The sequence below is a fragment of the Thiocapsa sp. C2-2m genome (genome assembly GCF_041903745.1).
Taxonomy (GTDB): domain Bacteria; phylum Pseudomonadota; class Gammaproteobacteria; order Chromatiales; family Chromatiaceae; genus Thiocapsa; species Thiocapsa roseilacustris.
The window spans coordinates 1-54,573 of sequence record NZ_JBBWVD010000037.1 but is presented as its reverse complement, the minus strand read 5'-3'; the positions used below and the strand labels follow the sequence as shown (position 1 = coordinate 54,573).

General features: G+C 64.2%; 53 protein-coding genes. 17 read left to right on the top strand and 36 right to left on the bottom strand.

Going from position 1 to position 54,573, the window contains the following annotated elements:
* Window positions 1-136: 136 nt before the first annotated feature.
* The 14 genes from AADX97_RS23390 to AADX97_RS23325 all read right to left on the bottom strand — a co-directional run bounded on the left by AADX97_RS23390 (window position 137) and on the right by AADX97_RS23325 (window position 16,534).
* Window positions 137-1,231: a cytochrome-c peroxidase gene (locus tag AADX97_RS23390; RefSeq protein WP_374236216.1), complete on the bottom strand. Its 1,095-nt coding sequence runs from the start codon at window positions 1,229-1,231 to the stop codon at window positions 137-139.
* A gap of 131 nt (window positions 1,232-1,362) precedes the next feature.
* Complete coding sequence (locus AADX97_RS23385; protein WP_374236217.1) at window positions 1,363-1,668, bottom strand: succinate dehydrogenase assembly factor 2; 306 nt, start codon at window positions 1,666-1,668, stop codon at window positions 1,363-1,365.
* A 40-nt stretch (window positions 1,669-1,708) separates the two neighbouring features.
* Entirely contained in the window at window positions 1,709-2,401 is a 693-nt protein-coding gene (locus AADX97_RS23380; RefSeq protein ID WP_374236218.1) for a succinate dehydrogenase iron-sulfur subunit, read from the bottom strand.
* Between the two features lie 221 nt (window positions 2,402-2,622).
* Window positions 2,623-4,386, bottom strand: a complete 1,764-nt coding sequence (sdhA, locus tag AADX97_RS23375; RefSeq protein WP_374236219.1) for a succinate dehydrogenase flavoprotein subunit — start codon at window positions 4,384-4,386, stop codon at window positions 2,623-2,625.
* Window positions 4,387-4,393: 7 nt separating this feature from the next.
* Window positions 4,394-4,738 carry a succinate dehydrogenase, hydrophobic membrane anchor protein gene (sdhD, locus tag AADX97_RS23370; RefSeq protein ID WP_374236220.1) on the bottom strand — a complete coding sequence of 115 codons (345 nt, stop codon included), beginning with the start codon at window positions 4,736-4,738 and terminating at the stop codon, window positions 4,394-4,396.
* Window positions 4,735-5,109: a succinate dehydrogenase, cytochrome b556 subunit gene (sdhC, locus tag AADX97_RS23365; RefSeq protein WP_374236221.1), complete on the bottom strand. Its 375-nt coding sequence runs from the start codon at window positions 5,107-5,109 to the stop codon at window positions 4,735-4,737. Before sdhC ends, sdhD begins: the two co-directional genes overlap by 4 nt.
* 385 nt (window positions 5,110-5,494) lie before the next feature.
* On the bottom strand, window positions 5,495-6,505 hold the full coding sequence (locus AADX97_RS23360; protein WP_374236222.1) for a lysylphosphatidylglycerol synthase transmembrane domain-containing protein: 1,011 nt from the start codon (window positions 6,503-6,505) through the stop codon (window positions 5,495-5,497).
* Window positions 6,502-7,419, bottom strand: a complete 918-nt coding sequence (locus tag AADX97_RS23355; RefSeq protein ID WP_374236223.1) for a lysophospholipid acyltransferase family protein — start codon at window positions 7,417-7,419, stop codon at window positions 6,502-6,504. Before AADX97_RS23355 ends, AADX97_RS23360 begins: the two co-directional genes overlap by 4 nt.
* Window positions 7,416-11,459 carry a translocation/assembly module TamB domain-containing protein gene (locus tag AADX97_RS23350; protein ID WP_374236224.1) on the bottom strand — a complete coding sequence of 1,348 codons (4,044 nt, stop codon included), beginning with the start codon at window positions 11,457-11,459 and terminating at the stop codon, window positions 7,416-7,418. Before AADX97_RS23350 ends, AADX97_RS23355 begins: the two co-directional genes overlap by 4 nt.
* Entirely contained in the window at window positions 11,456-13,201 is a 1,746-nt protein-coding gene (locus AADX97_RS23345; protein ID WP_374236225.1) for an autotransporter assembly complex family protein, read from the bottom strand. Before AADX97_RS23345 ends, AADX97_RS23350 begins: the two co-directional genes overlap by 4 nt.
* A gap of 281 nt (window positions 13,202-13,482) precedes the next feature.
* Window positions 13,483-14,307 (bottom strand): ion transporter, encoded by an 825-nt coding sequence (locus AADX97_RS23340; protein ID WP_374236226.1) that lies wholly within the window; start codon window positions 14,305-14,307, stop codon window positions 13,483-13,485.
* Between the two features lie 212 nt (window positions 14,308-14,519).
* Window positions 14,520-14,729 carry a heavy-metal-associated domain-containing protein gene (locus tag AADX97_RS23335; RefSeq protein WP_374236227.1) on the bottom strand — a complete coding sequence of 70 codons (210 nt, stop codon included), beginning with the start codon at window positions 14,727-14,729 and terminating at the stop codon, window positions 14,520-14,522.
* 275 nt (window positions 14,730-15,004) lie between these two features.
* The gene (gene glk, locus AADX97_RS23330) at window positions 15,005-15,979 is read right to left on the bottom strand and encodes a glucokinase (RefSeq protein WP_374236228.1); all 975 of its coding nucleotides are present in this window, start codon (window positions 15,977-15,979) and stop codon (window positions 15,005-15,007) included.
* 228 nt (window positions 15,980-16,207) lie between these two features.
* Complete coding sequence (locus tag AADX97_RS23325; RefSeq protein WP_374236229.1) at window positions 16,208-16,534, bottom strand: sulfur globule protein CV3; 327 nt, start codon at window positions 16,532-16,534, stop codon at window positions 16,208-16,210.
* Window positions 16,535-16,813: 279 nt separating this feature from the next.
* Between AADX97_RS23325 and AADX97_RS23320 the strand changes: the two genes are divergently transcribed.
* The gene (locus AADX97_RS23320) at window positions 16,814-16,987 is read left to right on the top strand and encodes a hypothetical protein (protein WP_374236230.1); all 174 of its coding nucleotides are present in this window, start codon (window positions 16,814-16,816) and stop codon (window positions 16,985-16,987) included.
* A 182-nt stretch (window positions 16,988-17,169) separates the two neighbouring features.
* On the opposite strand, the gene AADX97_RS23315 is transcribed toward AADX97_RS23320, so the two are convergent.
* The 4 genes from AADX97_RS23315 to cbiM form a co-directional block, all read right to left on the bottom strand.
* Entirely contained in the window at window positions 17,170-18,195 is a 1,026-nt protein-coding gene (locus AADX97_RS23315) for an MlaD family protein (RefSeq protein WP_374236232.1), read from the bottom strand.
* Window positions 18,192-19,004 (bottom strand): ABC transporter ATP-binding protein, encoded by an 813-nt coding sequence (locus tag AADX97_RS23310; protein WP_374236233.1) that lies wholly within the window; start codon window positions 19,002-19,004, stop codon window positions 18,192-18,194. The genes AADX97_RS23315 and AADX97_RS23310 overlap by 4 nt, the downstream gene beginning before the upstream one ends.
* Before the next feature lie 56 nt (window positions 19,005-19,060).
* Window positions 19,061-20,248, bottom strand: coding sequence for an MlaE family ABC transporter permease (locus AADX97_RS23305; RefSeq protein WP_374239329.1), 1,188 nt, complete (start codon window positions 20,246-20,248; stop codon window positions 19,061-19,063).
* 149 nt (window positions 20,249-20,397) lie between these two features.
* A complete protein-coding gene (cbiM, locus tag AADX97_RS23300) occupies window positions 20,398-21,051 on the bottom strand; it encodes a cobalt transporter CbiM (RefSeq protein ID WP_374236235.1) in 654 nt (217 codons plus the stop codon).
* A 228-nt stretch (window positions 21,052-21,279) separates the two neighbouring features.
* Between cbiM and AADX97_RS23295 the strand changes: the two genes are divergently transcribed.
* Both AADX97_RS23295 and nikR read left to right on the top strand, forming a co-directional pair.
* Window positions 21,280-21,885: a DUF2076 domain-containing protein gene (locus AADX97_RS23295; RefSeq protein ID WP_374236236.1), complete on the top strand. Its 606-nt coding sequence runs from the start codon at window positions 21,280-21,282 to the stop codon at window positions 21,883-21,885.
* Window positions 21,886-21,895: 10 nt separating this feature from the next.
* Window positions 21,896-22,333, top strand: a complete 438-nt coding sequence (gene nikR / locus AADX97_RS23290; RefSeq protein ID WP_374236237.1) for a nickel-responsive transcriptional regulator NikR — start codon at window positions 21,896-21,898, stop codon at window positions 22,331-22,333.
* Window positions 22,334-22,519: 186 nt separating this feature from the next.
* On the opposite strand, the gene AADX97_RS23285 is transcribed toward nikR, so the two are convergent.
* From AADX97_RS23285 to AADX97_RS23245, 9 genes are all read right to left on the bottom strand, one after another.
* Window positions 22,520-23,422, bottom strand: coding sequence for a transglutaminase N-terminal domain-containing protein (locus AADX97_RS23285; RefSeq protein ID WP_374236238.1), 903 nt, complete (start codon window positions 23,420-23,422; stop codon window positions 22,520-22,522).
* A complete protein-coding gene (locus tag AADX97_RS23280; RefSeq protein WP_374236240.1) occupies window positions 23,419-24,384 on the bottom strand; it encodes an alpha-E domain-containing protein in 966 nt (321 codons plus the stop codon). Before AADX97_RS23280 ends, AADX97_RS23285 begins: the two co-directional genes overlap by 4 nt.
* Window positions 24,384-25,856 (bottom strand): circularly permuted type 2 ATP-grasp protein, encoded by a 1,473-nt coding sequence (locus tag AADX97_RS23275; RefSeq protein WP_374236242.1) that lies wholly within the window; start codon window positions 25,854-25,856, stop codon window positions 24,384-24,386. The genes AADX97_RS23280 and AADX97_RS23275 overlap by 1 nt, the downstream gene beginning before the upstream one ends.
* A gap of 214 nt (window positions 25,857-26,070) precedes the next feature.
* Window positions 26,071-26,715: a TrkA family potassium uptake protein gene (locus AADX97_RS23270; protein WP_374236243.1), complete on the bottom strand. Its 645-nt coding sequence runs from the start codon at window positions 26,713-26,715 to the stop codon at window positions 26,071-26,073.
* Window positions 26,716-27,044: 329 nt separating this feature from the next.
* Complete coding sequence (locus tag AADX97_RS23265; RefSeq protein ID WP_374236244.1) at window positions 27,045-28,478, bottom strand: TrkH family potassium uptake protein; 1,434 nt, start codon at window positions 28,476-28,478, stop codon at window positions 27,045-27,047.
* 3 nt (window positions 28,479-28,481) lie between these two features.
* The gene (locus AADX97_RS23260) at window positions 28,482-30,305 is read right to left on the bottom strand and encodes an adenosylcobalamin-dependent ribonucleoside-diphosphate reductase (protein ID WP_374236245.1); all 1,824 of its coding nucleotides are present in this window, start codon (window positions 30,303-30,305) and stop codon (window positions 28,482-28,484) included.
* Between the two features lie 288 nt (window positions 30,306-30,593).
* On the bottom strand, window positions 30,594-31,376 hold the full coding sequence (locus tag AADX97_RS23255; protein WP_374236246.1) for a L,D-transpeptidase family protein: 783 nt from the start codon (window positions 31,374-31,376) through the stop codon (window positions 30,594-30,596).
* Between the two features lie 111 nt (window positions 31,377-31,487).
* Entirely contained in the window at window positions 31,488-32,309 is an 822-nt protein-coding gene (locus AADX97_RS23250; RefSeq protein ID WP_374236247.1) for a LuxR C-terminal-related transcriptional regulator, read from the bottom strand.
* A gap of 51 nt (window positions 32,310-32,360) precedes the next feature.
* Window positions 32,361-33,419 (bottom strand): transporter substrate-binding domain-containing protein, encoded by a 1,059-nt coding sequence (locus tag AADX97_RS23245; RefSeq protein ID WP_374236248.1) that lies wholly within the window; start codon window positions 33,417-33,419, stop codon window positions 32,361-32,363.
* A gap of 194 nt (window positions 33,420-33,613) precedes the next feature.
* Here AADX97_RS23245 and AADX97_RS23240 point away from each other — a divergent pair, with 194 nt between their 5' ends.
* On the top strand, window positions 33,614-33,901 hold the full coding sequence (locus AADX97_RS23240; protein ID WP_374236249.1) for a hypothetical protein: 288 nt from the start codon (window positions 33,614-33,616) through the stop codon (window positions 33,899-33,901).
* Between the two features lie 49 nt (window positions 33,902-33,950).
* Here the strand turns inward: AADX97_RS23240 and AADX97_RS23235 are convergent, their stop codons facing one another.
* From AADX97_RS23235 to AADX97_RS23225, 3 genes are all read right to left on the bottom strand, one after another.
* Window positions 33,951-34,202 (bottom strand): hypothetical protein, encoded by a 252-nt coding sequence (locus AADX97_RS23235; RefSeq protein ID WP_374236250.1) that lies wholly within the window; start codon window positions 34,200-34,202, stop codon window positions 33,951-33,953.
* A 329-nt stretch (window positions 34,203-34,531) separates the two neighbouring features.
* Complete coding sequence (gene mazF / locus AADX97_RS23230) at window positions 34,532-34,879, bottom strand: endoribonuclease MazF (protein ID WP_374236251.1); 348 nt, start codon at window positions 34,877-34,879, stop codon at window positions 34,532-34,534.
* On the bottom strand, window positions 34,879-35,121 hold the full coding sequence (locus tag AADX97_RS23225; protein WP_374236253.1) for an AbrB/MazE/SpoVT family DNA-binding domain-containing protein: 243 nt from the start codon (window positions 35,119-35,121) through the stop codon (window positions 34,879-34,881). The genes mazF and AADX97_RS23225 overlap by 1 nt, the downstream gene beginning before the upstream one ends.
* A gap of 52 nt (window positions 35,122-35,173) precedes the next feature.
* On the opposite strand from AADX97_RS23225, the gene AADX97_RS23220 reads away from it, so the two are divergent.
* Genes AADX97_RS23220 through AADX97_RS23200 form a run of 5 tightly spaced genes read left to right on the top strand, consistent with a single transcriptional unit; the run spans window position 35,174 to window position 39,521 of the window.
* Window positions 35,174-35,677, top strand: a complete 504-nt coding sequence (locus tag AADX97_RS23220; RefSeq protein WP_374236254.1) for an acyl-CoA dehydrogenase family protein — start codon at window positions 35,174-35,176, stop codon at window positions 35,675-35,677.
* A gap of 32 nt (window positions 35,678-35,709) precedes the next feature.
* On the top strand, window positions 35,710-36,027 hold the full coding sequence (locus AADX97_RS23215; protein ID WP_374236255.1) for an acyl-CoA dehydrogenase domain-containing protein: 318 nt from the start codon (window positions 35,710-35,712) through the stop codon (window positions 36,025-36,027).
* A gap of 17 nt (window positions 36,028-36,044) precedes the next feature.
* A complete protein-coding gene (locus AADX97_RS23210) occupies window positions 36,045-36,536 on the top strand; it encodes a beta-ketoacyl synthase N-terminal-like domain-containing protein (protein WP_374236256.1) in 492 nt (163 codons plus the stop codon).
* Window positions 36,533-37,666 carry an enoyl-CoA hydratase-related protein gene (locus tag AADX97_RS23205; protein WP_374236257.1) on the top strand — a complete coding sequence of 378 codons (1,134 nt, stop codon included), beginning with the start codon at window positions 36,533-36,535 and terminating at the stop codon, window positions 37,664-37,666. The genes AADX97_RS23210 and AADX97_RS23205 overlap by 4 nt, the downstream gene beginning before the upstream one ends.
* A 1-nt stretch (window position 37,667) precedes the next feature.
* Window positions 37,668-39,521 carry a long-chain fatty acid--CoA ligase gene (locus AADX97_RS23200; RefSeq protein WP_374236258.1) on the top strand — a complete coding sequence of 618 codons (1,854 nt, stop codon included), beginning with the start codon at window positions 37,668-37,670 and terminating at the stop codon, window positions 39,519-39,521.
* A gap of 286 nt (window positions 39,522-39,807) precedes the next feature.
* On the opposite strand, the gene galE is transcribed toward AADX97_RS23200, so the two are convergent.
* Window positions 39,808-40,818, bottom strand: coding sequence for a UDP-glucose 4-epimerase GalE (gene galE, locus AADX97_RS23195; RefSeq protein WP_374236259.1), 1,011 nt, complete (start codon window positions 40,816-40,818; stop codon window positions 39,808-39,810).
* Window positions 40,819-40,928: 110 nt separating this feature from the next.
* Between galE and AADX97_RS23190 the strand changes: the two genes are divergently transcribed.
* The 4 genes from AADX97_RS23190 (at window position 40,929) to AADX97_RS23175 (ending at window position 45,109) form a co-directional block, all read left to right on the top strand.
* A complete protein-coding gene (locus tag AADX97_RS23190; protein WP_374236260.1) occupies window positions 40,929-41,636 on the top strand; it encodes a TIGR04283 family arsenosugar biosynthesis glycosyltransferase in 708 nt (235 codons plus the stop codon).
* Window positions 41,637-41,744: 108 nt separating this feature from the next.
* Window positions 41,745-42,032, top strand: coding sequence for a hypothetical protein (locus AADX97_RS23185; protein WP_374236261.1), 288 nt, complete (start codon window positions 41,745-41,747; stop codon window positions 42,030-42,032).
* Window positions 42,033-42,438: 406 nt separating this feature from the next.
* Window positions 42,439-43,596 (top strand): putative zinc-binding metallopeptidase, encoded by a 1,158-nt coding sequence (locus tag AADX97_RS23180; protein ID WP_374236262.1) that lies wholly within the window; start codon window positions 42,439-42,441, stop codon window positions 43,594-43,596.
* Between the two features lie 124 nt (window positions 43,597-43,720).
* Window positions 43,721-45,109 carry a DUF4139 domain-containing protein gene (locus AADX97_RS23175; protein WP_374239327.1) on the top strand — a complete coding sequence of 463 codons (1,389 nt, stop codon included), beginning with the start codon at window positions 43,721-43,723 and terminating at the stop codon, window positions 45,107-45,109.
* A 557-nt stretch (window positions 45,110-45,666) separates the two neighbouring features.
* On the opposite strand, the gene AADX97_RS23170 is transcribed toward AADX97_RS23175, so the two are convergent.
* From AADX97_RS23170 to AADX97_RS23150, 5 genes are all read right to left on the bottom strand, one after another.
* Window positions 45,667-46,335 (bottom strand): DUF6946 family protein, encoded by a 669-nt coding sequence (locus AADX97_RS23170; protein WP_374236264.1) that lies wholly within the window; start codon window positions 46,333-46,335, stop codon window positions 45,667-45,669.
* A gap of 79 nt (window positions 46,336-46,414) precedes the next feature.
* Window positions 46,415-46,840: a hypothetical protein gene (locus AADX97_RS23165; RefSeq protein WP_374236265.1), complete on the bottom strand. Its 426-nt coding sequence runs from the start codon at window positions 46,838-46,840 to the stop codon at window positions 46,415-46,417.
* Window positions 46,841-47,247: 407 nt separating this feature from the next.
* Window positions 47,248-47,964 carry a TAXI family TRAP transporter solute-binding subunit gene (locus tag AADX97_RS23160; protein ID WP_374236266.1) on the bottom strand — a complete coding sequence of 239 codons (717 nt, stop codon included), beginning with the start codon at window positions 47,962-47,964 and terminating at the stop codon, window positions 47,248-47,250.
* Between the two features lie 373 nt (window positions 47,965-48,337).
* Complete coding sequence (locus tag AADX97_RS23155; RefSeq protein WP_374236267.1) at window positions 48,338-48,715, bottom strand: type II toxin-antitoxin system PemK/MazF family toxin; 378 nt, start codon at window positions 48,713-48,715, stop codon at window positions 48,338-48,340.
* Window positions 48,709-48,963 carry an AbrB/MazE/SpoVT family DNA-binding domain-containing protein gene (locus AADX97_RS23150; protein ID WP_374236268.1) on the bottom strand — a complete coding sequence of 85 codons (255 nt, stop codon included), beginning with the start codon at window positions 48,961-48,963 and terminating at the stop codon, window positions 48,709-48,711. The genes AADX97_RS23155 and AADX97_RS23150 overlap by 7 nt, the downstream gene beginning before the upstream one ends.
* A gap of 272 nt (window positions 48,964-49,235) precedes the next feature.
* On the opposite strand from AADX97_RS23150, the gene AADX97_RS23145 reads away from it, so the two are divergent.
* The 4 genes from AADX97_RS23145 to AADX97_RS23130 all read left to right on the top strand — a co-directional run.
* On the top strand, window positions 49,236-49,820 hold the full coding sequence (locus AADX97_RS23145) for a Uma2 family endonuclease (protein WP_374236269.1): 585 nt from the start codon (window positions 49,236-49,238) through the stop codon (window positions 49,818-49,820).
* Window positions 49,821-50,133: 313 nt separating this feature from the next.
* On the top strand, window positions 50,134-51,000 hold the full coding sequence (locus AADX97_RS23140) for a shikimate dehydrogenase (protein ID WP_374236270.1): 867 nt from the start codon (window positions 50,134-50,136) through the stop codon (window positions 50,998-51,000).
* 386 nt (window positions 51,001-51,386) lie between these two features.
* Window positions 51,387-53,846, top strand: coding sequence for an EcoAI/FtnUII family type I restriction enzme subunit R (gene hsdR / locus AADX97_RS23135; RefSeq protein WP_374236271.1), 2,460 nt, complete (start codon window positions 51,387-51,389; stop codon window positions 53,844-53,846).
* A gap of 3 nt (window positions 53,847-53,849) precedes the next feature.
* Window positions 53,850-54,573 (top strand): N-6 DNA methylase (locus tag AADX97_RS23130; protein ID WP_374236272.1); only part of this gene is annotated, 724 nt, incomplete at its 3' end.

The following is a 54,573-nucleotide window of genomic DNA, read 5'->3' as shown; positions in this document are numbered from 1 at the left end:
GCGACAACCTGTCGTTGTCGTTGTCGTTCTCAATTACGATTACGACAACGACAACGACAGCGACAACGACAACGACAATGACTACGATTAAATTCGGTGTTCAACTTATTCCTGACACGTTACGAACCCGGTCAGATCATGGAATCTCGGGCATGTCCCAGGTCTCGCGGCTCGTGAGCGCGCGCAGGAAGGCACCGAGCTGGAAGATCTCGTCGTCGGTCAGACCGCGATCGACCAGCAGCTCGGACTTGTTCGGATCCGGATTGCCGCCGGAGGCCATATAGCGGATCGCCAGCTCGAGCGTGGGCGCACTGCCGTCGTGGAAGTAGGGTGAGCTCAAGGCCACGGAGCGCAGCGAGGGCGTTTTGAATGCGCCGCGGTCCGCCTCGTTCTTGGTGACGTTGAAGCGTCCCGGGTCGGGGGTTTCCTTTCCATGCTCCAGGCCGATGTTGTAGAAGGTGCTGTTGCCGTAATAGGGCGGGGCGTGACAGGCCACGCATCCGGCCTTGCCGACGAAGAGCGCCTGTCCGGCGATCGCGTCCGGCGTGACTGCCCCTGTCTGGCCCATCTCGTAGCGGTCCCAGGGCGAATCGTCGCTGTTCTTGGTACGCAGATAGGCGGCCAGCGCCTTGACGATCGTCTCCGGTGTGGCCGCGCCGCCGAAGACGGTCTCGAACTGGACGGCGTATCCGGGTACCGCCTGAATGAGCGGCGCGACCTGCTCCGGATCGGCGTTGATCTGGGCCTTCCAAGCCGCCAGCACCTGCCCCTCGAGGCTGGTCGCACGGCCGTCCCAATACCAGGCCGTCTGATAACCCGTGTTGTACAGTGACGGGGTATGCCGCGTATTCAGCTCCCCGTTGTCCTTCGGCGAGAGTGTCCGCCCGTCGGTCCAGCCGAGATGGCGGTAGTGACAGCCCTGGCACGCCATCGTGCCGCTACCCGACAGACGCGGATCGACGAACAATTGTTTCCCGAGTGCAATCTTCTCGGGTGTCGCGGGATTGTCGTCCGGATGGAGCATCGGGGGCAAGGCGGAGGGTCGAACCGGCGCGAGGGCGATTGCGGGAGCGGCTCCGGCCGCAATCACGGGCGAGTCGGCCTCGGATGCCGCGATCGGTGGCTGTACAGGCGCGGGACTCGACTCGACGGCCTGGTTTCTGCGGTCGTACAGGATCCACAGGGACGCGGCCACAATCAGCCCGGCGATGGGATAGCGGATATCGATCATGCGTTATCTCCTCCAGTAATGGTCGGCCTTGCACGCGGCTCTTGACCCGTCGAGCGAGATGATACCGGGTCGAACCCTCGGACCCGAGTTGTCGCGGCGTTCACGAGCGAGGAGATGATGCGATCGATAGCCTACCCCTGCAAGTCGGATGACCCGCTGCGCCGCTCACGCACGACACCGACGATGTGCCGCACCAGATCGCGCAGCTCGGTATCCGGCGGTTCTGCGCGGGACATGAACCAATCGCTGAGCCGCTGATCCTGCTCGCCGAGCAGGCGCACGAAGGCGAGGCGTTCGGCCGGACTCAACTCTCGGTAGCCGAGATCGAGGAAGCGATCCAAGAGATGATCGAGTTCCAGCATGCCGCGTCGGCATTGCCAGCGCAACCGTCGGATCTCAAGCTCCGTGTCCGCAGCCGCCCGGGAGGCATCGGTCACGGCCGCGGTCTCGGATGTCGATTCAGTCGTCACCGGATCGCTAGACACCCTTGTCGAGCATCAGATCTTTGATCTTGCCGATGGCCCGAGTGGGATTGAGTCCCTTCGGGCAGACCTCGACACAGTTCATGATGCTGTGGCAGCGGAAGAGCTTGTAGGGACCGTCGAGCGCGTCGAGCCGCTCCTCGGTCGCCTGGTCACGGCTGTCTGCGAGGAAACGCCAGGATTGCAGCAAGGCCGCGGGACCGTGGAACTTTTCCGGATTCCACCAGAAAGAGGGGCAAGCGGTCGAGCAGCAACCGCAGAGGATGCACTCGTAGAGTCCGTCGAGCTTATCGCGATCCTCGGGCGACTGGAGGATCTCCTGTTCCGGGAGCGGATCCTTACGCACCAGATAGGGTTTGACGGCGCGATATTGCTCGTAGAACTGGGTCATGTCGACGACCAGATCGCGGATCACCGGTCGGCCCGGGAAGGGGCGGACCTGGATCGGCTCCTTCAACTCGCTGATGGGCGAGATGCAGGCGAGCACGTTGCGGCCGTTGACGTTGACCCCGTCCGAGCCGCAGACGCCTTCGCCGCAGGAGTGGCGAAAACTGAAGCTCTCGTCCTGCTTTTTCACTTCGAGCAAGGCATCGCGCAGCATCATGCCTTGGAAGGTCTTGACCTCGTACTCCTGCATCCGGGGCTTGCTGTCGGTGTCCGGATTGTAGCGGTAGACGCTGATCTTCATAACGCACCTGAATTCGTTGTTGTGATGCCGAAGCGAGCGCTCAGCGGCACCGCGCCGTCAGCGTAGGCTGGATCAGCAAGGCGGCGCATCCACCAAGCCGCGCGGATGACGGAAAGGCCGATGGTGTAGCTGCGCCCGCCGGCGCACAAACCACCCGGTTGCCCCCGATAACGCGCCCGATGACGCATCCGTCCTGAACCCTGAACCCCGACCCCTGAACCCTAATAAACCCGCTCTTTCGGCGGAAACGACTCGACCGTCAAAGGCTTGGTCCGCACCGGTTTGTAGTCCATGCGGTCGCCGTCCCGGTAGTAGAGGCTGTGCTTGAGCCAGGTCTGGTCGTCGCGAGCGGGATAGTCGGGCCGCGAGTGGGCGCCTCGGCTCTCTTGGCGGTACAGCGCGGAGACCGCGATCGACAGACCGACATCCATCATGTTCTCCAGCTCCAACGCCTCGATCCGCGCGGTGTTGAAGACCTTGGACTGGTCGGTCAGACGCACCTCGGGGAGACGCTCACGCAGCTCGCAGAGCTTGTTGTAGCCCTCGGTCATAATCTCCTCGGTCCGGAAGACGCCGGCGTGGTCTTCCATGCACTTGCGGAAATCGGCGCGCAGCTGCTGGACCGTGGGGCCGTCGCCCGTTTGCTCCCAGCGCATCAGACGACCCACCGCCTGCTCCAGGCTTGCGGAGTCGACGGTACGTTGGTAGGGGTTTTCGCGGACATACTCGATGATGTCCTTGCCCGCCAATCGACCGAACACCAGGATGTCGAGCAGCGAGTTGCCGCCCAATCGATTCGCGCCGTGCACCGAGGCACAGGCGCACTCCCCGGCCGCGTAGAGTCCGACCACGACCTCCTCGGAGCCGTGACCCGCCGGCATGGCGACCCGACCGAAGCGGTCGGTCGGGATACCGCCCATCGCATAGTGTGCGGTCGGAAAGACCGGGATCGGCTCGATGACCGGATCGCAGCCCGCGAAGATTTGGCTCGACTCGCGGATACCGGGGAGACGTTTGGAGATGACCGCCTCGCCGAGGTGGTCGAGCTTGAGCATCACATAGTCGCCGTTCTCGCCGCAGCCGCGGCCCTCCTTGACCTCGGTGACGATGGCGCGCGAGACCACGTCGCGGCTGGCCAGGTCTTTGGCGCGCGGGGCATAGCGCTCCATGAAGCGCTCGCCGTCCTTGTTGATGAGATAACCGCCCTCCCCGCGCGTGCCCTCGGTGATCAGCATCCCTTTGCCGGCGATACCGGTCGGGTGGAACTGGAAGAACTCCATGTCCATCAAAGGGATACCTGCACGCAAGGCCATTGCAGCGCCGTCGCCGGTGTTGATGTGCGCGTTCGAGGTCGTGCGGAAGACCTGACCCCAGCCGCCGGTGGCGAGCAGGGTGGCCTTGGATTCGATCAGGAGCGGCTCGCCGGTCTCGATCTCGAGCACCAGTGCGCCGCAGATCACCCCCTCGGAATCACGCACCAGATCGATGGCGAAGAACTCGTCGAAGAAATGGGTGCGCGCACGGATGTTCTGCTGATAGAGGGTGTGCAGGATGGCATGACCGGTGCGGTCGGCCGCCGCGCAGGTGCGCGCCGCCTGCTCGCCGCCGAAGTTCTGGCTCTGGCCGCCGAAGGCGCGCTGGTAGATCTTGCCGTCGTCGAGACGCGAGAAGGGCACGCCCGCGTGCTCCAGCTCATAGACCGTGGGGATGGCCTCGCGACACATGAACTCGATGGCGTCCTGGTCACCGAGATAGTCAGAACCCTTGACGGTATCGAACATGTGCCAGTGCCAGGAATCCGGCAAGACGTTGGCGAGCGCGGCGTTGACCCCGCCTTGGGCGGCGACCGTGTGCGAGCGGGTCGGAAAGACCTTGGAGACGACGGCGACGCGCAGATCCGCGCCGGCCAACTGGAGCGCGGCGTTCAGGCCCGCGCCGCCGGCACCGATGATGAGTGCGTCGAAATGACGTGTCGGAATTCCCATGCCCGGATTACCCCTGCAGACCAGCGGTGATGATGGCCTTGAAGGCCCAGAGGCCCGAGGCAATGAAGACAAAGGCAAAGAGGGTCAGCAGAGCGATCCGCAGGCCGAGCACATGGATATAGTCGATCAGGACGTCGCGGATGCCGACCCAGGCGTGGGCCAGCAGGAGTGGCACGAGGAGCACGAGACCCAGCGCGACGACCGGATGGGCGACCCAAACCACCAAGGCGGCATGGTCGGTCGGTGCGTCGAAGGCAAATTTGAGCAAGAGATAGGGCAGGACGATCGCCAGATAGACCGACGTGGCGCGCTGAATGACCCAGGCCATGAGACCGGATGCTTGTCGGCTCATAACGCCAGCCCTCCACCGATAACCAGCACGACGATCGCCGCGATCAGCGCCGTCCAAGAGCTCCGTCGGGCTGCCGGGCGGTCCAGCCCGAGACCCAAATCGAGCAGCAGATAGCGGATCCCGGCAAAGAGGTGATGCAGCAGGCTCCAGGCCAACACCAGCAGGATCAGCTTCACCAGCCAGAAATCCAGGATTCCGGCGACCTGCGCGAACCCCGCAGGTCCCGAGAGCGCCTGGTGGAAGAGGATGGCCGCGAGTGGGATGGTGAGGACCATGATGACGCCGCTGATGCGATGAAGGATCGAAACGACACCCGGAATCGGCAGCTTGATCCGCCACAGATCCAGGAATACCGGTCTTGTTGTTTGCATTCGTTAACCTTTGGTGATGCGCTTAAACCGCGTCCAGAGCGACATGCGTCGTTTTCATGTTGTAATCGGCCTTGGGGATTTCCCGACCTTGGTGGAGACGCGGTTTAAAATTTTATATTTCTCAAAACCTTAAACAGCTACGGCTCCGACAATCGTCGAGTCCGCCGAGGCCGATCCCATCCAAAAACATCACAGACCGCGCCGGGCGCGGTTTAGGACCGGGCCACCTCTGGCCCGGCCGTTTCGACACCTGGAGTTGCCGGACATTTCGACGCGCCCGGACGGATCGCCCCGGCAATCGTCATCGACGTCCGCCGCATCCCGGCGAGAGGTTCCACGGCACTCCGATATCGGTTCGTTATTGTGCACTGCAACAGGGGGCGATTCAATCTTGAGGATCGCTATGGGTCTTGCCCGACGTCTTCGGCAACAGCAAGGCGAAACCACCCAGGACCAAGGTCGCTCCGAGCAGAAAGAGATGGAGATTGACCGCGCCGGCCAACGCCAGTTTCGGGTCCACGCCCAAGGGCGCAAGGGCCGCCACCACCGCCAACTCGTAGCTCCCGCTGCCGGCGATGCCGTGGAAGGGCAGCACGCTCGAGAGCTCTGCCCCCATCACACCCGTGAGCAGACGCCAGAACTCGACCGGCAGGAAGTGCTCGAGCAGCACCGCGAAGGCCGTGAACTTGAGGGTCCAGGTCAGTGCCGTCCAGAGATAGACGCGGGCGATGATCCGGGGCTGCGCGGGGGCGGCGCCCAGAACACGCCTGACCAATCGGATCAGCCTCGCCGCGAAACCGCGCCCGGATGCTCCGTTCGATGCATTCACAAGGCCCCGCAGCGGCAGAAAGAGCAAGAGCCCGCCGAGCCAGGCCAGCCCCGTCCACCACCAGATCGGCGACGGATCACGCAAGTACAGGATCAGGATGCCGATCAAGGCCAGAAAATGCAGATCCAGGATCCGGATCCAGAGCAAGGCCGCCGCGGCGTCGAGAAACCCGTGACCGAAATAACGCCGCATCAGCCAAGGAAAGACCATCTCCCCGGCACGCATCGGCAAGAGGTTGTTCGCCGTGTTGTGCAGCATGCTCAGACGCAGGACGGTCGGGAAGCAGCCGCGAAACCGAGACCCGAAATAGTCGTAAACCCGCACCGCCCGCAGCACGTAGCTGAGCGCGGTCAGGCCGAAGAGGGCGAGCACGAGCAGCGGGGACAGCGTGCGCCAGGGCACGAGGAGCGGCCCCCACCCGACCGTCCATTCAACCGCGATCACCAGCGCCGCCAGAAGCGCGCCGCCGATCGCCCAGTCACGCGGGCGACCGAAGCGCAGGGCACCGCCCTCGCCCGCCTCCCGAACGCCATTGCCGCCGGATTCCCTGTCCGGACCGAGCCTCATCGCCGACGCCGCTTGAGCGGATAGATGGGCGCCTCGCCGGGCGGTCGGGTCTTGAAGCGGCGGTGTACCCAGAAATACTGCTCGGGCATGGTCTGGATGCGCGCCTCGATGACCTGATTCATACGCAGGGTGTCGGCCGTACGATCCCCGCTCGGAAAATCCTCCAGCGGCGGATCGAAGATCAGCTCCAAGCCGCTTCCCCACGGCAGAAACCGGGCGAAGGTCGGGATGACGACCGCGCCGGTCATGGCCGCGAAACGTCCGAGCATGGGCACGGTCGAGGCCGCGACCCCGCAGAAGGGCACGAAGAGGCCGCGCCGTCCGCCGTCCTGATCGGGCAGATAGAAGAAGGGCGTACCCTTCTTCATCTCGCGCACCAGGCCGCGCAGGTCGTCGTGGCGCTCGATGGAGACGCTGCCGAATTGCTGACGGGCACGCCGCACCTGCCGGTCGACCACCGGATTGCGGATGCGCTGGTACATGTAGACGCCCGAGTGGACCAGCGCGGTAAAGGCCGCACCGCCGAGCTCAAGACCGACGAAATGCGGCACCAGGACGATGATCGGGCGCCCTTCGGCGATACAGCGATCGATGCGCTCGCGATTGCGGATCTTCACCACGCGGGCCAGGCGCGCACGCGACGCACCCCAGCTCACGCCCTGGCAGAAGGCCGCCACACCCAGCCAGCCGAACTGCGCACGCAGGATGCGCTCGCGCTCGCGCGGGGTCGCCTGCGGCAGGCAGATCTCGAGGTTGCGCCGCCCGACCAGACGCCGCGATCCGGCGAGCAGATAGGTCAGGCGTCCCACGGCGGTGCCGAGCGCCCAGATCAGCGGAAAGGGCAATCGGCCGAGTCCGTAGACCAGACCGACGACGACCCAGCTGGGCCAATATTTCGGATGTGAGAGGCTCATCGCTCGAAGGTGTAGAAGAGATCGGCGCCCTGATTGCCGCCCGTTTCGGTCTGAATCTCGATGCGATCGGTCAGGTCGTAGCGCATCCGGACACCGCCGGATTCGTCACCGATGCCGCTCTCGTACTCCACGAAGATCTTCGGCGCGATGTAGGTCCCGACCGCGAGGCCGGGCTTCGCCGCATCGCCGCTCGCGCTCGGGGCGACGCCGGTCAGGAGGAATTTCGTGACCTCGGCCTGAGTCATCCCCGGATCCGTCTCCGAGAAGAAGGCGAGCTTGGGGTCGCGCAGCGTCCCGAGCACCTGGACACCGGCAACGGTCGCTCCTCCGTCACGCTCGGCTTGGATGACGAGACCGGGATTGCCGATCGGGCTGCTGGCATAAATCATTCGCCCCTGGACGATGTTCAGCGGCGCGCCGATCTCGGCGGCGATCCCGAACCCGGTCGTCAACCGATACTGACCGTCGATGATCTGCAACTGACCGCGACCCAACATGTCGCGCCCTGGCGCTTGCAGCAAGGCCAGCTCCCCGGCCAAGCGTCCGCGCACGCCGAAGGCGTCGATCGTGACCTGATCGCCGAGGATCAAACGCAGTTCGATGGCGAGCGGAAAGGCCGTCTCCTGCCCCCGATCCAAAAGGACGACGTCGCTCGACTGCGTCTTGACCCCGGCGGGGAGTGAACGGGGTCGAATCCGCGCCTCCGGAATCTTGATCTCGCCGCTCAGACGCGCTCCCTTGGAATTGGCCTCGAAATCGATGCCGGGAGAGACCAGAGCAAAATACTCGCGCGTATCGGCAACCTTGAGATTCGTTCCGGACGCGCGCGCTTGCGCTGCGAATCCGCCACCGCCCAGACGCGCATCGCCCGTGAGCTCGAGTCGGCCGCCTCCGACGTCCGCCGAGCCCTGCAGCTCCATCCGATCGACAGCGGCGGCGCCAACGGTGATGTTCAGGTTGGCCAGGTTGAGTCCGACCAGCGGGACCGAAAAGCCGACATCCCGAATCCGCGCCTCGCCCCGCAGCGCCGGTGCGCCGAGGCTGCCGCCCAGGCCCAGGTCAAGCTCAACGCCGCCGGTCAACCCGCTGATGTCGGGCAGCAGATTGGCGACCCGATCGAGTCCCCGGATCTCGCCGCGCAGCGTTCCGGCGAGCGGCTGACCAGGGCGCGCCGGGGCGTCGAGCCGCCACCCCGCGAGATCGAGCGTCCCCTCGACCCGACCGAGCCCTTCGAGCGGCAGACCGAGTCGGGCGGAGAGAGCGCGCGCGCCGGCATCTAGAACGAGACGCGTCCCCGAGAAATCGATGGTCTCGTTGCGGCCGCCGCCCATCAGCACCTGGATCGAGCCTTGCGGGATCTCGGCGGTCGCGCTGCCGCTCAGGACGTTGCCGGTCATCTCGAAGCGCCCCCTGATGCCGGCATTGCCGGTCGGAGCGAGATTACTCGGCATCACGGGCCCGAGGAGTGCAAAATCGGCCAGCGTGAAGTCCAGGCTCGCGACCGCTCGCTCGGCCGTGCTCCGCTCAAGCTCGGTACAGCCGCCGGAGCCGTTCGGCCCGCGGACGCAGAAGGGACCGAAGGCGATCTTGGGGCCGGCGATCGAGACCGGGCTCGGTTGCCGCAAGGCCCAGTTGCCGAAGGTCGCTGTGTCGAGATCCAGGCGCGCGACCCGCCCGCTGTAGGCGCCGTCGCTCGCGAGCCCGCCGGAGCCCTCAAAGGTCACCGAGAGGGGCTCGCCCTTGAGCAACAGCTCCAGACGGTGCTCCGGGATACGGCCCCCACCGCGCACTGAGAGTGTCTCCCAGGTCATGTCGCCGACGATCAGCCGCGTGCCGTCGAGCCGGATCTCGAAGGGATCTTCGGGAGACAACCCGAGATCCAGGGTTCCGGTCAGAGCGGCGATCCCCTGCCCTGCCCACTCGGCATCGCGCGCCGTGAGATCGAGCAGGACGCGCGGCGCCTCGCGCGGCCCCGAGACCGTGCCGCGTGCGGTCAGACTGCCGCGGGCCTCGGGCGCCAAGCTGGCAAGGTCGGAGGATTCCAGATCGAAGCTCACATCCAGCGTCGTGTCGATCTGTCCCGAGACCTGCACGGAGCTGGGACCGGATGCCGCGTTGAGGCCCTCGATCCGGATGGTCTCCCCGACCATGGTGATCGAACCGGAGGCGACGACGGGATAGCCGCGCAGGATGCCGTCGAACCGCTCGATGGCGGCGACTAGGTTCGGCCCCGCCGGCTCTAGCGTTCCACGGCTAGTCAAGCGGCCACCGAGATTACCGGGCCACTCGGGGGCAAGGCTGCCGGGGTCTAGGCCCTCGGCATCCAAACCAGCCTCCCAGGTCACCGCGGGGTCCCAACCGACCGTGGCAAGACCGGTAATATGACCGTTCAGGGTCGCGAGCGTCAGGGTCTCGATCCGCGTCTCGCGACGGTCGCCCCGACCGCCGAGACGCAGCTGCGAGGGCGGCAGACCAGGGCCCACCGAGCGGGCGGCCAAATCGTACTCGAACCCGTCCAACCCGCCCGCGCTCGCGAGCTGAAACGAGAGCCGATCCTCGAGCCCCTCAACCAAGCCAACCGGATTCAGATCCTTGCCGCTCAGGCTCAGCGTCCAGCTCACGGCGGACGACCAGGCGACATCGCCCTCGCCGAGCAGCTCGCCGTCGAGCAGGGCGAGCTTCAGGGCATCGATGCGCGTTCCGGAATCCGAGCCGGTGCCGTTCAGATCCAAGGTCAAGGCCGGGATGTCCGGACCCTGCGCGGCGAGCGAGACGACATAGTCGAAGGCGTCGAAGGCCCCCGAGGCATCGAGTGTCCCGCGGGGCGACTCGGCCATCAGATCACCGCTCAAAGGCCAACGCAGACGCTCCCACCGGCCGGCCAGCGCGAAGCGACCGGGCCTCGCACCCGTATCGACCTGGCCGGTCAGGTTCAGCAAGGCATCGGAGACCTGCTCGGTCAGCGCGAGACTGCGGATCTCCAGGACCTGCTTGGCCCAGACGACATCCAGCACGGCGGCGAGATGTCCGAAATCAGGTAGCTGCGGGGCACGGGCATCGAGCTTTCCCGTGACCGACGCGGTGTCGAGATCGCCCTGGGTCTCCAGGCTCCCGGTCACCGTCACCTCGGGCAGATTGGACCCGAAGTCGGGCAGATCCGCGCCGAGAATCTCCAGCCGACCGTCCCAAGCGGGTTTGCCGAGCGGGTCGTCGACTCGCACGTCAAGATCCGCCCGCGCCGAGCCGCTCAAACGCTGCCGGACCTGCAGCGATGCCAGATCACCCGTGAGCCGAGCCGAGCCCTGCAGGGCGATCGCAGGGGCCTGCGTCATCTCCCAATCGAGGTCGAGATCCAGCGGATAGTCGCCGCTCAGCTCGACCCGGCCGAAGGCGCGTGCGGCGAGCCGCGGGGTCGGCAGCACGACCTCCAAGCGCGTGATGTCGAGCTCACTGCCCCGCAGGCTCGCGGACAGGATCGCATCCTCGATCACGAAAAAGGGCTCGGCCTCGCCGTGTTTGAAAAGGCGCAGCGGCACGACCTGCGCCTCATGCAGCTCGATGCGCAGCGGCAAGGCGAGGTGGGGCAGGACGAGCGGCTTGGGGTCTTCGGGACTCGGCGGCAACACCAGGTCCAGGTCGTGGATCCGCAGCACTTCGATCGGCAGGTCTCCACGAAGGGCAGCGACAGGCGACCAGTTCAGACCGATGCTGCCGGCACGCATCTCGAAGTCCGCAACCCGTATCGCGAGCCGATCGAGCGTCAACTGCCCCGTGATGCGCCCTTCGACACGCTCGACGCTCAGAACGCCGGGGGCCAAGTCTTGTACCAAAGCGATCGCGAAACGCAGTCCGGTCTGGGTCCCAAGCAGCAGCCCCAGCATCAGAACCAACACGACCGTAAAGGACACGATCAGCCCGAGCATCAGGCGCAGCGGCCGGACACGTCGACGCCGCCGAGTCTGCGTAGGGGCTACCGCCGGCGGCTCGGCAGGCGCGGGTCCATCGCGAGGCGGTGTCGCAAACGTGTCGGTCTCACTCATAGATCGGGCCCGATGACGAAGACGAGGCGTGCCGGGGGCCAGCCGTCGCCGATCTCGTAGTCATCCTGGGTGAAGGGCAAGGCGAGATCCACACGCACCTGGCCGATGGGCGAGGCCCAGCGCACGCCGAAGCCGACGCTCTGCTGAAATTTGTTCTCGTAGTCGGGGTCGAAGGCGTTTCCGAAATCGGTGAAGACGGCCGCACTCCAGGGGCCCCGGATGGTGCGCTCGAGCTCAAGGCTACCGACCCCGAGATAGCGCCCGCCGACAGTGTCGTCGTTGAAGGGCTCGGTCGGTCCCAGTGTGTCGAAACCCCAACCGCGGAGGGTGTTGTCGCCGCCGGTGAAGAAACGGCGACTCGCCGGAAGCTCGGTCAAGTCTTCCGCCAGGGTCGCGCCCAGATCGGCTCGGGTGATGAAGCGGTACTTCTCCGCGAAGCCGTGGATCCACTTGAGCTGCAAGGCAGCGCTCAGGTACGAGGCATTCGAGATCACGCCCTCGACCGCCCCTAAAAGACCGTAGCGGATCCGGTATCCCCGCTTGGTGTTGATCGGGTCGTCCGCGACGGTCTTCGACCAGGAAATGTTCGGCGCCAGCTCGGAGGAAATCCCGGTCTGGATATCGCTGATCTCGTAATCCTCGTAGGTGTAGTCGATGCCGACGGTGCGGCGCCAATTGCTCGGCCTGAGTGTGGAGTGCGCGACCTGAACCGAATTGAGCCAGCCCTTCTGCGTGGTGATGTTGGACCAGGTCGACTGGGGCTTGATGATGATGTAGTCGCGCGTCGGATCCTGAATCGGGATCCGGTAGTCGAAGCTCCATTGCGAGAGCACGGGCGAGAGCTGCAGCTCGGTTCGAAAATTGTGCCCCCATTGATTGACGTAGCGACGACGCCAATCCGCGCTCACCCGCGGACCCGTATCGGTCGTGAAGCCCGCACCGATACGGAATTTGTCCCGCTTGTTGCGGGTTGCGACGACATCGATCGGTACCAGCGTCCCGTCGTCAGCCTCATCCTTTCGGGGCACAATCTCGACGTCGCTGAAATACTCGGTGCCGAGCAATCGCCCTTGAAGCGCCAAGAGGAGGTCGGGGTTGTATACGACGCCGGGCTCGAAGTTCAGGTAGGAGCGCAGAAACTTATCGTTCAGAAGATCCTGCTTGAAGGTGACGTTGCCCAGGTAGTAGCGCGGCCCGGTGTTCAGGTGGAATTCAACGATCGCCTCGTAGGCGACCAGATCGATCAAGACCCGATGGCGCTCGAGGCTGTAGTCCAGATAGCCGCCCGTAGACGCGCGTGCGCGCAGATCGGATTTCGCCGCTTCGTATTTGGAATGAAGGAGCACCTCGCCGACCTGCATCGGAAACGCCTTCGGAAAGGCCGGGTCATCGGCACCCTCGCCCGTGATGGCGAAGTCGACTCGGCCGATCTTCACTGCAGGTCCGGGAACCACGGCATAGGTTGCAACCCAGGTTCCGTTCGGGTCCGATGGCACATCGAGTCGATCGGTGACCTCGACCTGATAAAGACCGAAGGGCGCCAAGGCATCGCGGATCTGATCGGCTGCCAGCCGATGCAGGGCCTCGGCACGCGCCGGGGTCAGGTCGGCGTCGGCTCGCTCCTGATAGATGGAGAGCAACGCCAAGACATTGGACTCCTGCTCGCCGGCAAGGCCCGTCACCTTGACGTCGAGCTTCATGGCAAACGCATTGCCTGCCGCCAGAATCAGGGCAACCAGCAAGAGCCACGCGCCGGATCCCGCACGCACAACCGCGGGCCGAGCTGCATCGCTCGACTGCGCCGTCCGAGCTCGTCGCGCTCGACCCACATTCGCCCCCTCGTCCATCGACAAAAGCAACCCGTCACGACCTCCGCGCAGCCACGAATCGAGACCGCAAGCGATGCCGGCCTCTTCGTCGATGAATTACAACAGTGCGCATCTCAAAAGCAACAGTTTGTATCATAGTACCAAAACAGAGGCACGCACACCGCAGCCTGTTCGTAACGACACGGCGAGCCGCGTCAGCTCTGCCCGTGGCGGATCGCCAAGTCGCGTCGCAGCCCCTCGATCTCCTCGCGCAAGGCCCGCACCTCGACTTCGACCTGACGGGTATCGCGGTGAACCGTATCCTCGATGCGCTCGCGCTCCGCAGCATGCTGATCGTCATGCAGCGTCTGCATGGTGTCGACAATGATGCCGATGAAGAGATTCAGCATCGTAAAGGTGGCGATCAGGATGAAAGGGATAAAAAAGAGCCAGGCGTAGGGATAGACATCCATCACGGGGCGCACGATCCCCATCGACCAGCTCTCCAAGGTCATGATCTGAAACAAGGTGTACATCGCTCCGCCAAGCGTGCCGAACCACTCGGGAAAGCGCGTCCCGAACAGACCCGTGGCGATCACCGCAGCGACATAGAACAGCAGCAACATCAGAGAGGCGATCGAGGCGATGCCGGGCAACGCCTTGAGCAGCGCCTCGACGACGAACCTCAGACGCGGCGACACCGAGGCGAGACGCAAGACGCGAAGCACGCGCAGCGCACGCAAGACCGCAAGCGGCCCGCTCGCAGGGATCAGCGCGATCGCGATCACGGTAAAATCGAACAGATTCCAGCCCCGACGAAAAAAGCCCAAACCCTGGGCAAAGAGCTTCAGCAGGATCTCCGCGACGAACGCCGCCAGGATCACCCGATCGAGCAGATGGAGGATTCCACCATAGCTCGCCATAACGCCCGACGAGGTCTCCAACCCCAAGGTGACCGCATTGATCAGGATCAGTCCCATGATGATGCGCTGAATCCGGGTCGACTCGATCCATGCACCGACCTTTTCACGACTCGACATGACAACGGCCTCCGACAAAACGACAGACAACAGACGCCGCGGATCGGGCGTGCCGATCCACGGGACTGGACAAGAAGATTCAAGCGATGCTCGACCGACCGCGGAGTGTTCGTGCCTCCAAGCGCAGCGCTATATCCCGAGGTCCGGATCGATTGACCGCCGGCACCGAGGCGCGCCTCACGGGGCGAGGCCAAACATGACCCGACCCGAGGTCATTCGAGACGCGCCGGCTCCGCACCATAACCCTCGGCCACCACGGCCGCGATCAAGGCAGCGACGTCGGCCTGCCCCTCCACGCGGGCGCGACCGGGCTCCAAATCCACCACGACGGACTCGACGCCGGCAACGGACTCGAGCGCCGAGGTCACGGCGCGAACACAGTGACCGCAGCTCATTCCGATAATGCTGAGTATGTGTGTCATGGGTATCCTCTTTAGTTGAGGGAATGCCGCCTGCCTTCAGCTGTTAGCTGTTAGGCGATTTCCGCAAACTTACATACCCGTAGGTTGTGCTGACGATAGGAAGCACAACTTGCGCCGACGGTTGGTTGTGCCTCGCACGGCTCGGCACAACCTACGCCCTTGGCATGAGGGTTTCCGGAATTCGCCTTAGCTGTTAGCTCATCTATGGTCAGACTCACGGCTCACCGCTGGAGGCTGGAGGCTGATAGCTGACAACTGACTGCCCGCGGCACTCCCTACTGCGACTCCAGAAACAACGCCGCTCCCATCAGCGGGGTGCTCGGCTGTACGATCACCCGAACCGGCATCGCGCGCATCAGAGGCTCCAAACGGCCTTTGTCGAAGAAGCCCTTCAGGAAGGCGCTGCCGCGCAGGGCGTCGAGATTCTTCGGCGCGATCCCTCCGCCCAAGTAGACCCCGCCGAGCGCCATCTGCTTGAGCGCCATGTTTCCGGCCTCGCGCCCATAGAGAAGAAAGAATAGATCCATCGTCTCGGTGCAGACCGGGCAGGAGGTCTCGGAGGCGGCCGCGGCAATCGCCGCCGCAGCATCGCCACTTGCGATGGACTCGCGCAGTGCGGGCGGCGATTCGATTCCGCGCCATTCGGACAAAAAGTCGTAGAGATTTCGGATCCCGAGCCCGGAGACGATGCGCTCCCAGCTCACCCGGCCGAAGCGCTGCTTTAAAAACGCATGGAGCGCACACTCGCGCTCGTCTGTCGGCCCGAAGTCGGTATGACCGCCCTCGGTCGCGAAAGGATGGTAACGCAGACCGTCCCAGAAGAGTCCGGCCTCGCCGAGCCCGGTACCGGCGGCGACCACGCAGGCGTTGCCCTGTGTCGGCTCCCCCGGATGGATCACGGCCAGGTCATCGGGCCCCAATGCCGCAAGCCCCCAGGCCGTCGCCTCCAGATCATTCAGCAGTGCGACACCGGCAAAGCCGAGTGCCTGCTCCATGGCATCGGCGTCCAGCTCCCAGGGGAGATTGGTCGCCTGACTGCGCCGCTGGCGCACCGGCCCGGCGATCGCGAAGGCGGCGAAACGACAGGTCATTCCGGTCTCCTCGAGATAGCGCCGGACGATCTCATCGAGGGAGTCGAAATCCGCACTCGGATACTGCCGCGTCTCCTCGAGATCGACACGGTTTTGATGCGTCTTCGCAAGACCCAGGGCAGTCTTGGTGCCCCCGATATCGCCGACGAGTACTCGCATATCGCTTCTCCGGTCAGATCGCTGACAGGGCGCGCGTGCAGGCGCGCGCCCGGGCCGGCCGATCTCGGGCCGGCGAGCCGACACGGATGATAGCAGGCAGCAGGCACGAGGCGGCGACCAGGGCGGCGAAGCAGCAGTTCCAAATGCGCCGTCGGCCTCGGGCGCGGCTCCCGGCGGCGGATGCGGTGGGTCTCGCCCCGATGCCGGACGGCATCGAGGCGAGTCGAGTCACTTGCTGGAGTCGGTGCTGGAAGGCGTTGTCGTCGGGTAGCTGTAGGCCGGATAGCCATAAGCCGGGTAGCCGTAGAGCGGCGCACCGAAGCCGTAGGGCGCACCCCATCCGTAAGGCGAGCCGTAGGCCCCGTGGGGATATCCATAACCACCATAGGGATAACCCCCATAGGGTCCGTACCAAGGCGAGCTCCAAGGTCCACCCCAACCGCCGGGGAACATCCCAAAGGGCCCGGAGCCCCAGAAGGCGTTCGCGGACATGGAGCCGAACGCCGAGACAGCGGCGACTGCCGCAGCAAGCACAAGCCGTTTTGTTGTCGTCATCACATTTCTCCCGTCTCGAGAAACCTGTTGAGCACGCCGTGAGCACCATGCACTCCGACGCGGAATCAAGATTAGGACGGAATCCAAGATAGAGGGTTGATCTTGATCAACAATCGCTAATATTAGCGACCATCCTGAAGCACCTGACAAGCGGTAACACGAGCGGACGGGATGCCCGACAACATCGGGCGACGGGGACCAAAATTAGGGGTTGATTAATTAGAATATGCTTATATAATGATCCCCATACCAGCAACCAATCGAAATTGGAGATATACCATGGGTGCTTTAGGTGTTCTTGCCGCAGTCGCTCTGCTCGTAGGCGGAGTCCAAACCACGATGGTCATGCCGGAGTCCGAGCGTCTCGCCAACGAAGAGACGAAAGAACCGGTCGTCGAAGTACAGGCAGTGTCCGCCGACACGACCCAAACCCCGAGCTTCCTCGACTTCTAGTCGAGTCCAGCGTCAGTGCATCAGGCCCGGTACGCGTGCGTGCCGGGCCTGATTGTTTTCAGGACGGCCCGATTTCAAGATCGGTGGTGTCAAAGCGAGCGTCTCCGCCCCTCGCGAGCTTCCGGATTCGGCAGTCGAACGGCCTCGGGAGCGTCTCACGCGGCAGCCGGCCGAATCGAGGATTATCGCTTACCGCGCACAAGCGCCTCGGGATGCCGCTCCAGATAATCGGCAAGATCCCGGAGCGATCGGGCCGCGGCCGATGCCTCGACGAGGAACCGGTCGAGCTGAATCCGTGACCCGGTCGCATCGCCGGCCAAGGACCCCAGCGAGCGCATGGTGGCCTCGAACTCGCCGAGCGCAGCCTGCGTCGCGCCCGAGAGCGGAACCACTTGATCGTCGACCCGGCGCACCAGTACAGCCAGCGAAGCGGTGACTAGCTCGAGATTCTCCGCGACCGGTACCACACCGGATTCCAGCGCTCGTGCCAGCGCACCGTAATCCTCGAGGATCGAATCGAGGCGCCGTGCGAGCGGCTGCACCTCCCGATTGAGTCCTCCGAGCAGGACGCGAGCCTCGTCCAGGGTCGCGTTTAGGGTCTCGAGCAACCTCAGAACCTCCCCGGAGCCGATCAACTGCCGAATCGAGGCCAGGGTGAGTGCCGCCTCGTTGGCCAGATCATCGAGCCGCAGATTTTCGAGCATCTCGGTCATTCTGTCGCGCGTCGCCTCGATCGACGGGACCTCGACAACGTCCTCGGGATCCTTGATCAGCCGCAGCGGTCGGCCGCGAACCAGTTGCAGCGCAATCATGTATTGGCCGGTCACGAAGCTCACCGACTCAAGCCGTGCGTGCAGACCGCGCTCCTTGACCAAGCGCCGCAGGATCTGCGCCGGCGAGTCATCCGACTCCGCCCCGAGGATGCGCACGCTGTCGGGCCAGACCTCGTAGGTCACGGGCACGCTGAAGATCCCGGTATCCGGCGAGAAGCTGAGCTCGATCCCCGTCACACGGCCGACCGTCACCCCCTCGAACTGCACACCGGCGCCGACGCTCAGCCCCTGCACCGAGCCCGGAAAATAGGTCACCATCGGCACCCTCTCGCGAAAGAGCGCACCGCTGCCGAACACCAGGATCGCGATCACGACCAGGGTCAAGGCCCCGAGCACGAAGCCGCCGATCACCGTCGGATTGGCCTGTTTGCTCATGTCTCTCCCCGGCTCAAAAAATCACGGACGAGCTTGATCCCGCAATGCTCGCGCAGCTCTCGGGGGTTTCCCGTGGTCAGCATGGTCTGCGTGGCGGCGTCGAGGAATACCGAGTCGTCGGCAATCGCAAAGATGCTGGCCAGATCGTGTGTGACGACAACCATCGTTGTCCCCAGACTCTCGCGCAGTTCCAGGATCAGGTCATCGAGCAGACGCGCGCTCAGCGGATCCAGACCCGCGGAGGGCTCGTCGAAGAAGAGGATATCCGGATCGAGCGCCATCGCGCGGGCGACCCCGACGCGTTTGCGCATTCCCCCGCTGATCTCGGAGGGATAGAAGTCGCAATAGGCCGCAAGCCCGACCAAGGCCAATTTGTAGACCGCGAGCTCGTGGATCTGACTGCGCCGCAGGTCGGTATATTGCTCAAGCGGTAGGGCGACGTTCTCTTCGAGTGTCATGGAGCTCCAGAGGGCACCACTCTGATACATGACCCCGTTGCGACGCATCCGGCGGGTGCGCGCGTGTTGGGGCGCATCCCAAAAACTCTCGCCGTCGAACAGGATCCGCCCGGCCTGCGGCGCTAGGAGTCCGATCAAGCTGCGCATGAGGGTGCTCTTGCCGCTGCCGCTGCCGCCTATGATGACGAAAACATCGCCGCGTCGGACACCGAAGCTCAGATCGCGCTGGATCACCTTCTCGCCGTAGCCGACCGACACGGCATCGAGCAGGATATGTCGGTCCGCCAACGCAGATACCGGCAGGGATACCGACGGATCGGGTGGCGGCGTAGTCGACGAATCGGGAGACATGCGGTCGGTCGTATCCTCTGCAGATGGGATGGGGGCGACATGGTCGGGGCGGCAGGTTACGACAGCCCGATCGCGTCGAAGACGATGGTGAGGCCCGCCGAGGCGATCACGATGAAGACGATCGAGGTGACCACGGCCGAGGTCGTCGCCTCGCCGACCGCGGCAGCGCTGCGTCCGCTCTGCATCCCGCGCAGACAACCCGACACTGCGACGATCGCCCCGAAGACGGTCGCGCTGATCAAGCCTTGCGTGATGTGGTTCCAGCCGATCGCCGCGACCGTCTGGGTGAAATACTCGGTCGGGCTGAGACCACCGACCACGGTGCCGGCGAAGGCACCGCCCAGGATCCCCATGAGATTTGCGTAAATCGCCAGGAGCGGCGTCATGGCCACCAGCGCGATCAGGCGCGGCAAGACCAGAAACTCGACCGGCGAGATCCCCAAGGTCCGAAGGGCATCGATCTCCTCGTTCACCTGCATGGTCCCGAGCTGGGCTGCGAAGGCCGCCCCGGTTCGCCCGGCGAGCACGATCGCCGTGATGAGCGCGCCCATCTGGATGACGATGGCGAGCCCGACCAGGTCGGCGACGAAGATCCGCGCACCGAATTGCGCCAACTGCTGGTCGCCGATGTAGCCCAGGATGAGTCCGACCAGAAAGCTGATGAGACTGATGATCGGCAGGGCATCGGCACCGACCTCTTCGACCAGCAGCCACAGCTCGGAGCGCCGGAAACGCGCGTGCCCCGACAGCATCGCGCGCAGTGCGAGTGTAACCTCACCGATGAAGGCGAGGATCTCGCCGGTGGAGCGCGCCAGATCGATGAAGTCCTGACCGAAACGCTTCAGAAAGGGGTCGGCATGCTCGTCGCGCCCCTCGGCGCGACGCTCCGGCACCGTCGAGGCCAAACGCAAGAGGGCTCGAATCCCCTCGGGCAGTCCCTCCTCCTGCACCTCGATGCCGCGTTCCCGACACCGCCAGGCCAGGGAGGCGAGATAGCTCACGAGGCCGGAGTCCCAAGCGACCAGATCCGAGGTCTCGAAGGCAATCGACGCGGGTCCCGGCTCGGCGAAAAGCTCGGCATCGATCCGTTCCAGGTCCGGCAGATCCGCGTCGAGCTGCCAAGCACCGCCGATCGCCACAACCACGCGGCCGGCCTGGTCGCGCGCAAGCTCAATCCGCGCGGCGGGGTGCGGCTTGACGGGATTGGAGACTGAGTCGGTCATGGCACCGACTAGGATGCGCATGCCGGGCCATGCAGCGCAAGCGCGGAGAGGCCGGATCAGGCCGGCAGATGTGGGTGGCGCCGGTTGTGCCGAGCCGTGCGAGGCACAACCCAGCGTGAGTGGAAGTCGTGCTTCCTGTCGTCAACGCAACCTACACGTCTGAAGTCGCCCTACATGGTCGTCCGCTCGACCGGCAGAAGACGATCGTGCGCAACCACCGGGAGCAGCTCGGGTCGCACGGTCAAGAGAAGACGCAAGGTCGCAGCAGTCATCGCGCCTTCGACGAGCATCACCGGGATCTGAACGATCAGGATCAATTTGGCCGCCACCAGGAATTCGCTCCCGCTCAGCGCAAGCACACCGGCGACCGACAGGGCGGACACGCCGAACGACAAGGCACCGACCAAGAAGCCGACAACGAGAACCGTCACCGACCGAGGCGAGATATCCGAGTGCACCAAAAACCGGTGCGCGAGCAGGCCGATCACGACCGCCGGAAGGGCCAAATTGAGTGTATTGACTCCGATCACGGTCAGACCGCCGAATCCGAAAAAGGCCGCTTGCAGCACCAGGCCGACCAGGATCGCGGGAAATGCCGCCCAGCCGAGCAGCAACCCCATCAATCCGGTCAGCATCAGGTGGGCGCTCGCAGGACCGACCGGCACATGGATCAGAGATGCGATGAAAAAGACGGCCGTCAGGAGCCCGGCGCGCGGGATGGACTCGGTATCGAGCACGCTCAACCCCCGAGCAACGCCGGCAACCGCAAGCATGGATGCGCCGATCAAGACCGGCGCACCGAGAACACCGTCGACGATGTGCATGGCTGTTTTCGAGACCCGACCACAGGCCGCGTCCCGTAGTACCTAAGGACGAGAGGTAATACCCGCGAAGGTAGCACTCGGCCGTGCAGGCGTCTACCCGGGACCAACGGCATCGGCGAGCCCCGCCGAGTCGTATCCGTTGGGCGTCACCATTGGAGTCTCGGTGTCCAACCGGATATCTTTGCTGTTTCGAGCCATTCGACCTGATTCGCCCTTCGGAGCCGAGCCATGGACCAACACGACAAGAGCCAAGACGAGCAGAGACTGACCGAGCAGCAGATCATCGACGACCTGTTCGGCAAGCTGCAACAGGCCGAGCATCAAACCGGACCGCGCGATCCGGCCGCGGAGCAGCAGATCGCCGCAGCGGTCGAGCACCAGCCTGCGGCACCCTATTACATGGCCCAAACGATCCTGATCCAGGAACGTGCCGTCGAGACGCTTGGCCAGAGGGTGCAGGAGCTCGAGCAGGAGCTGGCGGGCCGACCCGCCGGGGGCGGATTACTCGACAGCCTGTTCGGGACACCGAATCCCAGTGCGGGTGCCCCGAGCATTCCGGCAGGCGGACCCCTGGGCCGTGCATTTCAGACGAGCGGGATGCAGGCTGGCCAAGCCAACCGGGCGGGCGGCGGTTTCCTGGGATCGGCACTCCAGACCGCAGTTGCGGTTGCAGGCGGCGTCATGATGGCCAACCTGCTGACCGGGCTCTTCACCGCCGAGGCGGCGCAGGCGGCCGAAGAACCTCTCGAAGATCCGGGGCTGGATTCTGAATACGACCAACAGGTGCTGGATGACGGCGATATGGGCGACTTCGACGGCTTCGATGACTTCTGAGAGGCCCGACATGTCGACTGTCGAGGAAACCGTGCGCGAGGAGACCATTCGCTTCAGCGTTTCCCTGCCCCGCCCCTTGCTGGAAGAGCTGGATCGACGCGTGGTCAACAAGGGCTACGCCTCACGCTCCGAGCTGGTGCGCGACCTGATCCGCGAGCGGATCGTGGAGGAAACCTGGGAGCGCGGCGACCTGGAGGTCGCAGGCGTGCTGACCATCGTCTACGACCATCATCAACGCGAGCTCACCCAGCACATCCTCGACATCCAGCATCGCCAGTACATCCATGTCGTCGCGACGACCCACGTGCACATGGACCATCACAACTGCCTGGAGACCATCATCATCCGCGGCATGCCGGCCGAGATCGAGCGGCTGAGCCTGGAGATCGGCGGGTTGCGGGGGGTGCGGTTCTCGGAGTTGACGCGGGCCTCGCGCGTCCAGAACTGAACCGCGCTAAACCGCGTCCGGTGCTCTCGGAGATCATCGAGTCGATAGAGAGGTCAAAGCACTCTTGAAACGCCGGAGTCGACGCGGTTTAGGATAATAAAAACAATCTCTTAAAATTCTTGAACCGCGTCCGCTCCGACTTCTCTTGGTCGGACGAAGCAAGACGCAATCCGAGATCTTCTCAGATCACTCCGGACGCGGTTCAATAGGCGTGACGGCGAGGGTTTCTTGGAGCTCCGGTACCGATCCGTCGCTGCGGCAGGTCTGGCGCAGCGGCTGCACGTCGCCTGCATCGCGCCCGACGGCGACGCGCACGTAGGTCGCATCGGCGAGCAGCCCCATGGCGGGGTCGACGCCGCGCCAGCCGCCGCCCGGGATCAGGACCTCGGCCCAGTGGTGGAGCCTCTGCTCGCGGGGCTCCGTGCCCGGTGGGTCTTCATCGTCCGGGTCGAAATAGCTCGCATCCAGATACCCGGAGACGAATCGCGCCGGAATGGACCACTGCCGCATCAGGGCAATCAAGAGGTGCGCCAGATCGGCGGCGCAGCCGCGCCCGGCGTCGAACAGCGCAGGCAGTGCAGTGACCGGCCGCTCGACCTCCGGGTCGAACGGCGTCACCGACTGAATCCAGGCGCTCGCCTCCTGCACCTGAGCCAGAAGCGGTCGATCCTCGCGCAGAATCGGCACCCGATGTCCGCTGATCTGCTCGGGCAGCGCGGGGGTGAGCGGCCCTTGATGCAGGACGAAGTCCCAGAGGCGCGGCGCTTGATGGAGGGAGTCGTCGATCCAGGCGCGTTCGCGTGCCTGCGCAATCACCGGAAAGTCGAAGGGATTGCCGCGAAGGGTCTCCACCTCGGCCCTCATGGTGAAGGCAAGCTCGCGATGTGCCCCCATCACCGCGAAGTGATGCGAGAGGTTACCGAACCCGTCCCGACAGGTGGCAACACCGGCGTCGGGTGCCACCGAGAGCTGGATCTGCAGGAGCGACTGACTCTCGTCGTCCCAAGGCGCCAAGCGGATCTGGACGTGATGCTCGCGAGCCGGGGCCGCGAAGTTGATCCGACAAACCCGCTCGATCTGATATCTCACTGAGCATCATCCCCTAAGTGCGCCTCGAAGTAGTCGGTCTGCAACGCCGTGCCGAGATCGGCCAAAAGCCCGAGGAAGTCATCGAGATACTCGTGCAGGCCGAGATCCAGGATCCCTTGGGGGGTTGCGCCGTCGAGGTGTCGATGCAGTGCTGCGAGACGCTCGGGCACGACTCCGTCCGTTAAGGGACCGATGCGTGCAAGCGCGCGCTCCATACCGTCCACACAGTAGGCGAGCGAACGTGGAAATTCCGTGTCAAGCACCACGAATTCCACCACGTCGATCGGACGGATGCCACCCTGATACCGACGGCGATACGCCTCGAAACCCGAGAGCGACTTGAGCAGCGCGCCCCACTGATAATAGTCCAACGGCGAGCCGACGAGATTCAGATCCGGCAGCAGCAGATGATAGCGCGTATCCAGGATGCGCGCGGTCATGTCCGCGCGCTCCTGGAGGCTGCCGAGCGCCATGAAGCCGTAGGCTTGGCCGCGCATCATGGTGCTCTGAGTCAGACCGAAGAAGGCCGCGACCTGGCGATGGATGAAGGCGTAGAACTCGGCCGCACGCCAAGGCTGCAGGGTCGTCTTCAGATGCTTGTCAGCCGAGAGCCACAGCTCGTTGAGCGCCTCCCACATCTCGCTCGAGATGCGATCGCGCACGACCCGCGCGTTCTCGCGGGCGAGCTTGAGACTGAGCAGGAGCGAGCCCGGATTGTTGCGGTCCTGCGTGAGCAGATGGATGACGCGCTGCACCGTCACGCGCCCGTCGGGGTGTAACTCCTCGTAGAGCTCATCGGCACCCATGATGGTGAGCAAGGGACGCCACTGCATCTCCTCGGTCGCACCCTCGTCGGCCTCGAGCATGTAGACGACATTGATGTCCAGCACGCGCGCGGTGTTGTCCGCGCGCTCTAGGTGCCGGGTCATCCAGTAGAGCGATTCCGCGATACGACTGAGCATTAATCGGCCAGCACCCAGGTGTCTTTACTGCCCCCGCCCTGCGAGGAGTTCACGACCAAGGATCCCTTGGTCATGGCGACCCGGGTCAAGCCGCCCGGGACCACCTCGATATCGCTGCCGTAGATACTGAAGGGACGCAGATCGAGATGACGTGACTCCAGCTCCCCGTCGAGATAGCAGATGTGGCGCGAGAGCTGGATGACCGGCTGGGCGATATAGTTGCGCGGGTTCTCCTCGATCTTGCGGGCAAACTCGGCGCGCTGCGCGGTGGTGGACGAGGGTCCCATCAGCATCCCGTAGCCGCCGGATTCGGCGACCGCCTTGATGACCATCTTCTCCATGTTGTCGAGCACGTACAGACGGTCCTGGTGATCGGTCATCTGGTAGGTCGGGACACTCGGCAGGATGGGTGTTTCGCCGAGGTAGTAGCGGATGATGTCGGGCACATAGGCATAGACCGCCTTGTCGTCGGCAATGCCCGCCCCCGGTGCGTTGGCCAAGGCGACGTTGCCGGCCCGCCAAGCGTTGATGATCCCGGCCACGCCCAGCTCGGAGTCCGAGCGAAACACCAGCGGATCGAGAAAGTCATCGTCGACTCGCCGGTAGACGACGTCGACCTGACGCAGACCCTGCGTCGTCTTGAGATAGACCTTGTCGTTCTTGCAGACCAGATCACGCCCCTCGGCCAGCTCCACGCCCATCTCCTTGGCGAGAAAGGTGTGCTCGAAATAGGCCGAGTTGAAGATGCCGGGCGTGAGGACGACGATGGTCGCGTCCTCGGCGCCGCGCGGCGAGAGATGACGCAGCGCCTGCAGCAGCAGCGCGGGATAATGCTCGACCCGACGAACCCGATAGCGGGCGAAAAACTCGGGCAGAATGCGCCGCTCCACGATCCGGTTCTCGATCATGTAGGACACGCCGGAGGGCGTGCGCAGGTTGTCCTCGAGCACCAGATAGCGACCGTCCTCGTCGCGGATCAGATCGACCCCGCTGATGTGGGTGTAGATGTCGTGCGGCGGGGTGATATCCATGATCTCGCGCCGGAAATCCTTGCCCCGGTAGATCAGCTCGGGCGGCACGACGCCGTCCTTGAGGATCCGCTGACCGTGGTAAAGGTCCTTCAGAAAAAGGTTCAACGCACGAATGCGCTGCTTGAGTCCGGCCTCGATCTGCGCCCACTCGATCGCCGTGATGATGCGCGGGAGGATGTCGAAGGGCCAGACCCGCTCGATCCCCTCCTCGTCGTTGGAGTAGACGGTGAAGGTGACCCCTTCGGTGTGCAGGGTCAGATGGGCGTCGCGCGCCTTGGCCCCGAGGATCTGCTGACCGGTGGTCTGGATATGCTCCCACATCGGCCGGTAGTGATCGCGCGGCCGGAAGTCGTCCTGATAGAACTCGTGGTAGGCCATCGCTTGTCCCGCACGTTGCATCTGGATCTGACCGGCGCCGCCGGATTCGAATTGTTTCAGCATCTCCGTGAACCCCACAACATGGCCCATATCGGACAAAACGCGTCAAGAAACGCGCCAACATTGCGTTCGGCGTGACCCGGTGCCAACCCCTTAACTATATTGAACTAGGCCTTATGTAGCGATTGCGTCGTGACAGGACATCGCACCATCCGGGTGCATCACTACAGGGAAGAACCATAAAACCTGGCGCCGACGCACAATGATCGAGCTGGTCCTACTCGAAGCGCTGGCGGAGTGTTTTCAGACTCCGCGCCCGCGTCAGCAACACGACCTCGTCACCGACACGCAGACGCGTCTGCGGGTCGGCGAACTTCAGTTCCTCGCCGTTGCGATAGATGCAGATGGCCCGTGCGATATCCGGAATCGCCAACGCCTCGAGCACCGTCGCCGACGCCTCGTCGACCTTGAATGAAAAGATCCGCGTGTCGCCGCGCAGGATATCGGAGATGGCGATGATGTCCTGACCCTCGGCCATGTCGGCAAGGTAGCGGCCGACGGTGTGCATCGGCACCAGCGAGTCGGCCAGACCCAACTCTGAGCAGATGTGCTCCAGGTCCGGATCCTCGATCTTAGTCACGACCCGTCGGTAACCGAGGGAACGCGCCACCAGGCTGGCGATGATGTTGGACTGATCGTCATGGGTCAGGCAGAAGAGAAGATCGGTATTCTCGGGGTCCGCCTCGCGCAGGATCGCCGGCCGAGTCCCGTCGCCGTGGATGAAACCCACGTCGAGCTCGTCGCGAAACCGCTCGATCGTCTCCGGATCACGCTCGACGATGACGACCTCGTGACCGCGCTCCGCGAGCATGCGCCCGGTGAGCACGGCGAGGGTTCCGCTGCCGATGAAGACAAATCGCATGTCGTGTCCCTCGTTAAGGGATCAGCCTTCAGCCGCGAGCCCACAGCCGTTAGCCGTTAGCCGTTAGCCGTTAGCCGTTAGCCGTTACTTTAGTCGATTTCCGGACATCAGCATCCCGACTGCGCATACGATTCGGCCGGAAGTGATGCCAACGTTCGTCGCGAAGCGGCGACACCTCCCGGGATAGACGACTTGCAGTCGTCCTCTTCAGTCGGCGCGACGCCCCTGAGGTTCGGATGGAGCGCAACCCCGCCGGTACTCAGGACGCTTGGCAGATGACGACTGCAAGTCGTCTATCCCGGGGAACGTCGCTTCGCGACGACCGCCGATCAAGGCTTGTACCAAGTCCCCGGAAACAGCAGAACCAGCAAGGCGATGATCTCCAGGCGTCCGGCCAGCATGTTCAGGCTCAGCAGCAGCTTGAGCTCGGGCTCGAGGTCGGGGCCGGTGATGCCCACGGACAGGCCGACCGTCGCCGTGGCCGAGACCACCTCGAAGAGCGCATCCAGCGCCGGATAGCCAGCGACGAGAAAGGCCATCCAGGACCCGAGCACCAGCAGCACGAACAGCAGGATCAGTACCAGGGCATGCTCGATCTGGAGGCCGCCGAGGGTCCGGTCGCCGATCGCCGGCTGGACCACCGCATGACGCGGCAGTTGAACGCGCATCACGGCGAGCTGGATCATGCGGATCAGGATCAGCAGGCGCAGGAGCTTGATGCCGCCGGCGGTCGAGCCGACACCGCCGCCGGTGGCCATCGACAGGATTAGAACACCTTTGGCCGCCGGATCCAGCTCGCTCAGATCCAGCGTCGCAAATCCGGTCGTGGTCTGGGCGGAGCCGGCCTGGAGCAGCGCGTCCGCCGGCGACAGGCCCCCGAGCCACCAGAGCAGAAAGGTCACCAGCCCAACGGCGATGATCAGTGCCCGAAGCTCGGGATCAGATCTCAGGGAGACGGGGCCGGATATCCAAGCCCTGTAGTACAAAAAGAGCGGTAAGGCGCCGAGCAGCGAAACGGCAAAGAGGGCGAAATGAGCGCCTCGCCCGAAGCCGGCCAGACTGTCCGAGACACCGCCGAACCCGCCGGTCGAGATGGCGGCCAGCGTATGGATAAGGGCGTCGAAGGGCGGCAGATCCGTCGGCAGGACCAGCAGCAAGCCGGCGACCGTGAGCAGCACATAGATCGTAAAGGCACGCCGGGCGTGGATCCGTGTCCCTTCGGCCAAGCTCTCCTCGTCCGCCCCGGCGTCGGCCAGACGACGCATGTCCTCGGTCCGCCCGAAGGCCAGGGCGAGCGACAAAACGACGATACCCAAGCCGCCGAACCACTGCATCCAGGCGCGCGTGAAGAGGAAGGCATCGGAGCGGAGCTCCGGGTTCGGAACCAGACTGAGACCGGTGGTGGTCACGCCCGAGACCGACTCGAACCAGGCATCCAAAGGCGACAGACCCTCCGCAGTGAGCGGATAGGTCATGAGCGCCGCTGCGATGATGAAGGTCAAGGCCGTGATGACCAGCGCCTCGTTCGCCTGCAGGGGCCGGTCGCTCGGGCGGATCCGAGCACAAACGCCGAGCGCCAAGGCCGGCAGCAGGGCGGCGAGCAGGATGCGCCACGCCAGCTCCCAGTCGCCGGTCGCCGCCGCAAAGACCAACGGCACCGAGAAGAGCATCGCCAGAATCAGCGCAATCTGACCCAGATGGTGCAGCACCATCGCCGGGCGAACCGGCTGCATCAGCGGCTTGACGGCGGGGTGGAAGGACATGCGTCAGTCCTTGTCCCGCTCCGATCCGCAGCAGTGACCCGGCGCGTCGGGCGCCCGACCATCCATCGCCTCGCTCAGGATCTCGCCGGTCACCGGGTTGGGCCTGAAGGTCGTGCAGCCCTTCAGCCCTAGGTCGTAGGCACGCCGATATAGCCGCTCGAACGACGCGAACGGGATCCCTGCCGGCACATTGATCGTCTTTGAGATGGCGTTGTCGACATCGGGCTGAAGGGCCGCCTGCATTGCGAGATGGTTCTCCGGCGCCACCTCGTGCGCGGCGACGAAGGCCGGCGGTCCGGGCTGCCGACCGAAGCGCTCGCGCCAGAGCCGTCCGGCATAATCCTCGACCCGATACCGGTCCGATCGACCCGCGCCCGTATGGACTCGCCGATACTGCACCCGAGAGAGGACCGGCTCGATGCCGCTCGAGAGGTTGTTTGCGAGCAAGCTGATGGTTCCGGTCGGCGCAATCGCGGTGAGATGCGAGTTGCGGATCCCGCCCGAGGCGATACCGGCGCGAATATCCTCGGGCAACCGCTGCACGAAGGGCGCCGCCAGATAGGCATCGCGCACCAGGTACGGAAACGGACCCTTCTCGACGGCAAGGGCAACCGAGGATCGGTAGGCCGCATGACAGACCGTGCGCATCGCCGCTGCCGCCTGATCGCGCGCGGCCGGGCTGTCGTAACGCAATCCCAACATGACAAGCGCGTCGGCTAGGCCGGTGATCCCCAGACCGATGCGGCGACTCCCCCGCGCCTGCTCGGCCTGCGCGGGGAGCGGAAAGTGCGAGAGATCGATCACTGCATCCAAAATCCGGGTCGCGACAGCCGCCGCATCCGCAAGGGCGTCCAGATCGAGCGACGCGATCTCCTCGAAGGGTTCCCGCACGAAGGCGGTCAGATTGAGCGCGCCAAGATCGCAGGCGCCCCACCTCGGCAAGGGGATCTCGCCGCAGGGATTGGTGGCGCAAATGCGCTCGCGGTAGGCCAGGTTGTTTTCGGCGTTGATCCGATCGATGAAGAGCACGCCGGGCTCGGCGGCGTCGTAGGCGGCAAGCATGATGCGCGTCCAGAGCGCGCGCGCCGGCAGGGTGCGGAGAACCGCACAGACAACAGGAGCATTACAGCCGGGCCAGACACGGATTCTTCGGCCTTGGAAGCCGGCATGATCCCGATGCGCCATCTGCTCGACCGGAAACACCAGATCCCAGGGCGCGTCCGCGGCCAGCGCATGCATGAAGCCATCCGTCACCAACACCCAGAAATTGAAGTTGCGCAGCCCCTTCGCATCGCGCTTGGCGTCGATGAAGACCTCGATGTCGGGGTGGTCGCAGCGCAACGTCCCCATCATGGCACCGCGGCGCACGCCGGTGGAGAGCAGGGTCGCGCACATGCTGTCCCACAGGCCCATGAAGGACACCGGCCCCGAGGCCGTGCCCCCGACGCGCTGGGCGCACAGACCGGCGGGACGCAGCGTGGAAAAGTCGCAACCCACGCCCCCGCCCTGCTGCATGGTTAGGGCCGCATCTCGCAGCGACTCGAAGATGCCCGACATGTCGTCCGGGATCGGACCCATGACAAAACAGTTGAACAGGGTCAGGTCCCGATCCACGCCGGCCCCGGCGAGGATCCGCCCGCCCGGTAGAAACCGAAACCCCTTCAGCAGGTCCAGATACCGCGCCGCCCAAATCTTCCACTCGGCCGGCTCGACCGACGCCAGCGCGCACGCAACCCGGTACCAAGTCGCGTCGAGACTGGCCTCGCCTTCGGCCCGATAGCGGGTCTCCCAGACGAGACGCGAGAGTGTCGGCTGCCGGTCGTTCACACTTGATCCGCCTCGGCTCGAAACTCCGGATGACAAAGGTCCACCCGCGATCCCTCACTGCCGTGGACGGACCCGGATCGACCTCGCTCGAACCAAGCCTGGCACAAGGATCAAGCCATGGCCAGCGCCGATTCGCGCCTTTGGCCGAACATTCACCGCGATCGATCCCTTTTGGGAGAACCCCGACGGAGAAGCCCCTAAGCCCCCGAAACGGCGTCGGATGAGGCATGTTCGTCGACCGTCGAAGTGGCGGTCGCCCTCGCCGCCGCTATCTCGTCGTCGAGCCCCTCAAGCACTGGTCATGATGACGAAATCCTGACCGGATCGGCGATCCGGGTGCAGCGGGTTGTCGGTCACGATCATGACCATGCCCGGATGCATGCTCTTCTTCATGGCGCGCTGGAACGCATCGTCCGCCTTGAGCCTGGACACCACGGACTCTTCCGATCCGCTGCCGCCCGAGACCATTGCGCCTGCGTTCTCATGATGGCTGATGGCCTGCCAGGAGAGACCCTTTGCGGCATCGTGGGTCCCCTTGAGGATGAAGACGTGCGACCCGAGCGTGCCGCCCGAGCCCTTCACGGAGACGCGACCTTCGGCGACGACGCGGCCGTTTTCGATCAGGTCGATCCTGCCGTCCGCCGTCGAAGCGATCACGGTGGTCACCGGATACTCGGATGCCGCCTGCCAGTCGGAGGGATGACGTTTTCCGTCCAAACCCGCGACGGCATCCTCGAGCTCCTGCTCCGCATAGGCACCGAGCACCAAACCCGGATGCGTCAATTCCCAGGGATCCGAGTGTGATCCGGCGATGATCACCGGCGTGCCCGGATGCGTCACCGTCCAGAGCTTCTCCGAGAAGGCGTAAGGCAGTCGCACGCACCCGTGCGATGCCGGATACCCGGGCAGCTTGCCGGCATGCAGCGCGATCCCGTCCCAGGTCAGGCGGTTCATGTTCGGCATGGGCGCGTTGTTGTAGGTCGAGGACTGATGGTCCTTGTCCTTTTCCAGCACCGTGAACACCCCGGTCGGTGTCTCATGGCCGGGTTTACCGGTCGAGCAGGTCGCCACGCCGATCCGGATCCCGTTGCTGTAGACGTGGGTCAGCTGCTCCGGGAGCGAAAGGAATCAGGGAATTCCCGTCGGGGATCTCCCGACACGGCTTTGATGTGCAAGGTCGTGTCACTCCAGCGGTGCGATCCCGGCGCGGATCGCGAACATGACGAGACCGGCCAGGTTGTCGATTCCGAGCTTGGCCATGAGGCGACCGCGATAGGTCTCGACCGTCTTGGTGCTGATGCCGAGCTCCGCGGCGATCTCCCTGGTGCGTCTGCCGCGGACCAGAAGTTCCAACACCTCGCGCTCGCGCCCGGTCAGCGCAGCCTGATCCAGATCGGGACAGCCCTCTGACTGAAGTGCATCCCGACCCTGGCTCGGGGATGCCAGCGAGGGGCTGATGAAGGTTTCGCCCCGCAGGACGGCCTGAATCGCGGCGATCAGATCGGCGCCTGCCTCGTTCTTGAGGACATAGGCGGCGGCACCGGCGGCGAGCATCCGTTTGCGATAATGGAGATCGCCATACATCGACACGGCGACGATCCGGGTTCGGGGAGATCGGACGCGAATCGCCTCGGCTGCCTCGATACCGCCGAGACCCGGCATCGCCACGGCGAGCGCGGCCTCGGCCCGGCGACGGCGGCGCACCTCGCGGGCGAGACTGAACGCCCACCAACCGATGATCGCAAGCAGCAGCGCAGCACCCGCAACGACCCGCAACAAGAGACCCCAGTCCGCCTCGACGTGATACCGGATCGAGATCCAGTCGTGGTAGATCGCATCCCTCTCGTGACGCGGGATTGCATCCAGGCCCTTTTGCAGGATGGCCGCCAGCAAGGGCTCGTCCCGATGCACCGCCATCCCCAAGCGATAGACGAACGGGGTCTCCCCGAGCACCTTGATCTCGGTGAGGCCGGACGCGCCGATGTAGTAGCTGGTCGCCGCCACCGCCGGAAGAAGGTCGAGTTGGCGTCGGTGGAACTGCGCAACGGCCGCTGCTCAGGACCGAGCATCGACGAACTCGAGCCGCAGGCCGAGACGCTCGGCGACCAGCCTGATATAGGCGACCGAGATCCCCTGCGGTCGGCGCTGCTCGTCGAAGAACTCGATCGGCGCCCACGTCGGATCAATGCCGACCCGCAGCACGGGATGGTTAGCGATCCACCTCTTCTCCTCGGCACTCAAGCCGATCGGCACCGGACCGCCCGTGAAGACATCGGCGCGCCCGAACCAACGTCGATGCAGGACAGCCGATTCCTCGGCGGTGATGGCCGAAAACCCCTTGTTCAGGATGCCGACGAGCTCCGGCCAGTCTTTGCGGATCGAGATCCCCAACCGCGCGGGGCCCTCGGACAGCATCCGCTTCGGCCCGAAGCCAAGCACGCCATTGCTCGCTCGCCAGCACTCCAAGGCGTACGAGCCGATGGCTGCATCCACCACCCCCGTGAGCAGTGCCTCGGCCAGCTCCGCTTGGCTCGGCAGCGGAACCGCTTCGATGGACGACTCCCCGGCCAGCAGCGTGCGTTCGCGCAAGACCTCCTGCACATAGCCAACCCGCCGGCCGTTCAACCCAGCGAGCCCCGGCAGCGGCAGAGGGTCGCCGTCGCGCAGGTAAAGAAAGAGGTGAACGGTATGGAAGTCCTCCGTGAACAGAAAGCGATCGCCGCGCTCGGGCAGCGGCGCAGCCAACGTCAGGCCATCGAGCCGGCGTTCCTCGGCCGCGGCAACCATCTCATGCCAAGGACCCGCCTCGAGCCCGATCTCGATACCGAGCTTGTCGCCAAGCAACCGCAGATGATCGACGGCGAATCCGGCGATGCGCCCCTCCCCGACCGGAATCACCCAGGGCGCCCACTCGGCACCGACGCCGAGCAGAATTCGCGGATGCGCGTGCAGCCAGGCACGCTCGTCCGGGGTCAGCAGATCCGCACGGCTGTCCTCGGCGACGACCCCGCGAATCACCGACAGCCAGACGAGACCGATGACAAGAAGTGCCCTTATCGCGCGTCGGCGAGCGCGTGCGGAGCTCTGAAATGGCGCGTCTCGTTCGGTCGTCATGGGTGCATTCTCTGCGCGGCCGAGAAGCAAATCCATTGTGGCCGGAGAAGGTACTGCCAAATCGCCGGATATCCCGCGAGAATCAAAAGCGCTGTCTCCGGATTTCCAATCGATTATCAAACCACGACAAAATTGACGTGCCTTATTTTTGACGCTATGACATCGCCGTCCTGTACCAAAGGGTCACCAGTGCAATGTCGATCAGACTAGGCAGCAAAGCGGATGGAGAGGCGTTCTTCGATCGCGCGCATGAGCGGCTGTCCGAGGCCCCGGTGTTGTTGCTGGTTGACGATGTCTCGGTCTTCGTGGAGAAGGCACTGGCGCGCGACCAGCCCGACACGGCGAGGTTGCTTGCCTGGCTGCGCGCGTGGCCGATGCGCCTTGCCAAACGAAGAGGCTCTTTGAATCGGCGGCCCAACAGACGTGGTCTACGCAGATGGCCACTTGATCTGCTTTTGGACGGACTCCGCCCGGCCGAATGATCCGGCGGACGGAGTCGTCGAACCGAAACCGGTCCGGCGTCGTCTCTGCCTACTTCTTCTCGTCCATGGCCTTGAGGTGCTCTTCGGCTTTCTCATGGGCCGCGTCGAGCTTCTTCTCTCCCTTGGCGTCCATCGTCTTCAGATCAGCTTCCGCCTTCGCGTGCGCGGGGTCGAGCGTCAGGTCCGATTCGGCCTTCTCGTGTGCCTTTTCGAGTGCCTTTGCACTCTCGGCGGCGACGCCGGTCGACAGGATCAAGGCCAAGGCCGAAGCCGCAATGGTGATCGTCTCTTTTACTTTCATCTCAGATCGCTCCGATTGATTTCCATGAACACCAGACGTTGTGTTTACCGCGTTTTCCGGTCTCCTGTGGGTCGGTGTCACGACGTCTCATGACCCCGGCGCACCTGCCGATAATACGTCGCCGCAACCACAAGGGCCAGCGGCCGCTTGATGGGTTCCTTCGTCTGAGCAACGAGGATCTCGCCGCATCGCGCCCAAGCAGAGTCGTACGTGCCTTCGCCGTGGGCGCGCGGACCCGTATCCGCCGCCTCTTCACTGCCGAACGCCAGGCAATCACGACGAGCTGCAGCGCTTGGAGCACCGGCACAACGTCGTCCAAGCGATCTGATTCATTGTTGGAGCTCCGAGCCCAACAGGGCCAGGATCTTCGCCCTGACTTCATTCAGCTCGGTGGCAGAAACCCGCCCTTTGTGTTGCGCCTTGCGAGCCACCCAATCGAGGCTCTTGACCTGGTCCGCCAAGGCAACGCTCGGACGATCAGCCGCGATCATGACATCGAATGGATAGCCCTTGATTTGAGTTGTCGTGGGGCAGCACAACATCAGCCCGGTCTTGCTGTTGTAGGACGAAGGGCTGACGACCAGCGCCGGGCGGTAACCGGCCTGCTCATGCCCGGCTTGAGGGTTGAAATGCAGCCACACGATGTCGCCGGCCTCGGGCACATAGCGCCCGGCCATCAAAGGGCTTCCTTGCCGACGGGTACACCAAAATCGACTTCGGAATGCAGGTTCGCAGGCGTAATGCCGGCCAGCAATTGGGCCAAGTCGTATCTCGCGGTGCGGACCGGCTCGATCACGATGCAGCCACCCTCTTCGCGGATGTCCACGGTTTCATCCAGCTTCAGATGAGCCGCTTCCATGATGGCCGCAGGTATGCGCACCGATGCGCTGTTGCCCCACTTCTTGACGGTGACATGCATTTTGACCTCCTCCGTATCTTCAATGTCGATACACTATGCCACCATCGAGGACATGAAAACATGGCCAATTCCTCGCCTCCTGTCCGCTTCGGGGCATCGCGGGGCGCACGAGGATGTGGATCTGGCGCCCGAGGTCTGGTCCTTCATCCGGCGCGAGCGTCTCTTCGGACTCGTCATCCCGACCCGCTACGGCGGACTCGGCTTCTCGCCGCTGGCCCACTCCGAGATCGTCATGAAGCTCGCCAGTCGCAGCATCACGGCCGCGGTGACCGTGATGGTGCCCAACAGCCTGGGTCCGGCCGAGCTGCTGCAGCGCTACGGCACAGAGGCTCAGCGCGACCGCTGGCTCCCGCGTCTGGCGAGCGGCGAGGAGACCCCCTGCTTTGGACTGATCGGACCGAAGGCCGGCAGCGACGCGGCCTCGACACCGGACATCGGGGTCGCCTGTCACGGCGTCTTCAAGGGCCGCCCCACGCTCGGGATCCGAATCGATTTCGAGAAGCGCTACATCACCTTGGTACCGGTCGCGACCCTTATCAGCGGCTTGACTGGCTGAGCAGCGTCTTCGCACTCAATGCGGATCGCGCCATGATGACCTTGGGCAGGAGCCTGAAGCGGCGCGAGCGTCTCTCCGCGCGGCTCGGCGACATTCTGAGCCTGCTGTTCATGGCCTCCTGCACGCTCAAACACTACGAGGACCAGGGCCGACCTGAGGCCGACCGTGATCTGGTCGAGTGGGCCATGGCGGACCACCGGATCGGCATCCAGGAGGCGCTGGTCGCGCTTTGGCGGAATTTCCCTCGGCGCGGGGTCGCGCGCCTCCTAAGGCTCATCAGCTTCCCGACGGGCCTGCACTTCGAGGGGCCGAGCGATGCGCTGGAGGTTGAATCCAGAGCCGCGGCCTAATCCGAACGGAGGACAGGATGAGCAAACGCACACAAGCGAACACCCGACCTGTCTATCTGATCGACGGCCGCCGCACACCCTTTCTGAAGACGCGCGGTGTCCCCGGACCCTTTTCGGCGGCGGATCTTGCGGTCGGCGCCGGCCGTCCGCTCCTGCTGCGCCAGCCCTTCCCGGCGGAGGCGATCGACGAGGTCATCTTAGGATGCGCGGTGCCGAGCCCGGAGGAGATGAACGTCACCCGAATCGCTGCACTTCGCCTCGGCTGCAGCGAGCGCACCCCGGCCTGGACGGTCCAGCGCAACTGCGCATCCGTGCTCCAGGCCTTGGATAGCGCCGCGCAGTCAATCGCCTCGGGCGGGGCGGATCTGGCCCTCGCGGGCGGCACCGACGCCATGAGCCACGCCCCGGTCATGAAGCGTCGAGGGCTGACCCAGGGCGTTGCAAGTCTTTGTATCGGAGGCGGTCAGGGCGGCGCCCTGCTGCTTCGAGCGGAAGGAGGTGTGCCATGAAGACCCTCTGGACGATCGAGCAAGACGCCGCGGACGGAATCTGCAGGCTCGGCATCGACGACCCGTCGCACGCCGTCAACCTGCTCTCGATCGCTGCACTGGATGCGTTGGAGGCGCGCCTGGAGGAGATCGCAAGCGGACTCGAAACAGGGATCGCGTCGAGATCCCAGTCGCATCCGATCAGGGGACTCATCATCCATTCGCGCAAACCCAATGGATTCATCGCCGGCGCGGATGTCGGCGAGCTCATGCGACTCACCGATCTCGCGGAAGCCGAGCGCCAGATCCGCCGAGTCCACGCCCTGTTCGCCCGCATCGAGGCCGTGCCGATCCCGACACTGGCCCTGATTCACGGCATCTGTCTCGGCGGCGGCCTGGAGCTCGCACTCGCTTGTCGCTACCGTAGTGCGAGCGACGACCCCGCGACCAAGCTCGGCTTCCCCGAGGTGCGACTCGGGATCTTTCCGGGCTACGGCGGCACCTCGCGCGCAATCCGCACGCTTGGCCCCATCCCCGCCATGCAAGCCATGTTGACCGGCAAAACCTACTCGGCCCGCCAAGTCCAACGGATGGGTCTGGTCGATCGAGTCCACCCGCAACGCCAGTTGGAGACAGGCGCTCGTGATCTGATTCGCGCCGCACCCTCACCAAGCCGGGCGTACTTTTTGCCGCGTCGGCCCAATCTCCCTCCGGTGCACGGATGGATCGCGCGCCGGATGACCCTCCGAACGGCGGCCAAGGTAAGACAGGAGCACTACCCTGCCCCCTTCGCCCTGATCGAGCACTGGCGCGCCAACGGCGAGAACGCAGAGGGTCTGCTCGACGGCGAGGCCCGACGCGTACCCGAGCTGCTGCTCGGCGAGACCTCGACGAACCTGCGGCGCCTCTTCCATCTCCAGGAACGCCTCAAGGCCCTGTCCGATGAGGATCCGGATCTGCTCGACGCCGGCGTCGTCTTCGGCACCGGCTTCGCCCCGCACCGCGGCGGCCCGCTTCACGAGATCACCCAAGGCGGCTGGGAGCGCATGCGCGAGCGCCTCGATGCGCTCCAACGCGACCATGGCCGCCACTTCAGACCGGAGCGTGGCTGGCAGTTGACCCCGGCCGGGCTCTATCGAGGAGGACACTGACATGTTGCTGTTCGATAAAACCGCAACGACAGGCGTCTCGAAACGCCGGCTCGATCTCATCTCGGCCAAGGATGCAGGCAGCCTCTGCGGCCTCTTGCTCGAACGTGTCGCGCGCACCCCGGATGCGGTCGCCTACCTTCAGTACGACGACCGCGCGCAGACCTGGATCGAAACCACTTGGCGCGACACCGCCCGGGCGGTCGCTCATTGGCAGGCGGCCCTGACGCGCGAAGGTCTCTCCCCCGGCGAGCGTGTGGCCATCATGATGCGCAATCGGCGCGAATGGGTCGCCTTCGACCTGGCCGCGCTCGGCCTGGGCCTGGTCACGGTGCCGCTCTATCCCGACGACCGGGCGGAGGCGGTCCGGCACATCCTGGACGACGCCGGTGTGCGACTCCTGCTGCTCGAGACTGCCGAGCAACGTGCCAAGTTGTCCGCCATCGATCCAACGCTCGCCGAGCTCAAGCGCCGGCTGGTGCTCGAACCGGCCGATGCGGCACTGCCCGAAGGCACGCGGGCAGTCGGCGATTGGCTCGGCGAGGCGCTGACCCCGACCGATCATCGGCCCATCGATCGGGTCGACAACCCCGATGCCTTGGCGACCATTGTCTACACCTCCGGCACGACCGGACACCCGAAAGGCGTGATGCTCAGCCACCGCAACATCCTCTGGAACGCCGAGGCGTCGCTCAAGCTCATTCCCGCACGACCCGATGATCGCTTCCTCTCCTTCCTGCCGCTCTCGCATACGCTCGAGCGAACCGGTGGCTGCGTCCTGCCGATCATGGCCGGCTGCAGCGTCGCCTTTGCGCGGTCGATCCCGCAATTGGCCGAGGATCTGCTGCAGATCCGACCGACCGTCATGATCGCGGTCCCGCGCATCTTCGAGCGCGTCGATGCGAAGCTGCGCGAACGGCTCGACGGCGAATCCGCGCTCAAGCGCCGGCTGTTCGAGAAGGCGGTGAACATCGGCTGGAATCGCTTCGAGCACAGCCAAGGCCGGGCGAGCTGGCACCCGGGCCTCTTGGCGGCCCCGCTGCTCGATCACCTGGTCGGCGTGAAGATCCGCGCGCGCTTCGGCGGACGACTGCGGGTTGCGGTCTGCGGCGGCGCACCCCTGGCACCGGACATCGCAAGGGTCTTCATCGCGCTCGGCGTCCCGCTCGTGCAGGGCTACGGACTCACCGAGACCAGTCCCGTCATCAGCGTCAGTCCGCTCGAAGACAACATCCCGGAGAGCGTCGGCCGGCCGCTGCCCGGACTCGAGTATCGGGTCGGCGATCTGGACGAGCTGATCGTGCGCTCGCCAGGCGTCATGTCCGGCTACTGGAAACAGCCGCGGGCAACCGCCCAGGTGCTCGACGCCGAGGGTTGGCTCAAGACCGGCGACCAAGTGCGCGTCCAAGACGGCCACCTCTTCATCACCGGCCGCATCAAGGACATCCTGGTGCTCGCCAACGGCGAGAAGGTCCCGCCCGCGGATATCGAGATGGCCATCACCGGCGACCCGCTCTTCGAGCAGGTCCTCGTCATCGGCGAGGGACGCCCCTTCCTGAGCGCGCTCGTGGTGCTGAACCCGGATGTCTTCACAGAGGTGGCGAAGGCCGAAGGGCTACCGGCCGACCCCATGGTCGCCGATGCCGACGGCCGACTCGAGCCCATCCTGCACAAGAGGATCGAGAGCCGGCTCACCGGCTTCCCCGGTCATGCCAAGATCCGCCGCGTGGCCTTGGCGGCCTGCCCCTGGTCCATCGAGAACGACCGCATGACCCCCACGATGAAGCTCAAGCGGGCCAAGATTCTGGCCGATTATCGCGAGGCGCTCACCCGGCTCTATGTCGGGCATGAGCATTGATGCAGAGTAGTCTGGGAGGCGCAGGACGGACATCCGCTCTTGCGCCTCGTGCCCCCGGTCGACGATCCGCTGCGATGTCGGCGACACCGGGGTTAGGTGGTTTCCGGGAATTGCCATACCCGTAGGTTGTACTGACGATAGGAGGCACAACTTGCGCCGGCGTTTGGTTGTGCCTCGCACGGCTCGGCACAACCTACGCCACTTTAGACCGCGCTGCCTCGAACGGTCGTTAAGTCTGCCGGGGCCGATCCCATCCAAAAACAACGCATACCGCGCCTGGCGCGGTTTAGTTCACGCCCTTTCGCTCCAAGGCCGGCCCGCGGTGCCAATCCCACGCAGTGCGGATGATGGCGTCGAGGCTCGCATACGCTGGCACCCAACCGAGCTCGCCGCGGATGCGGCTCGCATCCCCGACGAGGCGCGGCGGATCGCCGGCGCGGCGCGCGCCGAATTCGACGGGTACGGTCAGACCCGTGATCCGCTCGGTGGCCGCGATGACCTCGCGCACCGAGAAGCCCTGTCCGTTGCCCAGGTTGTAGACCCGACTCGGCGCCCCGCCGAGCAATGCGTCGAGGGCCCGAAGATGTGCTTGGGCGAGATCGGCGACGTGGATGTAGTCGCGAATGCAGGTCCCGTCCGGCGTGTCGTAGTCGGTACCGTAAACGGTGAGTCCGGATCCGGTTCCGGCGGCGGCCGCGATCGCGAGCGGGATCAGGTGGGTCTCCGGATCATGGTCCTCGCCGATCTCGGAGTCCGGATCCGCACCGGCGGCGTTGAAATAACGCAGCGCGATCGCACGCAGACCGTGGGCCGTAGAGAAGTCCGCGAGCATGCGCTCGACCATGAGCTTGGATGCGCCATAGGGGTTGATCGGGTTCTGCGGGTGGTCTTCGTCGATTCGCTCGCTGCGCGGGACACCATAGGTGGCGCAGGTACTCGAGAACACGAGCGGGGCGACGCCGTGATCGCGCATCGCTTCGAGCAGCGTCAGGGTCCCGGCGACATTGTTGCGGTAGTACTTGCCGGGGTCCTTGACGGATTCGCCGACGTAACAAAATGCGGCGAAGTGCATCACCGCGGCGGGTCGATGGCTCTCGAGCACCGCATCCAGTCGCGCGCGATCCTGGATGTCGCCCTCCTCGAGAGGCCCCCAACGCACCGCCCAGCGATGGCCATAAACCAGATTGTCGTAGACGATGGGGCAATAGCCGGCTTGGTGCAGAAGCTTGCAGGCATGGCTGCCGATGTAGCCTGCACCGCCGGTGACGAGGATCGGTATTCTGAGGGCGTCGGGCATCGTATTCCCTATAGCGTCATTGGCATTGGCAAAGGTGTCGGACCCGACTCGAAGCCTAGCACGAACCCTTCGCCGACACAGCCGAGCGAAACGAACGAGGCGTTTCCCGAATGGTGCGTAAACCTCCGCTCATCTCCGTCATTATCCCGACCCTCAACGAGGCACGGGGCATCGTCGCGCTCCTGAATGAGACTGCACCCGTCCGCACGGCCGGCGGTGAGATCCTGGTCGTCGACGGGGACAGTCCGGACGGCACGGCCGGTATTGCCGTACCCTATGCGGACCGCGTTCTGAGCGCGCCGCGCGGCCGTGCCGCCCAGATGAACGCAGGCGCAGCGGCGGCCCGTGGCGATCTCCTTGTCTTTCTGCACGCCGACACGCGGGCGCCGATCGAGACACTGCTCCGACTTCCCGACCTGCTCGCGCGCAGCGGGCGGTCCTGGGGCCGCTTCGACGTGCGGATCGAGGGCCGACATCCGCTCCTCCCGCTCATCGCCTGGAGCATGAGCCAACGCTCGCGCCTTACCGGAATCGCCACGGGAGATCAGGCGATCTTCGTGGACCGAGCCCTGTTCGAGCGCGTCGGCGGTTATCCCAAGATCGCCTTGATGGAGGACATCACACTCTCGCGTCGACTCAAGCGCCACGGCCAACCGCTATGTGTACGTGATCGCGTCGTCACCTCGGGGCGGCGCTGGGAGAGCAAGGGTGTCGTGCGCACGATCCTACTCATGTGGTCGTTACGACTGGCCTACACACTCGGCGTCCACCCTGACAGGCTGTCGCGCATCTACGGGCATCGTTCTCGGCCGGATTGATCCGCCGAACGGCCTCGTCGGACGCGGTTGCTTTCGGCACGGCGACGCGGAATACTCCGACGCGCAATCCGTGCATGCCCTGATTAGATCTCGATGGAGGAAACGACAATGATCGACCGCAAAGTTTACATCGAAACGATGAAGGCCAAGATGGACGAATGGGACGCGGACATGGAAAAATTGCAGGCCAAATCCGAGAGTGCACAGGCCGAAATCAAGCTGCACTACGAGGAGCAGATGGAGCGGCTGAGGCAACAACAGGAAGATGCCCGCGAGATGCTGAGCAAGATGACCGACGCGAGCGAAGCGGCGTGGGAAGACATGCGCAAGGGCATGGAAACCGCTTGGGAAGCCACGAGCAAGGCATTCATGGACGCCTTCTCGCGCTTCAAGTAGCCCGAGAGATCGCCTTCGTCGGCCTTGTTCATCCGACCGGCCGGAAGCGGCGCCGGCGACGTCGCGAAGCGGCAACACCCCCGGGATCGACGACGTGTAGTCGTCCTCTTCCGCCGCCCCGACGGCCAACGGGGGTCGGGCTGAGCGCGACGCTCCCGGAAACCGCGCCGAAGGCGCTTTTTCCGGACCGGCATCGCTCATTAAGACCGGCCACCCAAGGCATTCCGGGGCTCATGACACCCGCTCCGAGTGCCACGATGGCTGGAGTGACGATCAAGGCCGGCTGGACCGAATGAGCGAGGCCCTTCCGCCGCTGATTCGGCTGACGGCGGTGAGATCCCTGTCCGGGTCTCCGGCCACGGACCTCGCGGTATCATCGTATTAAAGCTCTGGAACTACCGCCATCATGAAGACATTCGTCTGTCAGTCTTGCGGTCAGCCGGTCTTCTTCGAAAACACCCGATGCACACGTTGCGGTGCCGCCTTGGGCTTCCTCCCCGATCAGATGCGGCTCTCGGCATTGGTCGCTGCGGGAGACGGTATCTGGACGGCGGCGCTCCCATCCCCTTCGACCGGAGCCCGACCTCCCGGCTTCTTCGCTCGTCTGTTCGGCGCACTCGCTCCCGCATCCAAACCCGGTCCTGGCGCAAAGCGGCATTATCGAAAGTGCCTCAACTACGCCGAGCACGACGTCTGCAATTGGATGGTGCCGGCGGATAGTCCAGTCCGGTTCTGTATCGCCTGCGCCCCTAATCGCACCGTGCCCAACCTCGGGCGACCTGGCAACCTCGAAAAATGGGCGCGCATCGAGCGCGGCAAGCGGCGCTTGGCCTACGGACTGCTGCGGCTCGGACTCACGGTCGAAACACGGCAACAAAATCCCGAGCAGGGTCTCGCCTTCGATTTCCTCAGCAGCGAAGACGCGCCGCCCGATCAACCGGTCATGACCGGCCACGCCTCGGGGCTTATCACCATCAATATCAACGAGGCCGACCCGTCGCTGCGCGAGCGGGCGCGGCTGGATATGGACGAGCAGTACCGCACCCTGATCGGCCACTTCCGCCATGAGATCGGCCACTATTACTGGGACACCCTGGTCCTCGACGGCGGGCGGCTGGAGGACTTTCGCGCGCTGTTCGGGAACGAGCAGACCGATTACGGCGAGACCCTGCAACGCTATTACGACGCCGGTCCACCCGCTGACTGGCAGGATCGGTTCATCACGCCTTACGCCAGCGCCCACCCTTGGGAAGACTGGGCAGAGACCTGGGCGCACTACATGCACATCGTCGACACTCTGGAAACCGCGGGGCATTTCGGCATCGAGGTCGAATGGCCGCTTCCGGACGGAAGCCGTGCGGTCTCGGATCCCGACTTCGACCCCTACGATCTGAAGGATTTTCAGCCGATGATCGAGCACTGGCTGCCCCTCACGTACGCGATCAACAGTCTGAATCGCAGCATGGGCCAGCAAGACCTTTACCCATTCGTCCTGCCGCAGCCGGCCATCGACAAGATGGCCTATGTCCACAGGACAATTCGCGCTGCAGCCAAGCGATCTTAGCCAGCAACTTCTGCCGAGCACCGATCACGACGAGCACACCATGCCTACAACACCATCTCTTTTCGGACCCCATCGTTCACCCTCGACCGCACCCCTACTCGCCGGCATCGCGACGAGTCTCATGATGTTCGCCACAATCGGAGCCGCCATGGATCAGGAACAACGCATCGACAACAACGCCCAAGAGGCGCTCGCGGTCACCATCTACAACTCGGATCTCGCCCTGGTGAAGGACCGCCGACGCGTCACCTTGAACGCGGCCGAGAACCGTCTCGCATGGCGCAACGTCTCCCAACGCATCCGACCCGAGACCGCCCTGCTCACCGAGACCTCGGGGACACTTTCGGTCGGCCTGCTGGAGCAGAACTTCGACTTCGATCTGCTCACGCCCGAGAGCCTGCTGCAAAAGTATGTCGGGCGGACCGTGCAGGTGATCCGCACCAACGATGCCGGCCAGCAGGAGATCGAGGACGCCATCGTCCTCGCCGCGAATCCGGCGCCCGTCCTGCGCTATGCCGATCGGATCGAGACCACGGTGGTCGGCCATCTCGCCTTCCCGGACGTGCCGGCGGATCTGCGTGATCAGCCTACACTCGTTCTGCATCTGAATGCCGCGACCGGTGGCGAAGGTCTCTTCGAGCTGTCCTATCTCACCGGTGGACTCGCCTGGAAGGCGGACTATGTGGCCGATCTCTCCGCCGACGGCGCGCAGATGGACATCAACGGATGGGTCACCCTGACCAACCAGAGCGGCATCGCCTATCGCGGCGCCCAAGTGCAGTTGGTGGCAGGCGAGGTCAATCAGGTCGAGGAGGAGATGCCCATGCCGATGATGGCACGCGGCATGGTCATGGACGCAGCGCCCCCGATGCCGGTCGAGGAGAGTCTGGACGAGTACCATCTCTACACCCTGCCCCGCCCCACCGACATCCTGAACAACCAGACCAAGCAGGTCGCGCTGTTGAGCGCACCGCAGGTTTCGGTCACGCGCGAGCTGGTCGTCAGCGGTCAACCCTATACTTACCAGTCCCGCACCTCGGACGGCTGGACCAAGCTGCCGGTCGCCGCGACACTGCGCTTCGAAAACAAAGACGGCAACCTCGGCATCCCGCTTCCGAAAGGCATCATGCGCGTCTACGCCAAGGACAGCCGAGGCAACGCTCAATTCGTCGGCGAAGACGCCCTCGACCATACCCCGAAGAACGAGACCGTCACGCTCAAGCTCGGCGAGAGCTTCGACGTGTCCGCACGGCGCCGCCAGATCGAGTTCAAGAAGCTCGCCGGCACCAGCGCCTACGATTACGCCTACGAGACCGCGTTCGAGCTGGAGCTCAAAAACGCCAAAGAGGCCCCCGTCACCGTCAAGGTCACGGAGCAGATCCCGGGCGACTGGACCATGCAGAAGGAGAGTCAACCGCACACCAAAGAGGCATCGAACCTCGCCTCCTGGTCGCTTGCGGTCCCCGCCGAGGGCTCGACCATCCTGAGTTGGCGGGTGCAGGTCAGGTTCTGATGTCAGGGGCGCGTCCGGTCCTTGTCATGACACAATGCCCGAGCCGCGCCGGCTTGTGCCGATGATGCCTCACGCATAAACCCGGCCACGTCGCTGATCGGATCTGTAGGGTCGACAAGCGCCGTAGGGTGAACAAGCGCAGCGCAGTCCACCAGCGTTGGCGCAGGGTTCAGTGGACTTCGCTCTCGCTCGTCCACCCTACCGGAAGAGTTCATGAAGAACGCCTGCTTTTTTCTCAAGTCGAACGTTTTTAGGCGAATTCCGGAAACCTTCATACCAATGGCGTAGGTTGTGCCGAGCCGTGCGCGGCACAACCAAACGTCGGCGCAAGTTGTGCTTCCTATCGTCAGCACAACCTACGGGTATGGAATTTTGCGGAAATCGCCTTAATTAGCGCAAGGGGTGAATGTCCAGCCAGAACTCGTGACACCGCTCCGCGGTGTCACGCATCCCGATGGCGCTCTGCGCCACGTGACGCTATGGCCGAAGTCACGAAATCAAGGTTTGCCGAGTACGGATCGTGGCAGTACATGGTAGTGATAGCCCCCACGGGCGAGCTATCGGGAAAGGTAGTAGGCATCGCCGCGAACCCACGCCAGATAAAGCGAGACGCGGGAACGCAATCCCACCGACACCATCCTGCCATCTGCTGCGTCGCCTCCCATCAGAGAAGCAAATGCCGCATAGTCTCCGAACCACTCGCTGGTCTGGCTGAACGAATGAACCAGCATGACCGCATGAGCTGCGTTGAAGCGGTGAGCTTCGATAATGGCTGATGCAGTGCGATGCAGGAGTTGGTAACGCGTGGTGTCCGGAACAGAGGAGAGGCCGATGAGCGACAGAATGTATTCAAGACGCTTGGCTTTGCCAGCGCTTGAACCTGTTTTCCACTCCTGCACCGTGGGGCCGAACGGCTCGGAAACTTTGCCCTCGACGGCAATTGAAATGAGCTGGTTTTCGGAGCGGGCGAGAACCCAGATGTCGTTCTGCGATGCGCGAGAACCGCCGGGCAGCGGAACCTTATGCTCGGGCAAGGCAAGCAGAAGCTCTGGCGAGGGGAAAACAGACGCCAGAACAGATCCCACCTCCGCCGGGAAGCCATCAGCCTCCTGCCACGAATAGGCTAAGGTGCGGGCGGAATATCCCCGACGCCAATGCTTGACCGGCTCGGCAAGAAATTGCGCCCATTGCTCCGCGCTTGACGTTGGAATGTAAATTCGGCTCAATGGCGGCTCTCCAAAAATCTACGCCGACGGCGGGACCGGTCAAAACGCAGTGAGCTCCCGGCAGAGCCGAGAGGTTACCTTATTCAGTCAAATAAACCGCGGAGGTGTCGAATGCTTCTTCCGGCGTTCCATACCAACTTCCGTTGTTGAAGACGCAAGGCTCGTATTCTTCATGACTGTAGGTATAGAAAGCCATTGACCACTGGTTTTCATCATCGAAGTAACGTAGGCGACATAAATGTGTTGGCATATGACGTAGCCGCTCAATGTAGGCTTCTCGGGATTCCCCAAAAAGAGTCGGATCGTAATCCGCCGCAACATAGGGCTCCGTGTAGGCGTCAATGTAACAAAACTGGCCCCGGAACCGAACTTCGATCCTGTTGTACTTTCCCGCGTAATTTTCCGCTGCATGATCCAAGATTCGCCTGGAAATCAATTTCTTGGTTGCATCCGGGATTTTTTGCCCCCCGGACTGCGGATCCAAAACCCACATCTTTTTTGCCATATCAGTACGCCTCTTCTTTATTCTTGTCGAACGCTTTAATGACCGCACGAGATGCATGGGCTCCGAAGCTAGACGATGATCGAGATCCTGTAAACCTCCGAGGTGTAGTCGCGGCGGGTGACCTCGCCGCAGAACGGGTCGCGGCCATCTGCGACGCGTTTGACTTCCCGGCAAGAAATCTCGGTAAGATGGATTTATACCTTGGTCAGTTGCTGGAACCGACGCGGGCGAACCTGGAATGCACCGCGCGGCTGTGGGCGATCGTGTTTGCCACGAGCATGCTCGGGTCTCTTGATTCCCTTGCCCGCGGAGTGGGCCGCACTCACGGGCCTTGCTCGCGTAATTCCGGCCATCGTGGCACTTGGCGCAGAGCGCCACGGGGCATGCCTGACACCGCAGAGCGGGTGTCACGAGCGACTGATGTTTTGGGTGTTGGCGGGGATGACGCCGGGCCGATTGGCGGGGCTTCCGATCGCGGCGACCACGTCCGCGGGCACCGGGATGAAACGCACCGACATGGTGTAAGCCAGGTCCCGGAAGGCCAGCATGCCCAGCCCTGAGGATTGGAGGGTCGCATCCAACTGGCGATTCTTCATCAGCTCCACGGACGCCGCGTAAGGCAGATATTCCACCTTGCCCATGTCCTCGTGCGTCAGTCCGGCGGCCTTGAAGATGGCGCGCGCGTTGAGCTCGGTCCCCGATTTGGGCGCCCCCACCGAGATGCGCTTGCCCTTGAGGTCGTCCAAGGACCGGATACCGGAATCAGCGCCGGCGACGATCTGGATGTAGTTTGAATGCGCCCCGCCGATAGCGCGCAGCTGGTCCAACGGCTTCTTCAAACCGGCGTCATCGACACCGTTCCAGGCATCCGAGACCGAATCCCCCAAGGCCAAGGCCAACTCGCCGCGCCCGGCCTGCAGCAGGTTCAGGTTCTCCACCCACGCCTTGGTCGCTTGCACCGTGGACTTGGATCCCTCGATCCCGTTGCCGTAGATCTGGGACAGGGCGACCCCGATCGGGTAATAGACCCCGCTGGTCCCGCCCGTGAGGATATTGATGAAGGTCGGACCGCTTGAGACGGCAGTGCTGAAGGATAGCGCCGCGGCCGCGGCGAGGAGGGGCAAACTCTCGCGTGGCGTGATCGGGTGTCTCAGTAGGTGCGAGTCGTCGACCGCTGTGCGCGGTCGGTTCCCGAACGCAGCCGCTCGGCGGGCTCCCGCATGGGATCGGGGGACACGATCAGACCGTGCCTGTCGATCTCGATCGGAGCCTAGCCCGAGTCAGGACACAAAACAATACCGTCAAAAGCGCTCGCACTAGACCACGGTCGCCGCGACTCGCCTGGGTCAAAGTGGGGATTACATCGGGAAAACGCGGGCCATTTAGACCCGGAAACGCTGTAACGACGACGCCATCGGCTCCGAAGCGAATTCGGCCGAGGCGTCCCATTGCCGCCTGCCTCGCCCGTCTCTGTGTCCGGCGGGGCGCTGGTGGTATTCAGGCCAGTTGCACGATCTGGTTGAGAACTTCCAGCACCTCGGCAAAGCGGGCATCGGGGATGCGTTTCATCGGATGTGGTGCGCCGCTGCGCAGACGCCAGTCGAAGGATTTGGGCTGGTGGCAGAGAACGTAACTGGTTTGCCCGGCCTTGCGCCCCCCGGCTGCGCCGACCGCTACGGCAAAGGGGTTGTCGGCGTTATAGGCGGCGGTGGTCATGGGCAGGCCGATGACCAGCGAGGTCCGTTCGTTGAAGACCTTGGGCGAGAGCACCAGAAAAGGATGAACATCCCGCATTTCCTGCCCGCGCTGGGGATTACAGTCGATCCAGATGACGTCCTGGCGATTCGGCGCCCAAGCCTTGACGGCTTTCACCATTGTTCGGCACCGAGGGCCTTCTCGGCGGGCATGGCTTCGCCGCCGTGGCGTTCGGGATCGAAACAGGCCAGGCGTTGTTCCAGAGTCAGTTGCTCGTCGCGGATCGGCGTGATGATGACCCGTTCGCCTTCCACGGTGATGTTGACACGCTGGTCAGCGTGCAGATGGGCAGCCCGGGCGATGGCCGCGGGCAAGCGCACACCGAGGTTGTTGCCCCAGTGTTTGATGTCGAGAACGATTGAGGTCATGGCTCGGCTCCAGTCAATGTTTATACAAAGTCTAAACATACTCTGCCTGACAAGCAAGGGATCGGGTTCCGTTTGACGACGTCTTGTGCGAGATTCAGGCAATAGGAAAGACCACGGCAGCAGCAGCGGACCCCAGCAGCGGCCCACGGGCTCAGCAAATGCCGGGGCTCGCTCTTGCTCACACCAACCTGCGCGGGCTGTCCTTGTCTCCCTCCCGCCGACCGGCTAACCTCGAGCCCATCGCCGGTCAACGAGCCCAAAGCGAAGCCGTCATGCACGCCAACGCCTTGCCACCCCCGCGTCCGCATCGCGTCACCACGCAGGAGTTCTTCCGCATGGGCGAGGCCGGCGTGCTGGACCCGGAGGCCAGGATCGAGCTGATCGAAGGAGAGATGATCGACATGCCGCCGATCGCACCGCCTCACGCCGGTCGCACCACGCGGCTGACCCTGCTGCTCATCGAGGCCATCGGCCGGCGGGCCGTCGTCTCCACCCAAAACCCGATCCTCCTCGGTGATCTCAGCGCACCTCAGCCCGACATCGCGATCCTCAAGCCGCGAGACGACTTCTACAGCTCGGAACATCCGCAGGCCGAAGATGTGCTTCTGGTCATCGAGGTCGCCGACAGCAGCGTCCGCTACGACCGCACGCGGAAACTGCCGCTGTACGCCCGCTACGGCATTCCCGAGGTCTGGCTCATCGACATCCCGGCGCGCGCCATCCGGGTCCACCGAGCCCCCGAGAACGGCGCCTACCGAAGTTCCTACCAGCTCGGCCCGCCGTATCGGATCAGCCCATCGTTGCTCGACGGCGTGGAACTGGAGCTTGGCGCACTGGTGAACGACGGTGGAGTGTGAAGATGAGGCGCGCGCAAGGTTGGCGATTTGCGATGATGTCCGCCGCGCCTCATCCACCGGCTCAACTTGAGTCTTCCACCAAGGAACGGATCACCGCACTCCTGCCTATACTAGAGTGCAAGCCAAGACCCTGGCGTGTGGATGCGGTGATGCTGCCGACCCCGGAGCGATGCCTCAAGCGGGAGCATCGCCCGGCCGGGCAGATCAAAGCCCGTCCTGTGCATGCCACCGGTTGAGCTGCAGGCACCTGACCGGTGTTCAATCCACCCGGCTCAGACACACCTCTCCCCTGATCCGCTCCTGGAGATCGCCCGTGTCCATCCTCTCGCTGCCCCCGCAAAAGCAACTGACCACCATGCTTGGCCATCCGGTCGCCGAGAACCCCATCGACCGTATGTTTGACGCCGTCTTCGCCCACCATGGCCTTCATTGGCAATTCTGGAAATGCGACCTCCCCACGGAAGACCTGTTGCCGGCGGCCATTGCCGGGGTCCGTGCGCTGGGCTTCGCAGGGGCCTGCATCACCGTGCCCTACAAGGTGGCGTCCATCCCATTTCTCGACGAGGTCGATGCGGATGTGCAAGCGATCGGCGCCGCCAATTACATGACCATTGATGCGGGCCGTCTGATCGGCCACAACAACGACGGCAAGGGTGTCGTCAAGGCCATCGAAAAGGTCACGGCGATCGCAGGCAAGCGAGTAGCCATGCTCGGCGCCGGCGGTGCCGGGCGGGCCATGGCCGTGGAACTCGCGTGGGCTGGAGCGTCCCACCTGACCCTCATTACCCGGCGCCAGGCACAAGGCGAGGAGGTCGCCGCAACCGTCACCCGGGCCTCGGGCGTGCCTGCCGTGTGGCGACCCTGGGTCGGCGAAGCGGAGATCCCTGCCGGCACCCAGATCCTCATGAACGCCACGCATCTGGGCTGTGCGCCCGAGCTGGAATCCATCCCGCTCCATTGGGACCAGATCACCCCAGCCACCACCCTGGTCGATGTGATCACCAATCCGCGCATCACCCCTTTCCTGCAGACAGCTAAGGACAAGGGCTGCCCGATCGTCGATGGCGTCGACATGCTGGTTCAACTGGCGATGCAGATCTTTTCCGCCTGGACGGGCATCGCGGCCGATGAGGCGGTATTTCAACGGGCAGTCGCGCAGGCATTGGGGGAGATGTCCTGAGGCCGGCATCGCCGTGATGAGGCCCGTTGAGGCGATTTCCGCAAAATCCCATACACGTAGGTTGTGCTGACGATAGGAAGCACAACTTGCGCCGACGGTTGGTTGTGCCTCGCACGGCTCGGCACAACCTACACCTTTGGCATAAGGGTTTCCGGAATACGCCTAAGGCTACACGTCTGCGGTAGAAATTGAGCCTGGCCCCTTTTCGCGTCGCCTTTTCGCGGGCCTCTTTTCGCGCGTGACAGGGGCGTGGGCCTGGATTGGGCGAGGCGGGCGTAGATGTACACCGCTGGATTGTTTCGGGCCATCAACCGAAGTATGGTGTCCACGGACTAAGGACCCCTTGATGCGGCGCTCTGCGCTCGCGGCCTCCGGACGAAGACGCCATGAACAAGAAGTCCCTGAGCGAAGACGACATCTGCGTCAAGTACATCACGCCTGCGATCATCAGGGCCGGCTGGGACGAGACCACACAAATCCGCCGCCAGGTCTACTTCACCAAGGGCCGCATCATCGTCCGCGGCAAACTGGTCACCCGCGGCAAGGCCAAACGCGCCGACTTCATCCTCTACTTCTGCGGCATCCCCATCGCGGTCATCGAGGTCAAGGACAATACCCACGCCGTTGCGGACGGACTTCAGCAAGCGCTCGACTACGCGCTGATCCTGGACGTGCCCTTCGTCTTCGCCAGCAATGGCGACGCCTTCGTCTTCCACGACCGAACGGGCCAGAGCGCCCAGCTCGAAACCACGCTCGGCTTGGACGACTTCCCCAGCCCCGACGCCCTTTGGGAGCTGTACCGCGCCTGGAAGGGCCTCGCTCCGGCCCAAGAGGCCGTTGTCCTGCAACCCTACCACGACGACGGCAGCGGGAAGGAGCCCCGTTACTACCAGCGCAACGCCATCAACGCCGCGGTGGAGGCCATCACCAAGGGGCTTAACCGCATCCTGCTGGTGATGGCCACCGGGACGGGCAAGACCTATACCGCTTTCCAGATCATCTGGCGGCTGTGGAAGTCCGGGCAGAAGAAACGCATCCTGTTCCTGGCCGATCGCAACGTGCTCATCGACCAGACCATGGTCAACGACTTCCGCCCCTTCGGTGCGGCCATGGCAAAGCTCAGCACCAACGCCAAGACCATCGAGCGCGCCGACGGCACCAGCACCAATCTGACCACCGCGCTGGATAAGCGCCGCCGCATCGACACCGCCTACGAGATCTATCTGGGCCTGTATCAGGCCATCACCGGCCCCGAGGAACGTCAGAAGCTCTTTCGCGAATTCTCCCCCGGCTTCTTCGATCTGATCATCGTCGACGAGTGTCACCGGGGCAGCGCCGCCGAGGACTCCGCTTGGCGCGAGATCCTCGAATACTTCTCGGCCGCAACGCAGATCGGCCTCACCGCCACCCCCAAGGAGACGGAGTACGTCTCCAACATCCACTACTTCGGCAAGCCCGTTTTCAGCTACTCCCTCAAGCAGGGTATCCGCGATGGCTTCCTCGCCCCCTACAAGGTCATCAAGGTCCATCTGGATGTGGATGTAGAGGGCTATCGGCCGACGCCCGGCGAGACCGACCTGAACGACGAGGACATCGAAGACCGCCACTACAACCAGAAGGACTTCGACCGGGTGCTGGTTATCGACGAGCGCACCCTGCGCGTCGCCAAGTGGGTCTCGGACTACCTCAAGCAGAGCGGCGACCGCTTTCAGAAGACCATCGTCTTCTGCGTGGACACCGAGCACGCCGCCCGCATGCGTCAGGCCCTGATCAACGAGAACCAAGACCTCGCCAAGCAGAACGCCCGCTACGTCATGCGCATCACCGGCAATGACCCGGAGGGCCAGGCGCAGCTCGGCAACTTCATCGATCCCGAGTCCAAGTACCCGGTGCTCGTCACGACCTCGCGCCTGCTCTCCACCGGGGTCGATGCCCAGACCTGCCGCCTCATCGTGCTGGACCGCGAGGTCGGCTCCATGACCGAGTTCAAGCAGATCGTGGGACGCGGCACGCGGGTGCATGAGGACACCAAGAAGTACTACTTCATCCTGGTCGACTTCCGCAAGGCGACCAACCACTTCGCGGATCCGGACTTCGATGGCGAGCCGGTGCAGATCTACGAGCCGGGCGAGGATGACCCTCCAGTCCCCCCGGAGGACGTGTCACCCGTCGATGAAGGGGACGACGCGATCCCGCCCGAACCCGGCGAGGACGAGACGGTCGTCGACAACCCGCAACCGCCGGACATCACCCTCCCGCCCGGCGTTGCCGAGCCGCGAGCCAAGTACTACATCAAGGGGCGACCGGTGACCGTGCTGACCGAGCGCGTGGAATACCTCGACGAAGACGGTAAGCTCGTCACCGAGAGCCTACGCGATTACTCCCGCCGTGCGATCCGGATTCGCTACGCCAGCCTCGACCAGTTCCTGCGCCGCTGGCGCTCCGCCGAGCGCAAGGAGGCCATCATCGCGGAGCTGGCCGAAGAGGGGCTCCTGCTCGACCCCTTGATGGAAGAACTCGGCAAGGACCTCGACCCCTTCGACCTGATCTGTCACATCGCCTTCGACCAGCCTCCGCTCACCCGCCGCGAGCGCGCCGGCAAGGTCGTTAAGGGCGACGTGTTCACCAAATACGGCCCCCAGGCCCGCGCCGTCTTGGAGGCCCTGCTGACCAAGTACCAGGACGAAGGCATGGTGGCCGGACTGGACAACGTTCGTGTGCTGGAGATCCCGCCTTTCAACGCGATGGGCACACCACTCCAGCTCGTCAAACAGTTCGGCAACAAGGCCGGCTTCGAGCAGGCCGTTCACGCGATGCAAGCCGCCCTCTACCAGGAAACCGCCTAGTCCATGTCCGCGAGAACCACCGTCAAATCCATCCAGGACATCATGCGCCAGGATGTCGGCGTCGACGGCGACGCCCAGCGCCTCTCCCAGCTCTGCTGGATGTTCTTCCTTAAGATCATCGACGACCAGGATCAAGAGCTGGAGGTGATGCGCGACGGCTACCGCTCGCCCATCCCCGAGCGCCTGCAATGGCGCACTTGGGCGGCCGACCCGGAGGGCATGACCGGCGAGGAACTGCTCGGCTTCATCAACGCAGACCTCTTTCCCTCTCTGAAGGAGCTTCCGGCCATTGGCGCCAACGCCAATCGCGCCCGCGTGGTGCGCGGCGTCTTCGAGGACGCCTACAACTACATGAAGTCCGGCCAGCTTCTGCGCCAGGTCATCAACAAGATCAGCGGCGTCGACTTCAACGACCTGGCCGAGCGCAAACACTTCGGCGACATCTACGAGCAACTGCTCAACGACCTGCAATCGGCCGGCAACGCGGGCGAGTACTACACCCCGCGCGCCATCACCGCCTTCATGGCCGAGCGCATCGACCCCAAGCCCGGCGAGATCCTGTTCGACCCGGCGTGCGGCACCGGCGGCTTCCTCACCTGCGCCATCCGGCACATGCGCGAGCACTACGTGAAGCGCCCGGAGGACGAGCAGGACCTCCGTTCGGGGCTCCGCGCCGTGGAGAAGAAGCAGCTCCCGCACATGCTCTGCGTCACCAACATGCTGCTGC

Bases quoted from the DNA above. Each gene is read 5' to 3' on its own strand.
- sdhD (WP_374236220.1), bottom strand. From the start codon at position 4,738: ATGAGCCGACAAGCATCCGGTCTCATGGCCTGGGTCATTCAGCGCGCC.
- AADX97_RS23210 (WP_374236256.1), top strand. From the start codon at position 36,045: ATGAGCAAACGCACACAAGCGAACACCCGACCTGTCTATCTGATCGAC.
- AADX97_RS23350 (WP_374236224.1), bottom strand. From the start codon at position 11,459: ATGAGTGAGACCGACACGTTTGCGACACCGCCTCGCGATGGACCCGCG.
- AADX97_RS23310 (WP_374236233.1), bottom strand. From the start codon at position 19,004: ATGTCTCCCGATTCGTCGACTACGCCGCCACCCGATCCGTCGGTATCC.
- AADX97_RS23355 (WP_374236223.1), bottom strand. From the start codon at position 7,419: ATGAGCCTCTCACATCCGAAATATTGGCCCAGCTGGGTCGTCGTCGGT.
- AADX97_RS23180 (WP_374236262.1), top strand. From the start codon at position 42,439: ATGAAGACATTCGTCTGTCAGTCTTGCGGTCAGCCGGTCTTCTTCGAA.
- AADX97_RS23265 (WP_374236244.1), bottom strand. From the start codon at position 28,478: ATGTCCTTCCACCCCGCCGTCAAGCCGCTGATGCAGCCGGTTCGCCCG.
- cbiM (WP_374236235.1), bottom strand. From the start codon at position 21,051: ATGCACATCGTCGACGGTGTTCTCGGTGCGCCGGTCTTGATCGGCGCA.
- AADX97_RS23215 (WP_374236255.1), top strand. From the start codon at position 35,710: ATGATGACCTTGGGCAGGAGCCTGAAGCGGCGCGAGCGTCTCTCCGCG.
- AADX97_RS23245 (WP_374236248.1), bottom strand. From the start codon at position 33,419: ATGACGACCGAACGAGACGCGCCATTTCAGAGCTCCGCACGCGCTCGC.
- AADX97_RS23315 (WP_374236232.1), bottom strand. From the start codon at position 18,195: ATGAGCAAACAGGCCAATCCGACGGTGATCGGCGGCTTCGTGCTCGGG.
- AADX97_RS23175 (WP_374239327.1), top strand. From the start codon at position 43,721: ATGTTCGCCACAATCGGAGCCGCCATGGATCAGGAACAACGCATCGAC.
- AADX97_RS23380 (WP_374236218.1), bottom strand. From the start codon at position 2,401: ATGAAGATCAGCGTCTACCGCTACAATCCGGACACCGACAGCAAGCCC.
- AADX97_RS23360 (WP_374236222.1), bottom strand. From the start codon at position 6,505: ATGAGGCTCGGTCCGGACAGGGAATCCGGCGGCAATGGCGTTCGGGAG.
- nikR (WP_374236237.1), top strand. From the start codon at position 21,896: ATGTCGACTGTCGAGGAAACCGTGCGCGAGGAGACCATTCGCTTCAGC.
- AADX97_RS23225 (WP_374236253.1), bottom strand. From the start codon at position 35,121: ATGCATGTCACCGTCAAGAAGTGGGGCAACAGCGCATCGGTGCGCATA.
- hsdR (WP_374236271.1), top strand. From the start codon at position 51,387: ATGAACAAGAAGTCCCTGAGCGAAGACGACATCTGCGTCAAGTACATC.
- galE (WP_374236259.1), bottom strand. From the start codon at position 40,818: ATGCCCGACGCCCTCAGAATACCGATCCTCGTCACCGGCGGTGCAGGC.
- AADX97_RS23390 (WP_374236216.1), bottom strand. From the start codon at position 1,231: ATGATCGATATCCGCTATCCCATCGCCGGGCTGATTGTGGCCGCGTCC.
- AADX97_RS23320 (WP_374236230.1), top strand. From the start codon at position 16,814: ATGGGTGCTTTAGGTGTTCTTGCCGCAGTCGCTCTGCTCGTAGGCGGA.
- AADX97_RS23185 (WP_374236261.1), top strand. From the start codon at position 41,745: ATGATCGACCGCAAAGTTTACATCGAAACGATGAAGGCCAAGATGGAC.
- AADX97_RS23155 (WP_374236267.1), bottom strand. From the start codon at position 48,715: ATGGTGAAAGCCGTCAAGGCTTGGGCGCCGAATCGCCAGGACGTCATC.
- sdhA (WP_374236219.1), bottom strand. From the start codon at position 4,386: ATGGGAATTCCGACACGTCATTTCGACGCACTCATCATCGGTGCCGGC.
- AADX97_RS23145 (WP_374236269.1), top strand. From the start codon at position 49,236: ATGCACGCCAACGCCTTGCCACCCCCGCGTCCGCATCGCGTCACCACG.
- mazF (WP_374236251.1), bottom strand. From the start codon at position 34,879: ATGGCCGGGCGCTATGTGCCCGAGGCCGGCGACATCGTGTGGCTGCAT.
- AADX97_RS23305 (WP_374239329.1), bottom strand. From the start codon at position 20,248: ATGCGCATCCTAGTCGGTGCCATGACCGACTCAGTCTCCAATCCCGTC.
- AADX97_RS23235 (WP_374236250.1), bottom strand. From the start codon at position 34,202: ATGAAAGTAAAAGAGACGATCACCATTGCGGCTTCGGCCTTGGCCTTG.
- AADX97_RS23220 (WP_374236254.1), top strand. From the start codon at position 35,174: ATGAAAACATGGCCAATTCCTCGCCTCCTGTCCGCTTCGGGGCATCGC.
- AADX97_RS23270 (WP_374236243.1), bottom strand. From the start codon at position 26,715: ATGCGATTTGTCTTCATCGGCAGCGGAACCCTCGCCGTGCTCACCGGG.
- sdhC (WP_374236221.1), bottom strand. From the start codon at position 5,109: ATGCAAACAACAAGACCGGTATTCCTGGATCTGTGGCGGATCAAGCTG.
- AADX97_RS23280 (WP_374236240.1), bottom strand. From the start codon at position 24,384: ATGCTCAGTCGTATCGCGGAATCGCTCTACTGGATGACCCGGCACCTA.
- AADX97_RS23165 (WP_374236265.1), bottom strand. From the start codon at position 46,840: ATGGCAAAAAAGATGTGGGTTTTGGATCCGCAGTCCGGGGGGCAAAAA.
- AADX97_RS23150 (WP_374236268.1), bottom strand. From the start codon at position 48,963: ATGACCTCAATCGTTCTCGACATCAAACACTGGGGCAACAACCTCGGT.
- AADX97_RS23340 (WP_374236226.1), bottom strand. From the start codon at position 14,307: ATGTCGAGTCGTGAAAAGGTCGGTGCATGGATCGAGTCGACCCGGATT.
- AADX97_RS23205 (WP_374236257.1), top strand. From the start codon at position 36,533: ATGAAGACCCTCTGGACGATCGAGCAAGACGCCGCGGACGGAATCTGC.
- AADX97_RS23335 (WP_374236227.1), bottom strand. From the start codon at position 14,729: ATGACACACATACTCAGCATTATCGGAATGAGCTGCGGTCACTGTGTT.
- AADX97_RS23325 (WP_374236229.1), bottom strand. From the start codon at position 16,534: ATGACGACAACAAAACGGCTTGTGCTTGCTGCGGCAGTCGCCGCTGTC.
- AADX97_RS23200 (WP_374236258.1), top strand. From the start codon at position 37,668: ATGTTGCTGTTCGATAAAACCGCAACGACAGGCGTCTCGAAACGCCGG.
- AADX97_RS23240 (WP_374236249.1), top strand. From the start codon at position 33,614: ATGTCGATCAGACTAGGCAGCAAAGCGGATGGAGAGGCGTTCTTCGAT.
- glk (WP_374236228.1), bottom strand. From the start codon at position 15,979: ATGCGAGTACTCGTCGGCGATATCGGGGGCACCAAGACTGCCCTGGGT.
- AADX97_RS23190 (WP_374236260.1), top strand. From the start codon at position 40,929: ATGGTGCGTAAACCTCCGCTCATCTCCGTCATTATCCCGACCCTCAAC.
- AADX97_RS23295 (WP_374236236.1), top strand. From the start codon at position 21,280: ATGGACCAACACGACAAGAGCCAAGACGAGCAGAGACTGACCGAGCAG.
- AADX97_RS23275 (WP_374236242.1), bottom strand. From the start codon at position 25,856: ATGCTGAAACAATTCGAATCCGGCGGCGCCGGTCAGATCCAGATGCAA.